The organism is Helicobacter pylori HUP-B14 (assembly GCF_000259235.1).
Lineage (GTDB): Bacteria > Campylobacterota > Campylobacteria > Campylobacterales > Helicobacteraceae > Helicobacter > Helicobacter pylori_CU.
Window position 1 is genome coordinate 634,155 of record NC_017733.1, and the last position, 57,671, is coordinate 691,825.

The 57,671-nt window shown below is 39.4% G+C and carries 46 protein-coding genes and 5 pseudogenes (2 of these 51 cut by a window edge); 13 read left to right on the top strand and 38 right to left on the bottom strand.

The window, feature by feature from the left end:
- The 4 genes and pseudogenes from HPB14_RS08570 to hopE all read right to left on the bottom strand — a co-directional run.
- Positions 1-65 (bottom strand): annotated as a pseudogene (locus HPB14_RS08570) (hypothetical protein); it reaches 120 nt to the left of the window's first position.
- Between the two features lie 116 nt (positions 66-181).
- Complete coding sequence (locus HPB14_RS03140; protein ID WP_001022672.1) at positions 182-526, bottom strand: hypothetical protein; 345 nt, start codon at positions 524-526, stop codon at positions 182-184.
- A 20-nt stretch (positions 527-546) separates the two neighbouring features.
- The gene (gene rsmH / locus HPB14_RS03145) at positions 547-1,473 is read right to left on the bottom strand and encodes a 16S rRNA (cytosine(1402)-N(4))-methyltransferase RsmH (RefSeq protein ID WP_001155536.1); all 927 of its coding nucleotides are present in this window, start codon (positions 1,471-1,473) and stop codon (positions 547-549) included.
- A 175-nt stretch (positions 1,474-1,648) separates the two neighbouring features.
- Positions 1,649-2,470 (bottom strand): Hop family outer membrane protein HopE, encoded by an 822-nt coding sequence (gene hopE, locus HPB14_RS03150; RefSeq protein WP_000395404.1) that lies wholly within the window; start codon positions 2,468-2,470, stop codon positions 1,649-1,651.
- Positions 2,471-2,634: 164 nt separating this feature from the next.
- On the opposite strand from hopE, the gene uvrA reads away from it, so the two are divergent.
- Both uvrA and HPB14_RS08395 read left to right on the top strand, forming a co-directional pair.
- Positions 2,635-5,460 carry an excinuclease ABC subunit UvrA gene (gene uvrA / locus HPB14_RS03155; protein WP_001163940.1) on the top strand — a complete coding sequence of 942 codons (2,826 nt, stop codon included), beginning with the start codon at positions 2,635-2,637 and terminating at the stop codon, positions 5,458-5,460.
- Positions 5,461-5,636: 176 nt separating this feature from the next.
- On the top strand, positions 5,637-5,846 hold the full coding sequence (locus HPB14_RS08395; protein WP_000787063.1) for a hypothetical protein: 210 nt from the start codon (positions 5,637-5,639) through the stop codon (positions 5,844-5,846).
- 244 nt (positions 5,847-6,090) lie between these two features.
- Here HPB14_RS08395 and HPB14_RS08575 read toward each other — a convergent pair.
- From HPB14_RS08575 to HPB14_RS03245, 16 genes and pseudogenes are all read right to left on the bottom strand, one after another.
- Positions 6,091-6,916, bottom strand: a pseudogene (locus HPB14_RS08575) (hypothetical protein).
- 171 nt (positions 6,917-7,087) lie between these two features.
- On the bottom strand, positions 7,088-8,233 hold the full coding sequence (gene flgR / locus HPB14_RS03180) for a transcriptional activator FlgR (RefSeq protein ID WP_000684503.1): 1,146 nt from the start codon (positions 8,231-8,233) through the stop codon (positions 7,088-7,090).
- Entirely contained in the window at positions 8,230-8,703 is a 474-nt protein-coding gene (locus tag HPB14_RS03185) for a hypothetical protein (protein WP_014658461.1), read from the bottom strand. The genes flgR and HPB14_RS03185 overlap by 4 nt, the downstream gene beginning before the upstream one ends.
- Positions 8,703-11,183, bottom strand: a complete 2,481-nt coding sequence (gene gyrA / locus HPB14_RS03190; RefSeq protein ID WP_001154013.1) for a DNA topoisomerase (ATP-hydrolyzing) subunit A — start codon at positions 11,181-11,183, stop codon at positions 8,703-8,705. Before gyrA ends, HPB14_RS03185 begins: the two co-directional genes overlap by 1 nt.
- A 15-nt stretch (positions 11,184-11,198) precedes the next feature.
- Positions 11,199-11,585: a diacylglycerol kinase gene (locus HPB14_RS03195; RefSeq protein ID WP_001279269.1), complete on the bottom strand. Its 387-nt coding sequence runs from the start codon at positions 11,583-11,585 to the stop codon at positions 11,199-11,201.
- Positions 11,578-12,606 (bottom strand): hypothetical protein, encoded by a 1,029-nt coding sequence (locus HPB14_RS03200; protein WP_000162067.1) that lies wholly within the window; start codon positions 12,604-12,606, stop codon positions 11,578-11,580. The genes HPB14_RS03195 and HPB14_RS03200 overlap by 8 nt, the downstream gene beginning before the upstream one ends.
- Positions 12,607-12,667: 61 nt before the next feature.
- The gene (locus HPB14_RS07905) at positions 12,668-12,808 is read right to left on the bottom strand and encodes a hypothetical protein (RefSeq protein WP_014658462.1); all 141 of its coding nucleotides are present in this window, start codon (positions 12,806-12,808) and stop codon (positions 12,668-12,670) included.
- A 201-nt stretch (positions 12,809-13,009) separates the two neighbouring features.
- Entirely contained in the window at positions 13,010-13,510 is a 501-nt protein-coding gene (locus HPB14_RS03205) for an acetone carboxylase subunit gamma (protein ID WP_001873222.1), read from the bottom strand.
- A 16-nt stretch (positions 13,511-13,526) separates the two neighbouring features.
- Positions 13,527-15,824, bottom strand: a complete 2,298-nt coding sequence (locus HPB14_RS03210; protein WP_001285032.1) for a hydantoinase B/oxoprolinase family protein — start codon at positions 15,822-15,824, stop codon at positions 13,527-13,529.
- A gap of 11 nt (positions 15,825-15,835) precedes the next feature.
- Positions 15,836-17,977 carry a hydantoinase/oxoprolinase family protein gene (locus tag HPB14_RS03215; protein WP_000650653.1) on the bottom strand — a complete coding sequence of 714 codons (2,142 nt, stop codon included), beginning with the start codon at positions 17,975-17,977 and terminating at the stop codon, positions 15,836-15,838.
- Positions 17,978-18,210: 233 nt separating this feature from the next.
- The gene (locus tag HPB14_RS03220) at positions 18,211-19,221 is read right to left on the bottom strand and encodes a lipid A deacylase LpxR family protein (RefSeq protein ID WP_000465222.1); all 1,011 of its coding nucleotides are present in this window, start codon (positions 19,219-19,221) and stop codon (positions 18,211-18,213) included.
- Positions 19,222-19,346: 125 nt separating this feature from the next.
- Complete coding sequence (locus tag HPB14_RS03225; RefSeq protein ID WP_000479446.1) at positions 19,347-20,711, bottom strand: TIGR00366 family protein; 1,365 nt, start codon at positions 20,709-20,711, stop codon at positions 19,347-19,349.
- 19 nt (positions 20,712-20,730) lie between these two features.
- The gene (locus HPB14_RS03230; RefSeq protein ID WP_001209358.1) at positions 20,731-21,354 is read right to left on the bottom strand and encodes a 3-oxoacid CoA-transferase subunit B; all 624 of its coding nucleotides are present in this window, start codon (positions 21,352-21,354) and stop codon (positions 20,731-20,733) included.
- On the bottom strand, positions 21,351-22,049 hold the full coding sequence (locus HPB14_RS03235) for a CoA transferase subunit A (RefSeq protein ID WP_001045170.1): 699 nt from the start codon (positions 22,047-22,049) through the stop codon (positions 21,351-21,353). The genes HPB14_RS03230 and HPB14_RS03235 overlap by 4 nt, the downstream gene beginning before the upstream one ends.
- A 10-nt stretch (positions 22,050-22,059) precedes the next feature.
- Positions 22,060-23,235: an acetyl-CoA C-acetyltransferase gene (locus HPB14_RS03240; RefSeq protein WP_001006981.1), complete on the bottom strand. Its 1,176-nt coding sequence runs from the start codon at positions 23,233-23,235 to the stop codon at positions 22,060-22,062.
- Positions 23,236-23,514: 279 nt separating this feature from the next.
- A complete protein-coding gene (locus HPB14_RS03245) occupies positions 23,515-24,327 on the bottom strand; it encodes a 3'-5' exonuclease (protein WP_000882722.1) in 813 nt (270 codons plus the stop codon).
- A 142-nt stretch (positions 24,328-24,469) separates the two neighbouring features.
- Between HPB14_RS03245 and feoB the strand changes: the two genes are divergently transcribed.
- Both feoB and HPB14_RS03255 read left to right on the top strand, forming a co-directional pair.
- On the top strand, positions 24,470-26,398 hold the full coding sequence (feoB, locus tag HPB14_RS03250; RefSeq protein WP_000659181.1) for a ferrous iron transport protein B: 1,929 nt from the start codon (positions 24,470-24,472) through the stop codon (positions 26,396-26,398).
- Positions 26,399-26,650: 252 nt separating this feature from the next.
- Positions 26,651-28,955: pseudogene (locus HPB14_RS03255) on the top strand (TonB-dependent receptor family protein).
- Between the two features lie 38 nt (positions 28,956-28,993).
- Here the strand turns inward: HPB14_RS03255 and fliP are convergent.
- Positions 28,994-29,740, bottom strand: coding sequence for a flagellar type III secretion system pore protein FliP (gene fliP, locus HPB14_RS03260; protein WP_001210272.1), 747 nt, complete (start codon positions 29,738-29,740; stop codon positions 28,994-28,996).
- A 35-nt stretch (positions 29,741-29,775) separates the two neighbouring features.
- Positions 29,776-29,865 (bottom strand): annotated as a pseudogene (locus tag HPB14_RS08580) (flagellar biosynthesis protein flip); the annotation flags it as partial.
- On the opposite strand from HPB14_RS08580, the gene glmU reads away from it, so the two are divergent.
- The 9 genes from glmU (at position 29,822) to HPB14_RS03310 (ending at position 38,338) form a co-directional block, all read left to right on the top strand.
- Positions 29,822-31,123 (top strand): bifunctional UDP-N-acetylglucosamine diphosphorylase/glucosamine-1-phosphate N-acetyltransferase GlmU, encoded by a 1,302-nt coding sequence (gene glmU / locus HPB14_RS03270; RefSeq protein WP_014658463.1) that lies wholly within the window; start codon positions 29,822-29,824, stop codon positions 31,121-31,123. The pseudogene HPB14_RS08580 and the gene glmU overlap by 44 nt on opposite strands.
- 272 nt (positions 31,124-31,395) lie before the next feature.
- Positions 31,396-31,746, top strand: coding sequence for a hypothetical protein (locus tag HPB14_RS03275; RefSeq protein WP_041199432.1), 351 nt, complete (start codon positions 31,396-31,398; stop codon positions 31,744-31,746).
- Positions 31,747-31,769: 23 nt separating this feature from the next.
- Positions 31,770-32,273 (top strand): hypothetical protein, encoded by a 504-nt coding sequence (locus HPB14_RS03280; protein ID WP_001021868.1) that lies wholly within the window; start codon positions 31,770-31,772, stop codon positions 32,271-32,273.
- A gap of 309 nt (positions 32,274-32,582) precedes the next feature.
- Positions 32,583-32,918, top strand: coding sequence for a hypothetical protein (locus tag HPB14_RS03285; protein ID WP_001013847.1), 336 nt, complete (start codon positions 32,583-32,585; stop codon positions 32,916-32,918).
- Between the two features lie 23 nt (positions 32,919-32,941).
- A complete protein-coding gene (locus HPB14_RS03290) occupies positions 32,942-33,394 on the top strand; it encodes a hypothetical protein (RefSeq protein ID WP_001022182.1) in 453 nt (150 codons plus the stop codon).
- Positions 33,395-33,574: 180 nt separating this feature from the next.
- A complete protein-coding gene (locus HPB14_RS03295) occupies positions 33,575-35,941 on the top strand; it encodes a ribonucleoside-diphosphate reductase subunit alpha (protein ID WP_000633940.1) in 2,367 nt (788 codons plus the stop codon).
- 61 nt (positions 35,942-36,002) lie between these two features.
- Positions 36,003-36,950: a Gfo/Idh/MocA family protein gene (locus tag HPB14_RS03300; protein ID WP_000895526.1), complete on the top strand. Its 948-nt coding sequence runs from the start codon at positions 36,003-36,005 to the stop codon at positions 36,948-36,950.
- A 110-nt stretch (positions 36,951-37,060) separates the two neighbouring features.
- Entirely contained in the window at positions 37,061-37,828 is a 768-nt protein-coding gene (locus HPB14_RS03305) for a sulfite exporter TauE/SafE family protein (RefSeq protein WP_000355998.1), read from the top strand.
- A gap of 3 nt (positions 37,829-37,831) precedes the next feature.
- Positions 37,832-38,338: a methylated-DNA--[protein]-cysteine S-methyltransferase gene (locus tag HPB14_RS03310; protein WP_000244832.1), complete on the top strand. Its 507-nt coding sequence runs from the start codon at positions 37,832-37,834 to the stop codon at positions 38,336-38,338.
- A gap of 58 nt (positions 38,339-38,396) precedes the next feature.
- Here HPB14_RS03310 and xerH read toward each other — a convergent pair whose 3' ends face one another.
- The 16 genes and pseudogenes from xerH to HPB14_RS03385 form a co-directional block, all read right to left on the bottom strand.
- Complete coding sequence (xerH, locus tag HPB14_RS03315) at positions 38,397-39,467, bottom strand: tyrosine recombinase XerH (RefSeq protein ID WP_000682383.1); 1,071 nt, start codon at positions 39,465-39,467, stop codon at positions 38,397-38,399.
- 170 nt (positions 39,468-39,637) lie between these two features.
- Positions 39,638-40,777, bottom strand: a complete 1,140-nt coding sequence (locus tag HPB14_RS03320) for a hypothetical protein (protein WP_001007962.1) — start codon at positions 40,775-40,777, stop codon at positions 39,638-39,640.
- Positions 40,778-40,920: 143 nt separating this feature from the next.
- Positions 40,921-42,093: a pyridoxal phosphate-dependent aminotransferase gene (locus HPB14_RS03325; RefSeq protein ID WP_000967347.1), complete on the bottom strand. Its 1,173-nt coding sequence runs from the start codon at positions 42,091-42,093 to the stop codon at positions 40,921-40,923.
- A gap of 158 nt (positions 42,094-42,251) precedes the next feature.
- Positions 42,252-43,064 carry an outer membrane protein gene (locus HPB14_RS03330; RefSeq protein ID WP_000714970.1) on the bottom strand — a complete coding sequence of 271 codons (813 nt, stop codon included), beginning with the start codon at positions 43,062-43,064 and terminating at the stop codon, positions 42,252-42,254.
- Positions 43,065-43,117: 53 nt separating this feature from the next.
- On the bottom strand, positions 43,118-43,303 hold the full coding sequence (locus HPB14_RS08650; RefSeq protein WP_411155674.1) for a hypothetical protein: 186 nt from the start codon (positions 43,301-43,303) through the stop codon (positions 43,118-43,120).
- Positions 43,304-48,085, bottom strand: coding sequence for a DEAD/DEAH box helicase (locus HPB14_RS03335; protein WP_001156260.1), 4,782 nt, complete (start codon positions 48,083-48,085; stop codon positions 43,304-43,306).
- A 77-nt stretch (positions 48,086-48,162) separates the two neighbouring features.
- Positions 48,163-49,464: a (Fe-S)-binding protein gene (locus tag HPB14_RS03340; RefSeq protein WP_001004870.1), complete on the bottom strand. Its 1,302-nt coding sequence runs from the start codon at positions 49,462-49,464 to the stop codon at positions 48,163-48,165.
- Positions 49,461-50,834, bottom strand: coding sequence for an oxygen-independent coproporphyrinogen III oxidase (gene hemN / locus HPB14_RS03345; protein WP_001193106.1), 1,374 nt, complete (start codon positions 50,832-50,834; stop codon positions 49,461-49,463). Before hemN ends, HPB14_RS03340 begins: the two co-directional genes overlap by 4 nt.
- The gene (locus tag HPB14_RS03350; protein WP_000413462.1) at positions 50,834-51,349 is read right to left on the bottom strand and encodes a DUF2603 domain-containing protein; all 516 of its coding nucleotides are present in this window, start codon (positions 51,347-51,349) and stop codon (positions 50,834-50,836) included. The genes hemN and HPB14_RS03350 overlap by 1 nt, the downstream gene beginning before the upstream one ends.
- A 36-nt stretch (positions 51,350-51,385) precedes the next feature.
- The gene (gene aroC / locus HPB14_RS03355; protein ID WP_001093963.1) at positions 51,386-52,483 is read right to left on the bottom strand and encodes a chorismate synthase; all 1,098 of its coding nucleotides are present in this window, start codon (positions 52,481-52,483) and stop codon (positions 51,386-51,388) included.
- Entirely contained in the window at positions 52,480-53,199 is a 720-nt protein-coding gene (rnc, locus tag HPB14_RS03360) for a ribonuclease III (protein WP_014658464.1), read from the bottom strand. Before rnc ends, aroC begins: the two co-directional genes overlap by 4 nt.
- Positions 53,156-53,642: pseudogene (rnhA, locus tag HPB14_RS03365) on the bottom strand (ribonuclease HI). The gene rnc and the pseudogene rnhA overlap by 44 nt, the downstream one beginning before the upstream one ends.
- A 1-nt stretch (position 53,643) precedes the next feature.
- Positions 53,644-54,651 (bottom strand): tetratricopeptide repeat protein, encoded by a 1,008-nt coding sequence (locus HPB14_RS03370; RefSeq protein WP_001163533.1) that lies wholly within the window; start codon positions 54,649-54,651, stop codon positions 53,644-53,646.
- A gap of 10 nt (positions 54,652-54,661) precedes the next feature.
- Positions 54,662-55,921, bottom strand: coding sequence for a SurA N-terminal domain-containing protein (locus HPB14_RS03375; protein WP_001225917.1), 1,260 nt, complete (start codon positions 55,919-55,921; stop codon positions 54,662-54,664).
- Positions 55,921-57,345: an Asp-tRNA(Asn)/Glu-tRNA(Gln) amidotransferase subunit GatB gene (gene gatB, locus HPB14_RS03380; protein ID WP_001115656.1), complete on the bottom strand. Its 1,425-nt coding sequence runs from the start codon at positions 57,343-57,345 to the stop codon at positions 55,921-55,923. The genes HPB14_RS03375 and gatB overlap by 1 nt, the downstream gene beginning before the upstream one ends.
- Positions 57,345-57,671, bottom strand: partial view of a M16 family metallopeptidase gene (locus tag HPB14_RS03385; protein ID WP_000713997.1) — the final stretch only. It continues 975 nt past the right edge of the window; 327 of the gene's 1,302 nt are visible here — the last part of the coding sequence; its start codon lies off the right edge, out of view — the gene reads right to left on this strand; it ends in the stop codon at positions 57,345-57,347. Before HPB14_RS03385 ends, gatB begins: the two co-directional genes overlap by 1 nt.

Below are 57,671 nucleotides of genomic sequence, written 5' to 3' on the forward strand. Positions count from 1 at the left end.
CTTTAACCCCCCCTTAATTTTTCTAAAAAAGGGGTTTGAGTTGCTTTGTTTGATAGCAAAATCATGAACGCATAGGGGGATATTTTGTGCTTAATGCTCTCTAAGAGCGCTTTATAAGAGACCTTGCTTGACGCAAGCTCTTTTATATTTAGTTTAAAAAATGTTTTCTGGCATTTTTTCATTAAAACGCAATATCGCCAATATTTTCACTATTCTCTATGTAGTATTTAAAACGCTCTTTTTCTAATTCGTTTTTTAGGATTTGCTGTTCTTCTAAAAGCAGGCGTTTTTGATTTTCTAGGGTGTTGATTTTACGGCTAATATAATAGATGTTATTGCTTAAATAAATTTTAGGCACAAACAGAGCTAAAAACGCACCCCCAAAAACCAATACCCCTATTAAATTCATTAAAGAAAGACCATGCGAATTTTCATTTGCAGTTCCAGCGAATAATTCTTTCTTTTCGTCATCTTCTATGTGCACAAAGCGTTCTTTTTCATTTGAAGAATGGGTTTTGATATTCATGGCTTACTCATATAACTTACTCATGGTTTGAATTGAAACACCCTCATTTTGGCGCTTCGTGAACGCCTGTTGTTTTTAATTTCTTCTGGGCTTGGAGTGATGGGCTTTTTGGTTAAAATTGCGCCTAAAGCGTGGTTATTAGAGCAAGCGCATTTGAAACTTGAAGGATCGCAAATGCAATTTTTAGCGTAATCTTTGAAAGCGTTTTTCACTAACGCGTCTTCTAAAGAATGAAAAGAAATCACGCACAAAATCGCCCCCTTAAGGTTTCTAGCGCATTGTAAAAACTCTTTTAACTCTTCTAATTCGCTATTGACTTCTATGCGGATGGCTTGAAACACCAAAGTCGCTGGATGGATTTTTTTATTTTTAGAAAAAGAGCTTAAAAAATCGCTCAAATCCTTAGCGTCTTTGAAGGGTTTTTTAGCGCGCCTTTCTGCAATTTTGTGGGCGATTTTTTTGTATTCTTTGATTTCGCCATAGTCTCTAAAGATTTTTTCTAACGCCACTACAGGATAAGAGTTGATGACTTTTTGAGCGTTCAATTCGCTTTCCAAATCCATGCGCATATCCAAAGCATGCGAGCGGAAATTAAACCCTCTATTGTCATCATCAAGCTGTAAGGAGCTCACCCCTAAATCCACTAAAACCCCCTTGATTCGCTCGCCATGAATTTCTAGGGCTTCTTTAAAGCGTTTGGCAAAACCCCCGCTTAAGAGGTTGTAACGCCCTTCAAATTCTTTCAATCGTTCTTTAGCGATTTCTTGAGCGAACTTATCTTTATCAATGCCAATGAGTTTCAGGTGCGGTTTTTGGGATAAAAGGGCTTTAGAATGCCCCCCTAACCCTAAAGTGCAATCAATCAAAATCCCTTCTTCTAAAGGCGTGAACGCTTGCAAAACTTCTTGCAACAAAACGCTTTGGTGCAGATTTTCTATTTCTTGCAAATAACCCCCTTAAAACCCCTAGATGAATTTTCCAAATGCCCACTCAATAGTATTGGTTTTGTTGGTTACGCTCAAAAGTTTTTTTAATTGATCTTAGCTTTTTAAGGTGTGAAAATTCAAACTAAAACCCTTTTCATAAAGACTAAAAAGGGCTTAAAGATACCCTTTTAAAGGTTTAAAAAGTGTAGTTATACCCCAAATAAAGCGAATAATCCCGTTTCAAATGATAATAAAGATTAGTAGCGTTAGGACCCGCGCTCAAAAACTTGTTGATGAGTAGGGGTACTCTCACGCCAAACTCTACGCCATTATGCTTGTAGATATTGGCTCTCACCCCAAAATTCAACCATACTTGAAAGGCGACGGTTGAAGTTTTGGTGCTATAAGGAGCGTTAGGGTTACAATAAGTGGGGGTACAAACATCAGGACCTTTAGCTTCAATGATTTGCTCTTTCCAATAGTTTGCCGCTGAGCTTTTCCAAGTGTTACCGCCGATAGCGACCCCACCAAAAACACCAAAAGAAGCGTTATCGTTATCAATAATATCAGCTAACAAATCGCTCCCCACACCCCAAGAGACCATATCCAACTGAATTTTATTAGGTGCATAAACTTGCTTGCCTAAAGTGGCATGCCCATAATCAAAAAGCCCATACACCCTAAAACCAAACCACTTGCTTGTCATATCAAAAGACTTGAATTGGAAGAACTTCTTATAACCCACATTCAACCCAAGACCATTCAAAGCCCCATTAGCGTATTTAGCATGCCAATTGATATTGGTATGTCCTGGATTATACTTATTAGCGGTAAGACCTGGGGGGCAACCTACAACACTCCCTGTGCAATCCCCTGTATTATAAATATTGCTATTCAAACGGGCTTGTCCAAGCTGATAATTAGTCCCTATATAAACACCATCACCTTCGGCTAACAACGAAGAGCTTAAAACTGCGGATAGAAGCCCTAAAGCTACAAACTTTTTCATAAATTCCATTCCTTTACATTCCTATCTTTAAAATTGTCTCATAAAATAATAGCATGTTTATCCTTAATCAAGCAAATATTTTTAACTCTTATGAATAAGAAATGATAATAAAACCATTCTTTTTTGAAGTATAATAGCTCCTTTTAATCCATTTTCTTATTTTAAGGAAACTCTTGCAACATAAAACCATTATGGATAAGATCATTATTCAAGGGGCTAGGGAAAACAATCTCAAAAATATTTTTTTAGAAATCCCTAAAAACCAATTTATTGTTTTTACCGGATTGAGCGGTTCGGGTAAATCCACTCTGGCGTTTGACACTCTATACGCTGAAGGCCAAAGGCGCTATTTAGAGAGTTTGTCCAGCTATGCGAGGCAATTTTTAGACAAAGTGGGTAAGCCTAATGTGGATAAGATTGAAGGCCTAACCCCAGCGATCGCTATTGATCAAAAAACCACTTCTAAAAACCCTAGATCCACTGTGGGGACGATCACTGAGATTTATGATTATTTAAGGTTGTTGTTTGCAAGGGTTGGGGAGCAATTTTGCCCCACATGTTTAGAGCCTATTAGTTCTATGAGCGCGAGCGATATTATTTCTCAAATCTGTCATTTAGAAGAAAATTCTAAAATCATTATTCTCGCCCCCATTATTAAAGATAAAAAAGGTTCGTTTAACGATAAATTAGAGAGTTTGCGTTTGAAGGGGTATGTGAGGGCTTTTGTTGATGGGGTGATGGTGCGTTTAGATGAAGAAATCCATTTGCACAAAACCAAAAAACACACCATTGAAGCGGTGGTGGATAGGGTGGTTATCAATAGCGAAAATTCTTCACGGATCGCTAGTGCAGTAGAAAAAGCCCTTAAAGAAAGCTATGGGGAATTAGAAGTGGAAATCTTGCAAGACAACGCGCCAAGCATCAGAAAGCATTACAGCGAGCATAAGGCATGTTTTAAGTGTAAGATGAGTTTTGAAGAATTAGAGCCTTTGAGTTTTTCTTTCAATTCGCCTAAAGGGGCGTGCGAGAGCTGTTTGGGTTTGGGGACAAAATTTAGCCTAGATATTAGTAAGATTTTAGATCCTAACACGCCTTTAAATCAAGGAGCGATTAAAGTGATTTTTGGGTATAACCGCAGTTATTACGCTCAAATGTTTGAAGGCTTTTGCGAGTATAATGGCATTGACAGTGCGCTTTGTTTTAATGAATTGAATAAAGAGCAGCAAGACGCTCTTTTGTATGGGAATGGCACTGAAATCAGCTTTCATTTTAAAAACAGCTCTTTGAAACGCCCCTGGAAAGGCATTATCCAAATCGCTTATGACATGTTTAAAGAGCAAAAGGATTTGAGCGATTACATGAGCGAAAAAACCTGTTCTTCATGCAAGGGGCATCGTTTGAAAGCCTCCAGTTTGAGCGTTCAAGTCGCTGGCTTGAAAATGGCGGATTTTTTAACTAAGCCTATTGAAGAAGTCTATCACTTTTTTAATGATCCCACGCATTTTAGCTATCTTAACGAGCAAGAAAAAAAGATCGCTGAACCCATTTTAAAAGAGATTTTAGAAAGGGTGTTTTTTTTATACGATGTGGGGCTAGGGTATTTGACTTTGGGGAGGGATGCGCGAACGATTAGCGGAGGGGAGAGCCAAAGGATACGAATCGCTAGTCAAATCGGGAGCGGTTTGACAGGGGTTTTGTATGTTTTAGACGAGCCTAGCATTGGCTTGCATGAAAAGGACACGCTCAAACTCATCAACACCCTTAGGAATTTACAAAAAAAGGGGAACACGCTCATTGTCGTAGAGCATGATAAAGAGACGATTAAGCATGCGGATTTTGTTGTGGATATTGGGCCAAAGGCTGGAAGGCATGGGGGCGAAGTGGTTTTTAGCGGGAGCGTAGAAGATTTATTGCAAAATAACCATTCTACTGCCTTGTATCTCAACGGCACTAAAAAGATTGAGCGCCCTAAATTTGAACCCCCTAAAGAAAAGCATTTTTTAGAAATTAAAAATGTCAATATCAATAACATTAAGAATTTGAGCGTTCAAATCCCTTTAAAACAATTGGTGTGCATTACTGGGGTGAGCGGGAGCGGTAAAAGCTCGCTGATCTTACAAACCCTTTTACCCACCGCTCAAACCCTTTTAAACCATGCTAAAAAAGCTCAAAGTTTGAATGGGGTGGAGATTGTGGGGTTGGAGCATTTGGATAAAGTGATTTATTTAGATCAAGCCCCCATAGGCAAAACCCCACGAAGCAACCCTGCCACTTACACAGGGGTGATGGATGAAATCAGGATTTTATTTGCCGAGCAAAAAGAAGCTAAAATTTTAGGCTATAGCGCGAGCCGTTTTAGCTTTAATGTTAAAGGAGGGCGGTGCGAGAAATGCCAAGGCGATGGGGATATTAAAATAGAAATGCACTTTTTGCCTGATGTGTTAGTCCAATGCGATAGCTGTAAGGGCGCTAAATACAACCCCCAAACTTTAGAAATCAAGGTGAAAGGCAAATCCATTGCTGATGTGTTGAACATGAGCGTGGAAGAAGCTTATGAATTTTTTGCTAAATTCCCTAAAATCGCTGTGAAGTTAAAAACGCTTATAGATGTGGGCTTAGGCTATATCACTTTAGGGCAAAACGCTACGACTTTAAGTGGGGGGGAGGCTCAAAGGATCAAATTAGCTAAAGAATTGAGTAAAAAAGACACAGGCAAAACCCTTTATATTTTAGATGAGCCTACCACCGGTTTGCATTTTGAAGACGTGAATCACCTTTTACAAGTCTTACATTCTTTAGTGGCGTTAGGCAATTCCATGCTAGTGATTGAGCATAATTTAGACATTATCAAAAACGCTGACTACATTATAGACATGGGGCCTGATGGGGGGGATAAAGGTGGGAGAGTCATTGCGAGCGGCACGCCTTTAGAAGTGGCAAAAAATTGCGAAAAAACCCAAAGCTATACGGGAAAATTTTTAGCTTTAGAATTGAAATAGCTTGCATTTGTTTGTAGAAACGATGTAGGGCTGAAAATAACAGACAGCTAAATATTAGATAAGCAGAGGCACTATTGCGTCATGGTTTCAAATTATAAGGCTAGCGGCAACAATAACCATTGATTATATAAAAGTTAGCAAAGAAGCCATGCCTTTAAAATCCATTGCATGAGAGTTTGAAAAATGAGAAAATACTAAGGAAAATAGAGATCAAGCCGACACTCTCTAATCATCACAGAAACGACAATAGCGTTTCAAACCTTAACGGGAATAATCCCACCACAAACGAATTTAAAACACAAGAGCCACAACGAATGAAGCAAGAAAAATGCGCCATAGTTAAATCCATAATCGTGAGAGTGGGCGCTATTATTTTCGCCCTATAGCCCAAATTACAAGGGGTAGGGTTAAAAACCCCCTAAACTCACTATTTTTAGTCCCACACAAAAACTACTAATAAGGCTTTATTATCATTAAGTGTTAATCATAAATTATAAAAAATGCTAAAAACATTTTTTATAGTCAATAGTAAAGAGTTTGATTTTAATTGCACGATAATTTTTGTAGCGCGGTCTTAGGGGTTAAAAAATGACTTTTAATTTAAAAAACTAATTAAGACCCAACAAGATTTTATTTATTATTGTTTTCCTTCCGCATGAGAATCGCCTGAATGGGATCTTTGCCAAGGAGGTTGCCAAACAGAGGCCCTTTTGACAACTCATAAAACACCCTGCTTGTTATTCTAACGGCTGTCTTCTTTGAGTCTTTAAGGTATTTGGGGAATTGCATTTTAACTTCTCTATCAATCATAGACCCCCACTTTTTATAGCGGAATTTGATCGCAAATTCCGTTCCTTGTATCTGCTCTACCTTACAACTCCTAAACCCAACCCCCAAATACTTTCTCACCAACCACTCAATGTTGTAAGGCCCTTTGTCCAAAAAACGCCTGATATTTGCAGAATTAGCTTCATAATATATTTTGTAGGTTCGCCATTCTCAAGCAAATCAGCAAGAGTGGTGTTGTCATTATCAATCACAGGTGGTGCATAAAACCCTAAACACTCATTTCAACCCCTAATTCCTTAACGATAAGCAATCTGCAATTGATAAAATCACCATCCTTATCATTAAGAACATCAATGATTTTATAAGATCTACCATACCCATAATAGAACGAGTTAGGTTTTTGTGGTTCCTTATTAGCCTTTAATCCATTAAATTCATCAAAAATACCCGCCATGAAATCATCATCATTTGCTAAAGCGGTCTTGCTATTCAATCTAACAATCGTTTCCTTACTCAACTGGACAACAACTCCGTTAGTCTCTTTATCCGCTCCAACACCAATCGCTCTATAACCAAATCTATCCACTCTTTTACTCAATTTGTTACACAACAAACCATGTAATTCCTTGTTTTTTGATTTCTTAACCATAAAATCATTCGCCAACATAAAAACTCCCCATTAATTGAACCCCAATCTTTAAATCCCTTTAAGCAAAAATCCCAAATTAAGCGTTTCCAATAAATGCTTTTTTCTAATAACTCCATGAAATTATAGCGTGATCACTCAAACTTATTAAACTTATCTGGTTGCAGATGATTTATAAAGAAGCCTTACAAACTACCTTTCCAAAAACAAATCTTTTTCTTGGATTTCTGCTCCTTCGCTTAAAATCGCCGCTCTTTCCACGACGCCTAAAAGCTCTCGCACATTCCCATGCCAAGAGTATTCTAAAAGGCGTTTTGCGGCGTTTTTTGAAAAGGATTTTGGCCCCAAATGATACGCATCGCACACTTCTTTAAGCTTGATTTCAGCAATGGGTAAAATCTCTTCTACTCTCTCTCTTAAAGGCGCGATAGTTATAGGCACGATTTGCAAGCGGAAAAATAAATCTTCTCTAAATTCTTTTGAAGCGATTTTTTCTTTCATGTTAGCGTTGGTAGCGGAAATGAAACGAACATCAATTTTAACGCTTTTATTATCCCCAAGGCGCGTGATTTCTTTTTCTTGAACCACTCTTAAAAGCTTGCTTTGCAATTGAAAGGGCATTTCAGCGATTTCATCTAAAAAGATCGTGCCTTTATTAGCGCTCTCAAAAAGCCCCATTTTAGGGGCTGTGGCGTCCGTGAACGCCCCTTTTTGATACCCAAAAAGCTCGCTTTCTAATAAATGCTCTGGGATAGCGGACATGTTGATCGCTATAAAAGGGTGTTTAGAGCGTTGCGAATGCTGGTGGATAAAATGAGCAAAAACTTCCTTACCCACCCCGCTTTCGCCTAATAGCATGACATTAGCGTCCGTGCTTGCGACTTTTAAGGCCTGCCGTTTGCTCTCTTCTAAAGCTTTTGAAGCGGCTAAAAAGCTGTGTTTGTGTGGTTTTTTTAAAGGTTTTTCTAAAGGGTGTTTTTTTTGAAATTCTAAAACTTTTTTGGTGCGATAGATGGACTCTAAAAGCAATTCTGGTTTAAAAGGCTTTTGGAAAAAGTCTTTCACGCCCAAACGAATGGAATCAATGGCTTTATTCAAGGTCGCATTACCGGTAATCACAATGGATTCATACTTGCCCTCTAAAAGGCGTAAAAATTCTAAGCCGTCCATATGGGGCATGTTAATATCCGTGATGACTAAATCAAAGCTTTCATCTAACTTGGCTAAAGCGTCTTTAGGGTTTTTAAAACTCACAATCTCTAAATCGTCTTGAAGCTCAAAAAAAAGCTCCAGGCTTTTACGCATGTTAATATCATCTTCTACAATGGCGATTTTCATTCTTCTTCCTTTCTAAAAATATCTAAAAACAGCGCATCTCCCACTAAACTCGCTCTAACGCTTAAGGCTTTGAGGTCAAGAATGCTTGTGGTAGTGGTGCCGTTTTTATAGCTGTGATCATAATGCGTGATAGCGACTTGACTTTTTAAAATGCAGTCTATGACTCGCTCTTTTTCTTTTTTTAACGCTATTTCTAAAAGGAAGCGTTCTAATTTTATTGGGAGCAAGGGGTCTTTCAAATTGGGTAAGTTGCGAGTGATGATGGAGCAACGATAGTCTAAAACATAGGGGGCTGTTTTGATGCGGCTGACAATAGGTTTAGAGACAGAATACTCTTCGCCCATCACTCTAGAATCAACGATTTTTAAGCGATACGAAATTAAAAATTCTTGATCTTCTAGGGGGTTTAGAGCATGCAAAGAAACCCCTAAAAAATACAATAAAAAATAAAAGAATGAAAAGAAACGCATCACTCAAATAATTGTGCAGGAGGGTTTTCTAAATTTTCTGGCTCTTCTTCTTTAGGGCAAGAATTGACATACATGACTTTATCGGCGGTATTTATGAGCTTTACCCCACTAGCGTTTCTTCCGGTTTCTCTAATATCTTTAATAGAAACTCTGATCATTTTTGCACTCGCAGTAAGAATCATCAAATCCAAATTTTCATCATCTACGCTGATAACGCCCACTAGATTGCCGGTTTTTTGAGTGAGCTTCATGCCAATGACCCCCTTACCTCCACGAGATTGCTCTCTATACGCTTCGGCTAAAGTTTGCTTGCCAAGCCCGTTTTCACTCACGCTCAAAAGCTTGTTGCCATCATCGCTAATAACGACCGCACCGACAACAAAATCGTTTTCATTCAGCCTAATCCCTATAACCCCACGAGTAGTTCTTCCGATCTCGCGTACATCTTCTAAAGGGAATTTAATGAAAATACCCAAATGCGATGCGATGAGCAAATGCTTAGCGTTTTTATCCACAACTTTTGCACTCACTAATTCATCGCCTTCATCTAAAACAATCGCTCTGATACCACAACTCCTGTTGCTTTCAAATTCGCTCAAATTGGTGCGCTTCACCACGCCATTTTTTGTGAAGAAAGCTAAAGAGCGTTCATCGCTAAAGTCTTTGGTGCTTAGAGTCGCCATGATCTTTTCATCCGGAGCGAGCGAGATTAAATTCACAATGGCTTTACCCATAGCGATCCGGCTCGCTTCTGGGATTTTATAGACTTTCAAATGATACAATTGCCCCTTATTGGTGATAAAGAGCAAAATATCATGCGTGTTAGCCACAAAAAAGTTTTCAATGAAATCGTCTTCATAAGTGCTGCCTGAAAGCTTGCCCTTACCGCCACGATTTTGCTTTTCATAAGCTTTTAAATCCACTCTTTTCACATAGCCTTTATAGCTCATGCTCACTACCATAGGCTCATTAGCGATCAAATCTTCTATGTCAATATTTTCATACGATTCTTGAATTTCAGTACGCCTTGGAGAAGAAAACTGCTCTTTGACTTCTAAAAGCTCTGTTTTGACAACTCCATTCAAGCGATCTTCGCTCTTTAAAATGCCATTGAGATCAGCAATAAGTTCCAGCAAGTTTTGGTATTCTTCTTTGATTTTATCCCTTTCAAGGCCTGTCAAGCGTTGCAAACGCATTTCTAAAATGGCTTTGCTTTGGATTTCGCTCAAAGTGAAACGCTCCATTAAGGCGTTTTTAGCCGCTTCTGGGCTTGGGCTTGTTTTAATGAGCTGCACGATTTCATCAATATTGTCCAAGGCGATCAAATAGCCTTCTAAAATATGCGCTCTAGCCTTAGCCTTTTCCAATTCAAAAATCGTGCGTCTTATAATAATGGTTTTTCTGTGGTTTAAGAAAAGGTGCAACAACTCTAAAAGCGTGAAAATCTTAGGCTCTTTATTGTAAATAGCGAGTAAAATAATGCTAAAAGTGGTTTCCATGGTGGTGAGTTTGTAAAGGTGGTTTAAGACAATTTCACTCATCGCGTCTCTTTTTAATTCAATCACCACTCTAATGCCCTCTCTATCGCTTTCATCGCGCACTTCGCTAATGCCTTCAATTTGTTTTTCTCGCGCTAAATCGCTGATTTGTTCCACTAATTTGGCTTTATTGGTTTGAAAAGGCATTTCATCTAAAACGATGATTTCTTTATTTTTTGTTTTTTCCACATGCACTTTGGCCCGCACTTTCACGCGCCCTCGCCCCGTTTTATAGGCTTCAACAATACCCGCCTTGCCATAAATGATTCCGCCGGTGGGAAAGTCAGGCCCTTTGACAAATTCCAAAATTTCATCTAATTCAGCGTTAGGGTTTTCTAAGACATGCACTAAAGCGTCTATGATTTCATCAATCCTATGAGGGGGGATAGAAGTTGCCATGCCTACGGCGATCCCATTAGCCCCATTGACTAAAAGGTTAGGCAGACGGCTTGGTAAAATATCTGGCTCTTTTAAGGTGTCATCGTAATTAGGCACAAAATCAATGGTGTCCTTATCAATATCCCTTAAAATCTCTTCACTCGCCTTGGTCATTCTGGCTTCAGTGTAACGCATCGCTGCGGCGTTATCGCCATCAATAGAGCCAAAGTTACCCTGCCCATCCACCAATTCCAAGCGCATGGAAAAATCTTGTGCCATTCTCACCAACGCATCATAAACCGCAGTGTCGCCATGGGGGTGGTATTTACCAATCACATCACCCACGATCCTAGCGCTTTTTTTATAAGCGACTTTGGAAGTAAGGCCTAATTCATGCATCGCATACAAAATACGCCTATGCACAGGCTTTAAGCCATCTCTAGCGTCCGGTAAAGCGCGCCCTATGATCACGCTCATGGAATAGGCTAAATAGCTCTCTTCAATAGAAGAATCAATCCCCACTTCTACAATATTTTTTGTTTCATTGACTAAACGATCTTGCATGTGTCTCCCTAAAATTTAATTAAAATAAAGCGTTAAAAGATAACGCCCCCAAATCAAAGCCCAAAAAATAAGCCCTATCAGTTGGGCCGAGCTGGCCATGTCTTTAGCCTTTTTAGCTAAAGGGTGGAACTCTGTGCTGGTAAAATCCACAGCCTTTTCAATAGAGCTATTGATGAGTTCAACCACCACCGATAAAAAACAAGGCGCAATCAATAGCCCCCATTCTAAAAAATCTTTAGCTAGATAGCTCGCTAGAACGATGCAAAAAAGAGCCAAGATGACAATTTGCCTGAACGCGCTCTCTTCAGCCCATGCGCATTTAAGCCCGTCTTTAGAATAAAAAAGGGCTTTAAAAAGGCGTTTAAGCCCTTTAGCTTTGGGGGGGACTTTGAAATCACTCATGGCTTATTTTGTAAGATTGAAAGAAATTCACGCTAAGGCTTTCTAACAAGGCGTTAAAAGTCAGCTTGGTGTTGTCTTTAGCTTGGGCATTAAGAGCGATCTGAGATCGTTTGTCTTTAGCCATAGAAACAAAGGCTTGCAACAACCCTTTAAAATTCTGTTGGAGCGCGGTATCGTCTTTAAAATGGGATTGGAACAAAGCCATAAAATAGTTTTCTAAAGAAGCTAACGCGCTTTCATAAGAGACGCTAGGGGTTTGAGATCGCAAACTAAAATAAGGGGAAAAAAAGCCCAAACTCTCTTTATTTTGGTGATAAAAGGCTTCTAAAACATTTTTAAGATGGTACGCTTGGATAGAAACGCCCAACTTTGGTACTAAAAAACGCAGTTTGTCTTGCAACTCTTCTATGGCTTTAGCGTCTTTAGAACTCAAGGTTTTAAAAATATTTTTAAGGGATAGATTTTCTTGCGCCTCCATTAAACCCTCTTGAAAAAAAGTGTAAGCAAGGATATTCTCTGCATTAGTCAAATTGCATTTTAAATGGTCGTTTAAGGTTTTTTCATCTAAAGCGTTGAATGTTAAAGAGCAATTCAAGCGTGTGGGTTTGAATTTTTCCAATAAGGCATTCAAGTTTTTTAAGGGGATTTGGCTGATTTTTTGCTGAATGGATTGTTCTAAAATAGGGGATTGGATTTGAGAATGGACAGAAAGGGTAAGAGAGCTTTTATCTAAAGAATGGAGCTTGATATTTAAATCTTTAAAATCCATAATAGGGGAGTTTTGAGAGTCTAAAAAACGAAGCTCTTTAGAAACGCATGCGATTTTAAAAAACCCTTCGCATTCAAAAGGAGTGCTTGCAATCCCCATGCCCTTAATATGGGGGCGTTGATCCAAATAAGCGTTAAGATAAGCGGTTAAAGATTTTTTAACCGACATGCTAGTGAAGAAGATAAACACCCCTAAAAGCACGCAAATTAAAGCCCCGATAACCACCATCCAAGACATGAATTTTTTAGTCAAAAACACCCTTTATTTTATTGAAAGTATAGTGATAGAACTCATAAAATACATTTTCTTATTTTTAGAGATATTGACAAATATCTCGCAGTAATTTTCCACAATTTTCTTCTTCCCAAGTGTGGTTTTGCTGGTGTACAAGGACAGAAAATATCGTGTTTGTTAGGGCAAAAAAGTCGTTAGCAATGCCTTGTGTTACTTTCATAGCTTTTCCTTGTTAGGTGGAATTAAAATTATACCTAGTATTAAATCAAAAAAAAAGAAAAAGAGCTTAAAATTTTGAAAAAGTCCTAATTTGTGGCTGAATTTGTTAGGATTGAAGAAAATTTGCTTGAGTTGAATTAACCCAAGCTTTTTAATGCGTCAAAGAGGCATAAAGCCTCTTCATAAAAAGGATTGAGCGGTTTTAGCGTCTTTCTGGGGGCTGTATGCCTAGCCAATCTTTATAAAACACCTCTATATCAGGCTCAAAATCATGGATCACAGGATACCAAGGAGTTGGGGCTTCAACATCTAAAAGGATGCCGCAATCCGGGCAAATATACTCCCGATACACTTGCCAGTGAGTATCACTGGCTAAGAGTTTAGGATACACCTCTTCCATTTTTTCTGCTGTATCGCGCACATAGATGTTTGCATGCAATTTCCAGTTTTCTTCTGGAGCGCAGAATGCATGACCGCATGAACACTTAATGACCCATTTCTTTTGAGGATCTTGCACCACAAACAAATGCGGCCCCAAGGGTAAGACGATTTTGTCATCAAAATCTACCTTATCTTGCAACACCTTCAAATACATTTGGAACCTTTCATGATCTTTAGGCATGCTAAGCATTTTTAAGACAGTGTTCCAATCCAAGTTCCCCTCTACCAAATTTTTAATTTGTTCTTGTGTGTATTTTGACATGACCATTCTCCTTTCTTTATTTCTCATCAACCAACAGAACTGTGCGCACATCAGACAATTTGCTCAAATCCATCCTGTATTTAGATCCATAGGTGAATACGCCAAGCTCATCTTCTTTCACGCTCCAATTCTTTGGCAAGTTCCAAAATGTTTTAAAATCATTTAGAAACTTAGGCGAGAGATCAAAGCTAGTCGCATACATGTGCTTAACCTGTTTGGAAGCCTCTTTTTCAAGGATAGCGTTTCTTTCTTGCTCCATCCATTCTTTTACAGGGATGGATCTAGCCTTTCTGTTTTCAAGAATTTCTTTTCTTCTGGCTTTCGTTTTAGCTTCATCTCCTACCCAAATGCCGTCTTTATTTTGACTCACCACCGCGCCATAAACCTTGTAAGCGTATTCTGGCAATAGCTGTTTGCTGTTGAGATCTTCTAAAATCGCATTCAAATCCCTTTCAATCGGATCGCCAAATCCAGGACCGCCTTTGATGTAATTCAAATACAAGTCATAATTGTCAAAGCAGTTCTCGGTGGTGATGCATTGCTTGTCTCTTTTGACTTGAGACGCATGAGAAATGTGCTTTTCATAATCTCGATCCGTTGGGTTAAAATCGCCCCCCAAAGGCAAGCTGGTGTTATTTTTAATCCTGTTTTTTAAATCGGTGTTGTGCGCTTCAAACCTATAGCCACTAGCCGCTGGATAGCCTCCCATCATACCCCAATCGCTATTCATGTAGCCATTACCCATAAAGAACATGGTCCAGTCATGCGCACCCCACACCATTCTTAAGGTTTCAAACCCATTACCGCCCCGATATTTCCCATACCCACCGGTATTGGCCTTGACATTCCTACCCAAATAGAGGAGAGGTTCTGCCATTTCCCAGATTTCAATATCGCCCATATCGCCTTCTGGATTCCAAATAGCCGCTGCGTGATTCAGGCCGTCTTTTATCGCACAAGCTCCAGTCCCACAAGAACTCGTCTCAAAGCTATTCACCGCATGGATTTCTCCATCTTGGTTGATACCGCCGCCTTGCAACCAATTAGAAGTGTTAGCGTTCCCGGAATTAACTTCTTCTAAATATCCTCGGCTGTAATACGCTTGAGACAAGCCTCTCCACAAAGCGCTCCAGCCTGATACCAAGAAATGCCACGCATAAGCATGCCCGGTACGCCTGTCATCTGGATTCATCCAAGTCCCTTTTTTGAGTCTGAATTGAGTTGCAAAATAAGCGCCATCGTTGATGCGAGAAGTGGGTATTAAGGTTTGAGTCATCATCACCCAAATACCGCTAGTAAAGGACACTTGGTTGCAATTGAAAGAGTGCCATCCCCACCTGGACGCGCCATCAAAATCCAATTTCCATGTAGCGTCTTTATTGATAGTGATTTCCACTGGAGAGTGCATGATCGTGTCTAGTTTAGCAAATTCAGAACACACGCCAATATCTTTATGCGCATAAGGCACATCCACAAACGCTACCTTTCTATACTTGCCGGGTATGGTCATGGATTTGATCCTAGAGATAAGACCCCTCCTCCCTTCTTCAATCACCTCATCAATAAATCGCATGTAAGAATCAATGCCGTCTTCTTTAATGACTTCCATCACTAAATCCCTAATCATATGGCATCCTGCAATCCTAGTCCTTTCATCCAAAATCCAATATTTAGGCGTGCGAACCGATCTTTGAGATTCATGCAACCAATCTTTAAAGCTTTCATCATTCGCCCCTGTCTTACGGCAAGTGATCATGTATCCATCCCCAAATCTTTGAACCTGTCCGGTACTCATCGATCCTGGAGTAACTGATCCGGTATCAATCACATGCGTAACACCGCCTACCCACCCAATCAATTTTTCATCGTGGAAAATAGGCACAAGAGTCATAATATCGCATGGGTGCACATTCCCAATCGCGCAGTCGTTATTGGTGAAAATATCCTTGTCATTGATACCTGGGTTATCTTCCCAATTATTCTCTACCATGTATTTGATAGCTGATCCCATAGTGCCTACATGGATAATGATACCCGTAGAAGTCAGCACGCTATCGCCCACAGCGTTATAAAGCGTGAAGCACAATTCCCCCTCTTGCTCAACAATAGGGCTTGCCGCAATCCTTTTAGCCGTTTCTCTGGCATGCACGATACCGCCTCTTAATTTAGAGAACATCTTCTCATAACCGATCGGATCTCTTTCTTTAAACTCTAGTTTTTTGAGACCATTATAATGCCCTGTTTTTTCTGTCCTGGCTAGGATTTCATCTCTAGCTTGTTTTAAAGTTTTGCCGTTTTTCAATAAATTTGCCATTTTGAACTCCTTTATTTAATTTCTTTCAAGTGGAACAATCGGTGTTTGTCTAGTCTTGTCGCAAAGCCCTTGGGTATCACGAAAGTGGTCGCATCTGATTCCACGATCGCAGGCCCTATGACTTCATTTCCGGGCAGTAATTTTTCCATTTGCCACACATCTGCATCCACCCATTGCTTATGCCGATAGAATTTTCTAACGCCTACTTTGGCCTCTTTTGGAGGCGTAGCGCCATGCTCTTTTTCAACCGGAATCACAGGTTTTTGCGTAGCCACAACACCACGCATGATCACGCCGGTCACGCTAAAACCAAGCTCTGGAGAACACGCTGATTCAGAATAAACGCGAGCGTAGGTTTTTTCATATTCTTTGACAATCTCTTCCCAATCAGCCACGCTTGCAGCTTTTGACACAGGAGAAGTGATCTCTAAATCATTCAATTGCCCCATATATTGCATCCTGTATCCAGGTCTTAAAATCACATCTTTTTCAGAGAATCCATTAATCTTGAATTCTTCAATCACTTTGAGAGTCAATTCATCCCATGCGTCTTGAATGATCTTGCATGCTTCTATTTTGGACTTGTCTGAAGAATACTGCGGAATGGCAATATCCACGCTCTTGTCATATCTGTATTCAAAATCAGCGCAAGCGCAACCAAAAGCGCTAAATCCAGCCGCCCACGCAGGCACTACCACATCCTTAAACCCTAAACCTTCTGTATAGCCATAGGTATGCACAGGCCCCGCGCCACCATATGAAAAGCACACAAAATCAGACGGGCTATACCCTTTAGCGCTAATGTTGGATCGCAAGTATTCTTTAAGATCCAAATCAAGCAACTCAATCACACCCGCAGCCGCATCTTCTACGCTAATGCCTAGCGGATCAGCGATTTGCTCTTTAATGTGTTTTTTAGCCCTATCCACATCTAATTTGATCAAACCGCCCAAGAAATTATCCGGGTTCAAATAGCCTAAAACAATATGGCAATCGGTTACTGAAACCGTGTCTAACCCGCTGTCCTTCCAACAAGTGCCAACTCTATACCCCGCGCTGTCAGGCCCTAGTTTGACTGATTGGCTGTGCGGATCAATGCGCACAAAACTCCCCGCACCCGCGCCAACAGAATCCATAGCCACAAGCGGTAGAGATAAAACAAGGCGTGCCATATCAGGGTCAGAAGCGATATTAAAATTGCTCTTAACGATAAGCGCCATATCAAAGCTCGTGCCGCCAATATCGCTGCATGCAATATTGTCATAACCAAGCGTTTCGCCTAGCAATTTAGATCCAATCACGCCTCCAATAGGGCCGCTCACAATAGTCCTAGCGAGCTCTTTAGCCTTCCAGCTAATGGTGCCTCCATGCGTTGCCATCACACGAAGATCGAATTTAGTGCCATGCTCTTTGAAGCGGTTGCTGACTTTAGAGAGCGTTTGTCTGCTTGGCTCAGCCGCATAAGCTTCTAAAATAGTGATGTTCATTCTGTGGCTTTCTTTTCTTTGAGGGTAGTAATCCACAGAAGCGAATACGGGAATGCTTTTACCCAATTTTTCAATCTCTTTTAACGCTATGTCTCTAACAATCCGCTCGCTTTCAGCGTTTTTATGAGATTGCAACAAGCAAATCACAATGGCCTTTGCACCCGCTTCTAAAAGCTCCTTAACAGCGATTTTAACCTCTTCTTGGCGCACTGGGATAACCACTTGCCCCTTGACATCGGTTCTTTCTGTAACGCCTCTAATCCTTTTTAAAGGAATCAGCGGATCATCATACTTGTGCGTGTTGATATGCAATCTTTCTTCTAGCGCATACCCCAAGTAGGATTGCAACGCCCTACCCATAGAATGCATTTGCTCAAAACCCTTATTGCAAATCAGACCCACTTCCATTCCGCGCCTTTGGACGACCCGATTGAGCATCGCCGTGCCTGAATACACGCAAGTGACCAACTCTGGATAAACCTTACTCACATCCGATTGCCAGTGCGATAAAGCGTCTTGCGAGCTATTATAAATAGCTAAACTCTCATCTTCTGGGTTGCTTTGGGCTTTACCGACTACGAAACTGCCATTTTCTTTCACAAAAAACGTGTCCGTCATGGTGCCACCGGCATCAATACCCATCACCTGAACTCTTGCGTCTTTCATTTTTTAGACTCCTTGTATTGAAGTGTTGCTCGAGGTAACCTATTCGAATTGTAGGGCTGATTTTTAAATGGAAATCGTTTATTTCAAAGTTGTTTGTAATAAGGGAAAATTTGGTGTAATAAAGTGAAAAGTAGTAACAAATTCATTCAAAACGCTACCGATATTCATCTTAAATTACCCAAAAATATCATATAAATATCATATAGGCAGAAAAATATTAAACTTATATTAAATCAAAAAGCGAAATTCAATTCTAAAGTGCCGATCTGATGGTGCTTAGGCTGGGACTGAAAGGTTTTACTAATATCAGTGATCGTAAAAGCCACCCTGAGGCTACGCCACATCATAGCCGCTCCTATTTCACTGGCATAAACAAAGTATTCCAAATTAGCAATGCCCCTAGTTTCAGGGCTATTGCCTTGAATGAAGATGTTAAGAGGTTGGAAGCGCCCAAAAGCCCCTACAAAAAAATAGATGGAAAATTTATCGCTATAAGGCATGCCCCCATCAAAAGCGGTATTAACCTTATTGACACCATAATCAGCGTCCAAGTTATACCCAGCCCTAAAGAGCGAGCCGAGTTGGAAATAATCCCTCGCATTACCCAATTCCACATTAAACCCAGGCATTAACTCCATAGAAAAAAAACGAGTCTTTAAAAGGGGGACTTTTTTGAGCAATTGGTAGTGCAATTCAAAGATAAATTCGTTTTTGAGCTGCGTGTTCCAGTCATAAAATTGGGGATCATGACCCCATTTATGAATGAGACGCTGCGTTTGAGCGGCCAAAGAATCTTGCCCTGTCGTGCCTAAAGAAAGCGTGAATAATTCCATAAAAGTTTGATGGCGGTTATACACATTCAAATTCACCCGTAAATACCCCCCATAAGGGTGGTTGTCATGCAAATGCACCAGTTTTCTGTTTTTAAGTGAAGGGGTATACATGTCTTGGGCGAGGGAAATGCCAAAACGAGTGACCCTAGGGCTTTTATTGAAAAACCCTAAATACGAAGACCATTTCATCGCTTTATTTTTAGAAAAATCAAACTCTTTAGTAGAAAAGCCTATTTGATTGCCTGCGGTATAATACTCATCAATATAAGGATTGATATAACCATCATTTTCAGTCATCAAATTGATAGAATAGCGTTTAGAGGGCGTTAATGGGGTTGAAGGGGTGGGAATAATCTCTTTTGCCCATGCAAACGTTCCTAATAATAAACATAAAATAAATTTGAAAAACAAAACACTTCCTTAGGTTATTATGGAGTTATTGTAACGAAATAAGACTGAATTATAAGGGCGTTTAAGAAGTAAAAAGAGAAAACTTTACCCATTGAAAAGAGCATGGTTTTAGGCATAAGAAAAACTCACACCAAAAAATAAAACACCCCGCACACGACTAAGCCTACAAAAATTAAAGTCAAAACGCAATATCCCATAATATCCTTAGCGCCCAAACCCGCAATGGCTAACGCAGGCAAAGCCCAAAAAGGCTGTATCATGTTCGTCCAAGCGTCTCCCCAAGCGATAGCCATAGAAACCACGCCCGGATCCACCCCCAAGCTTTGCCCTGCAGGGAGCATGATAGGAGCTTGAATCGCCCATTGCCCTCCGCCTGATGGAATAAAAATATTGACAATCCCTGCACTCAAAAAAGTCATGAGCGCGAAAGTTTTTTCATTAGCGATGTGCGTGAAGGCTAAAGAAAGCATTTGCGCTAAAGAATGACCCCCCACGCTATGGCTTGCCATCATCCCCATAATCCCAGCGTAAAAAGGGAATTGGAGTAAAATCCCAGCCACGCTCCTAGCGGAATGATTGATCGCTTTCACATAAGCTAAAGGGGTTTTATGGAGCAAAATCCCTAAAAAAAGGAAAATTGTATTGACAATGTTTAAACTAATCCCTCCTCCTTTAAAAAAATAAATACCCAAATACCCAAAACCCAAAAAAACCAAAAGATAAGAAAGCAAAGCGCTGTTTTCCAAAAAATGCGCAATCGTTTTGTCTTGTTGGTGATCAATGAGTTCAATCTCTTTGTATTCGTCTTTTAAAAGCTTTGAATCAATCTCAACAATTTCTTCTTTTTTAGGGTGGATCATTGCCATTAAAAAGGGTAACCCTACAAGAATGATTCCTATAATGATTAAATTATAAGAAGAAAAAATCGTCTGACTGATAGGAATAGCTTTTTCAATCACCCCAGCGCTTATTTTGGATAGACTTTCATTTTGGGTGGCAACGCTTAAAGGGATAGAGCCTGATAAACCCCCATGCCAGATGACAAAACCCGAATAAGCGCTAGCAATGAGCAGCCTGTAATCCACCCCTTTAACATTTTTGGCGATCTCTTTTGCAAAAATCGCGCTAATCACCAAGCCAAAACCCCAGTTGATCCAATTAGCGATTAACGATAAAAAAGTAACCAACCATAAAGCCGTGTAATACCCCTTAGGCAAAGACGCCAAGTATTTTAAAAGTTTTTGGACTAATTTAGCGCTAGCTAGAGCCTGACCCAATACCAAAATAAGAGCCATTTGCATAGAAAAACCTAAAAGCGTCCAAGCGCCATTCCCCCAACTAGAAATGACAGATGAAGCGTCCTGTCCTGTCAAGCAATAAACAAGAACAAACACGACAAACGATAAAAGAGCGACCAAGACAAAGGAGTCCGGCAAACATTTAGACGCCAAAAACACGCACGCTGAAGTCAAATGCCTTAATAAAAACATAAACACCCCCTTTTATAAGCTATAAGCACACTTCAAATTCAGCTTCTGTCTTTTCTCTCACTTGATCAAGGCTGACCCCTTCTTGCAATTCCACTAATTTCATGGCGTTATTGGAAAACTCAAACACCGCTAAATCCGTTATCAATTGATGCACCACGCCTTTTCCTGTTAAGGGCAATGAGCATTCCTTTTTCACTTTAGACTCCCCGTATTTGTTGCAATGCTCCATGATGACAATCACTTTTTTAGCGCCATGCACCAAATCCATAGCCCCTCCCATGCCCTTTATGAGCTTTTTAGGGATCATCCAATTAGCCAAATCCCCATTTTGTGAGACTTCCATCCCTCCTAAAATCGCTAGATCAATATGCCCCCCACGAATCATTGCAAACGAATCCGCGCTATTGAAAAACGAAGCGCCCGGCACCACGGTTATGGTTTCCTTTCCTGCATTAATAAGATCCGCATCAACGCCCCCTTCTAAAGGGTAAGCACCAATCCCTAATAGCCCGTTCTCGCTTTGGAAAACGATATTCATCCCGCTCACTTCATTAGCCACAAGCGTGGGCAAGCCTATCCCTAAATTCACATACATGCCCTCTTTTAATTCCTTTGCCGCTCTTTTAATGATAGTCTCTCTCATTTCGCGCTCCTTGTCGTGGTTTTTTCTATCCGTTTTTCAAATTTCTCGCCCTTATAGATGTGCTGCACATAGATTCCTGGCAAATGTATTTCATCTGGGTCTAATTCCCCGGCCAGGACAATTTCTTCCACTTCAGCAACGCATATTTTTGACGCCATCGCGCATAAGGGGTTGAAATTTCTAGCCGTTTTTCTAAATACCAAATTCCCAAGAGTGTCGCTTTTGTAGGCTTTGATAAGCCCATAATCGCCCGTTATGGCTCTTTCTAAAATATACTCTTTGCCGTTAAACTCCCTTAATTCCTTGCCTTGAGCGATTAAAGTCCCAACACCGGTTGGGGTGTAGTAAGCGGGTATCCCAGCCCCTCCAGCGCGCAAGTTTTCAGCCAGCGTGCCTTGCGGTGTCAAAACGACTTCAATTTCTCCGTTCAGCATTTGCGATTCAAAAATCTTATTCTCTCCCACATACGAAGCGATAATCTTTTTAATCTGCTTTTTTTCTAAAAGAATACCAAGCCCAAAGTCATCAACGCCGCAATTATTGCTCACGACAATCAAATCCTTGATGCCTTTCTTATAAATGTAATCAATGGCGTATTCGGGTATCCCACACAGCCCAAAACCGCCCACTAAAATAGTGTCCCCGTCTTTTAACCCACTCAACGCTTTGTCTAAATCGGTTATAACCTTATTCATCTCATTCTCCTTATTTTTGTTCCACTACCACTGATAGCCCTTGACCGCCACCCACGCACAATGACGCGCAACCCACACCATGCCCGCTTCTTTTCATTTCATGCAATAAAGTCACTAATATCCTAGCGCCGCTCGCGCCAATAGGGTGGCCAATGGCTATCGCGCCTCCATTCACATTCACGATATTGGGGTTTAATTCAAGCTCTTTTAACACGGCTAGGCTTTGCGCGGCAAAGGCTTCATTGAGTTCAAAAAGATTGATGTTATTGAGATTCATTTTGACATTTTTAAGATTGTTTTTAATCGCAATACTAGGGCATATACCCATAATATCCGGACTGCAACCACCCAAACCAAACCCCTTGATAGTCGCCATGGTTTTTAACCCCAATTTTTGCGCTTTTTTAGCACTGCATAAAATGATAATGCTCGCGCCATCATTGATCCCTGATGAATTCCCTGCCGTTACCGATCCGTCTTTTTTAAAAGCGGGTTTGAGCTTTGCAAGGGATTCTAGCGTCGTGTCTCTAGGGTATTCGTCTTCTTTAAAAACCACCACACCTTTTTTATTCGCTATTTCAATAGGCGTGATTTCTTCTTGGAATTTCCCTGCATTAATGGCGGCTCTCGCTTTGAGTTGCGATTGGAGCGCGAAATTATCTTGCTCTTCTCGGCTTATGTGGTATGCTTGAGCGACATTATCAGCGGTGATCCCCATGTGGTAATCATTGAAAGCATCCCACAATCCATCATGGATCATGGAGTCTATCATGTTCGCATTTCCCATTCTTTTCCCCTCTCGCATGTCAAACGACAAATAGGGCGCTGCGCTCATGTTTTCCACGCCACCGCACACCACCACTTCATCGCGCCCAAGCATGATGGCATCATGCGCTAATTGAATGGCTTTCATAGACGATCCACAAACCATATTGACGCTAAAAGCGTTTTTGTCATTAGGGATACCGGCGTCTAGTTGGATCTGTCTGGCGATATTTTGACCCAAACCAGCACCTAAAACATTGCCTAAAATGACAGAATCCACATCGCTAGGCTTAAGAGAGCTCGCATTCAAAGCGTCTTTAAGCACGCTAACACCCATTTCTCTAGCGCCCACGCTCTTTAGAGAGCCTAAAAAACTCCCTACAGCGCTTCGTTTTGCCGCCACTACAACCACTTCATTCATGTCTTTGCCTTTAAGTTGATTTACTCATCATAGTATCACTTTTAGATAATTGACGCCCTAACAGGTTGGATTTTGTTTTAGGTTTTGTTTTAGATTGAGGGCAATCCGTTTATTTTTTTCACAAAAATATTATTCTTATCGTTCAATAATTATTGCATAATAGCTTCAAGTGGGGATCTAAAAATCAAGCAGATATGCACTTTAGGCTCATGTTTCTCTAACGCTTTAAAAATTTCTTTCTAAGCAGTCTTTACCTAGTTTCAGGGTTTTAATAGGGTTTTAAGCAAACTCCCTAATCTCTTTCTCTAAAGCGTTAATAAAAACGCTTGAATAGGATTTTTCTTTAGGGAATTTGGCTAAAAAATCATTCAATAGCCCAAGGTATTGCTCCTTATTTAAAGCCCCTTTCAGCACTTCGTATTTTAAAAAAAGCCAGTAAGTGTTAAGCACATCGCTTTGGCAATAGCCATCAATAATGCCTTTTTTCTCCTTTTGGCTTAAATGGGGGTTGTAATAAATCGCATGCACTAAATCCCCGCTCACATCAAATTTACCAGGTATATTCGTCATAGAGCAAATGCCATTCAAATTCAACCCCCTAACGGATCCATAATGGCTCAAGCTATCCATTAAATCCAAATGAAACTGCTCGCTATAACGCGCGCGGTAATTTTCCCATTTGTTTTCTTGGTTGTAAAAAGCGTCTAAGGTTAAATTGTATTTAAGGGCTTTGAGCGTGAGTAAGGGTATATCAAAACCTCTGCCATTGAAGCTTATTAGGCGCGGTTGCTTTTCGTTAAAGTATTTGAAAAAGTCCTCTAAAAGCTCTTTTTCGCTTGTAAAATCCTCTTTATTTTCGTGTTTTTGACCAAAATTCCCCACTTTGATAAACTGCCCGTAATCATCGCCAATGACTGCTGCAATAGAGATGATTTCATGCAAATAAAGGGGCAAAAATTCGCTCCCGCTTTTTTCTTTTTGTTCTTTAAAACTTAATTCACAGATTTTTAGCGCATCATTTTCTTCTAATTGGAAATGCTCTTTACACAAGCTCACGCTAGGAATGGTTTCTATATCAAACACGCACAACATCACACGCTCCTTTCGCATTTTAACATTCTTGTCTCGCTTTTATTATATAACAATTAGTCTTATAGCGCTATAGTGCTGACTTTTAATCTAAAAACGATATAACTAAAAATTAAAAAACTTTAATGTGGAGCATTCAAACCCAATGAAAGAAATCACTATCGCCCTTGTGGGCCAGCCTAATGTAGGGAAATCGTCCCTCATCAACGCTTTGAGTAACGCCCATTTGAAAGTGGGGAATTTTGCCGGGGTTACCGTGGATAAAATGGAAGTGGGCTTGATCCATAAAGAGCATCAAATCACTATCATTGATTTACCGGGCACTTACGCGCTCAATGACTTCACCACTGAAGAAAAGGTTACTAAAGATTTTTTAGAAAAAGGGCAATACGATCTCATTCTTAATGTGGTGGATTCCACCAATTTAGAGCGTAATTTAGCCTTAAGCGCGCAGCTATTAGACACGAATAAAAAAATGCTACTCGCACTCAACATGTGGGATGAGGCGCAAAAAGAAGGCGTTAAAATTGATACAGAAAAGCTTTCTCAAGAATTAGGGGTTGTGTGCGTGCCTACAAGCGCAAGATCCAAAGAAGATCGCTTGAATACCGAGCTTTTATTAAATGAAATTGTCAGGCTTTATTCTCAAAACACTACAAACAATGAAAGCATAAAAGTCCCGTCTCAAAGCTTTAAGGAGTCTCTAAAATACAGCCAGAGCGCTCAAAGAATCGCTAAATTAGTAATCAGTGAAAACAAGCAAAATGCGAGCTTTGAACACACTTATAAGATCGATAAGATTTTAATGCACCCGCGTTATGGGATTTTCATTTTTTTAGGGTTTATGTTTGTCATTTTTTCCTTGAGCTTTTTAATAGGGGGAGGAGTGCAAAAAGCGCTTGAAACAGGGTTTAAATTTTTGAGCGATGGCATCAAAGAAAATGTGGCTAATGAAGATTTAGCGTCTTTGGTGGGCGATGGCATTATTGGGGGAGTGGGAGCGACGGTTTCATTCTTGCCTTTAATTGTGGTGTTGTATTTTGGGATTTCTTTACTAGAGACGACAGGCTATATGAGTAGGGTAGCGTTTTTACTAGATGGGATCTTGCATAAATTTGGCTTGCATGGGAAGAGTTTTATTCCTTTAATCACCGGTTTTGGCTGCTCAGTGCCAGCCTACATGGCGACAAGAACCTTACAAAATTATAACGAACGATTGATTACGCTTTTTGTGATCGGCTTTATGAGCTGCTCGGCAAGGCTGCCTATTTATGTGCTGTTTGTAGGCTCGTTTTTCCCTTCTTCAAGCGCGGGGTTTGTGCTGTTTTGCATTTATATTTTGGGGGCGGTTGTGGCGTTAGTGATGGCCAAATTGCTCAAATTAAGCGTGTTTAAAGGACAAACCGAATCTTTTATCATGGAAATGCCCAAATACCGCTTTCCCAGTTGGAGAATGGTCTATTTCAGTATCTACACCAAATCGCTTTCCTACCTAAAAAAAGCCGGGACTTATATTTTAGTGGGGGCGATTTCAATCTGGTTTATGTCTCAATACCCTAAAAGCGATGCGGCTATGAAGACTTACAAACAAGAAAGCTTGTTAGTGGATAAAAACACCACTCTTTCAAGCGAAGCCAAAGAAGAAAAATTAAAAGAATTAAAAGCAGAATTGGATAAAAAGAATTTAAAAAATAGCGTTGTAGGGAGAGGTGGGGCGTATTTAGAAAAAGTCTTTAGCCCTATGGATTTTGATTGGCGTTTGAGTGTGTCGCTTGTAACCGGGTTTATGGCTAAAGAGGTGGTGGTTTCTACTTTGGGCGTGTTGTTTTCTTTAGGGGATCAAAATGAAAAATCTGACGCTTTTAGAGAAATTTTAAGAAAAGAAGTCAGCGTGCCAAGCGGAATCGCTTTTATCGTGTTTGTGATGTTTTATATCCCTTGTTTTGCAGCGACCATTACTTTTGGTAGGGAAGCTGGGGGGATAAAGTTTGTAGCGTATTTATTCATCTTCACAACCGTTGTAGCGTATGCGTTTTCTTTGGTAGCTTTTTATGCGACTCAAATTTTGGTTTAAAGGCTAACCATAAAGGGTTTTTAAACCCTTTATTTGTTTAAAATTCCCCCCATTAGAAATATTAAAAAATTTTTATTTTTCTTTATGTCCTAATCTTTTCTATAAACATTCGCATTAATCGGTATTTTTGATAAAAAAGTCATTAATATTATCTTAAATAATAATTTTTTAAAAATTTAAGCTAGAACTAATAATGGTTATTATAAATTTCACCTTGTTGTAAAAAAGAGCATTTTTCATAAGAGGTGGTAAATGAAAAGAATTTTAGTCTCTTTGGCTGTTTTGAGTCATAGCGCGCATGCCATAAAAACTCATAATTTGGAAAGGGTAGAAGCTTCAGGGGTGGCTAACGATAAAGAAGCGCCTTTAAGCTGGAGAAGCAAGGAAGTTAGAAATTATATGGGTTCTCGCACGGTGATTTCTAACAAGCAGCTCACTAAAAGTGCGAATCAAAGCATTGAAGAAGCTTTGCAAAATGTGCCAGGCGTGCATATTTAGAAACTCTACAGGTATTGGAGCTGTGCCTAGCATTTCCATTAGGGGGTTTGGTGCTGGAGGCCCAGGGCATTCTAATACGGGAATGATTCTAGTCAATGGGATTCCTATTTATGTCGCGCCCTATGTTGAAATTGGCACGGTTATTTTTCCTGTAACCTTTCAATCTGTGGATAGAATCAGTGTAACTAAAGGTGGGGAGAGCGTGCGTTATGGTCCTAACGCTTTTGGCGGTGTGATCAACATTATCACCAAAGGCATTCCTACCAATTGGGAAAGTCAGGTGAGTGAGAGGACCACTTTTTGGGGCAAATCTGAAAATGGGGGCTTTTTCAATCAAAATTCTAAAAACATTGATAAAAGCTTAGTTAATAACATGCTTTTTAACACCTACTTAAGAACGGGGGGTATGATGAATAAGCATTTTGGAATCCAAACTCAAGTCAATTGGCTCAAAGGGCAAGGGTTTAGATACAACAGCCCTACCAACATTCAAAACTACTTGCTAGATTCGTTGTATCAAATCAATAATAGCAATAAGATCACTGCTTTTTTTCAATATTACAGCTATTTTTTAACAGACCCTGGGTCTTTAGGCATAGCTGCCTATAATGAAAATCGTTTTCAAAACAACCGCCCTAATAACGATAAAAGCGGGAGAGCGAAGCGATGGGGAGCTGTGTATCAAAACTTTTTTGGGGACACGGATAGAGTCGGTGGGGATTTCACTTTCAGTTACTATGGGCATGACATGTCAAGGGATTTTAAATTTGATTCTAACTATTTAAATGTCAATACCAATCCTAAATTAGGCCCTGTTTATACCAATCAAAATTATCCAGGATTTTTTATTTTTGATCATTTAAGGCGTTATGTGATGAACGCTTTTGAGCCTAATTTGAACTTAGTCGTCAATACCAATAAAGTTAAGCAAACTTTTAATGTGGGCATGCGTTTTATGACGATGGACATGTTCATTAGATCCGATCAAAGCACATGCGAAAAATCAAATATTATTGATGGGGTGTGCCATATGCCCCCATATGTTCTTTCTAAAAAGCCTAGTAACAATCAAGAAATGTTTAACAACTATACAGCGGTATGGTTGAGCGATAAAATAGAACTTTTTGATTCTAAATTGGTGATAACTCCAGGGCTTAGATACACTTTTTTGAACTACAACAACAAAGAGCCAGAAAAGAACGATTTTTCCGTATGGACCAGTAAAAAACAGCGTCAAAACGAATGGAGTCCCGCCCTTAACATTGGCTATAAACCTATGGAAAATTGGATATGGTATGCGAACTACCGCCGCAGTTTTATCCCCCCACAACACACAATGGTAGGCATTACTAGGACTAATTACAACCAAATTTTTAATGAAATTGAAGTGGGGCAGCGCTATAGTTATAAAAATCTATTGAGCTTTAATACCAATTATTTTGTGATTTTTGCCAATCGTTATTATGCGGGAGGCTATAGTCCACAGCCTGTGAATGCTAGGAGCCAAGGGGTGGAATTGGAATTGTATTACGCGCCGATTAGGGGTTTGCAATTCCATGTGGCTTACACTTACATTGATGCGCGCATCACTTCTAACGCTGATGATATTGCTTATTATTTTACAGGCATTGTCAATAAACCCTTTGACATTAAAGGGAAGCGTTTGCCTTATGTGAGCCCTAACCAATTCATATTTGACATGATGTATACTTACAAGCACACGACTTTTGGAATTAGTAGTTATTTTTATAGCCGCGCTTATAGTTCCATGCTCAATCAAGCCAAAAGCCAAACCGTGTGCTTGCCCTTAAACCCAGAATACACAGGGGGGTTAGAGTATGGTTGTAATTCAGTGGGGTTATTGCCCTTGTATTTTGTGTTGAACGTTCAAGTAAGCTCCGTTTTATGGCAAAGCGGTAGGCATAAAATCACAGGGAGTTTGCAAATCAATAACCTTTTCAACATGAAGTATTATTTTAGGGGGATTGGCACAAGCCCTACAGGGAGAGAGCCCGCACCAGGGAGATCCATTACAGCGTATTTGAATTATGAGTTTTAAATTGGTTTCAAGCTTTTATAGCTTGAATGTTTTTAATATTAAACCATTTTAAAACTCGCTACTAAATTTTCGGTCAATAGATTAAACCCATCTACCAGAATAAACACTAAAATTTTAAAAGGCAGAGAAATCATTACAGGCGGGAGCATCATCATGCCCATCGCCATTAAAATAGAGCTGATCACCATATCAATCACCAAAAAAGGCAAGTAGAGTAAAAAGCCGATTTGAAACGCTGTTTTCAACTCGCTTATCATAAATGCCGGGATTAAAACGCTCAAGCTCACATCATCAGGGGTTTTAGGGTTAGGCAAATTCCTAATCCTAAAAAAAAGCGCTAGATCCTTTTCTCGTGTGTTTTTAAGCATGAATTCCTTGAAAGGCAGAGCGCTTTTTTCAAACGCTTCGGTGTAAGAAATCTTTTTATCCATGTAAGGCTTAATCCCTGTATCATAGGCTTTTTTTAGGCTAGGTTCCATGATGAAAAAAGTCAGTATCAAAGAGAGCGAGACTAAAATTTGAGTGGGGGGGGTTTGTTGCGTGCCTAAAGCGGTCCTTAAAAAAGAAAACACCACGATCAAACGGGTGAAACTCGTCATCACTAAAATCAATGATGGGGCTAAAACTAAAAGCGTGAGCAAAGCGATGACATTAAGGGTGGTTACAAGCTGTTTAGGATCATTAGGAGCGTTTAAAGAGAGATTGACGCTAGGCAAAGCGCTATCAGCGCTCATTAAAGGGCATATTAAAGGGCAAATGAGAATGAAAAAAATGAAAAAACGCAAAATTCTAGCCTTAAATCTTTGATGAAACAAAGTCAAATTATAAGATAAGGCATGTTAAAATTCCCTAAAAAAAGGATTTTAATGCTTTCTGTAATCATACTAGCCGCTGGTAAAGGCACTCGCATGCGTTCTAGCCTGCCTAAAACTTTACACACCCTTTGCGGGGAGCCTATGTTATTTTACATTTTAGAAACGGCTTTTTCAATCAGTAATGATGTGCATCTTATCTTACACCACCAACAAGAACGCATTAAAGAAGCGGTGTCAAAGCGTTTTAAGGGCGTCATTTTTCACACTCAAATCGTGGAAAAATATTCAGGGACAGGTGGGGCTATCATGCAAGAAGATAAAACCCCTATCCCTACAAAACATGAGCGGGTTTTGATTTTGAATGCGGACATGCCCTTAATCACTAAAGACGCGCTTACCCCCTTGTTAAAAAGCAAGAATAACGCCATAGGCTTACTTAATTTAGCTGACCCCAAAGGTTATGGGCGCGTTGTTTTAGAAAACCATCAGGTTAAAAAGATTGTAGAAGAAAAGGACGCTAATGATGAAGAAAAAGAAATTAAAAGCGTGAATGCTGGCGTGTATGGGTTTGAAAGGGAGTTTTTAGAAAAATACTTGCCCAAGCTCCATGACCAAAACGCCCAAAAAGAATACTACCTCACGGATTTAATCGCTCTAGGAATCAATGAAAACGAAACAATTGACGCTCTATTCTTAGAAGAAGAGTGTTTTTTAGGGGTGAATAGCCAAACAGAAAGAGCGAAAGCTGAAGAAATCATGTTAGAAAGACTGCGGAAAAACGCCATGGACTTGGGGGTAGTGATGCAATTGCCTGGTAGCATTTATTTAGAAAAAGGCGTGAGTTTTAAGGGGGAGTGCGTTTTAGAGCAAGGGGTGCGTTTGATTGGGAATTGTTTGATAGAAAACGCGCGCATTAAGGCTTATAGCGTGATAGAAGAGAGCCAGATTGTTAATAGCAGTGTGGGGCCGTTTGCCCATGCGCGCCCTAAAAGCGTGATTTGTAATAGCCATGTGGGGAATTTTGTAGAGACTAAAAACGCCAAACTTCAAGGCGCTAAAGCAGGGCATTTGAGCTATTTAGGGGATTGTGAGATAGGGAAAAACACAAATGTGGGGGCTGGCGTGATCACTTGCAATTACGATGGTAAAAAGAAACACCAAACGATCATCGGTGAAAATGTCTTTATAGGGAGCGATAGCCAGCTAGTCGCCCCCATAAATATCGGCTCTAATGTCTTAATCGGCAGCGGCACCACCATCACTAAAGACATTCCTAGCGGTTCGTTGAGCCTTTCACGCGCCCCTCAAATTAACATTGAAAACGGGTATTTTAAGTTTTTTAAGAAACCTTAAAGAGCTTGAAAAGAATTGCTGTTTTAAAACCTTATTGAGCGTATTTTTAATGGATTAAAAAGTTCTCTTTTTATCCTTTTGGATTTGCTTCAATAGTGAAAAAACCCAAAAATTATTATAATTTATTTAATTTAATTCTGTAATTTGTGTATAAACAAAACACTCATTAAGCTTTTTGTGATATTTCGCTGATCTGTAACAATGCTTTTAATAGGGTTGTGGTATAAATATTCTTATCAAGGTGTGCCAAACATGCCTTGAATCTCCATTTTATGAAAGGATTTGTTATGAGTGGATTAAAAGCATTTAGTTGTGTAGTGGTTTTATGCGGTGCAATGACTAATGTGGCTATAGCTGGTCCTAAAATAGAGGCAAGGGGCCAGCTTGGCAGAGATATAGGAGAAGGTGTTGGAGCTGGAATGGGTGGTGCAATGGGTGGAATGATTGGGGCTCTTGGAGGTCCGTGGGGTACTGTGTTTGGTGCAGGCATTGGTGGTGGAATAGGGGCATATTCTGGGGCTGAAATAGGCGATAAAGTAGAAGATTTTATTCGTGGCGTTGATAGAGAGCCGCAAGCTCCAAGAGAACCCACCTATGATCGTCATTTTGTGTATGATAGGTAGTTTTAGGGGAGAAAGGAGAGAGTATGAATATCAAAGAGAATTTGAATGGCTCAAAAGAGCGTTTGAGCGATTTGGAATATCGATGGGCAATGGCTCTAGTCTATGGAGGATGTATCTCCATAACCACTAGGATTTTTTATGACATAAATGGTTCAGCTAGCGATCCGCTTTTTGACCCTAAATACAGCTATTATGTGTGGTTAGTGGGTCTAATAGCGGCTTTGTTGTCTAATCTCTTGTTTAATCCTAAAGGCAGGTCGGTAGGTTATTTCATTATTGAAACTTGGCAAGGATTCCCCAAGTTTTTTAAAGCCATTTTTAAGGCTAGGTTTTTTGGTGCGTTTTATGACGCTGTGTTAGGAGCAAGACTAAGGGATTTTTATGTGATGCTTTTAACGATACCCTTTATTATCGCTATGCATGAAATTTCGGCGTATTGTGGGCATCCTAGCAATCTCCTTGTAGAGGGTTTGGTCATTTTGGGGTTTCAAGGTTTTCTTAAGCTTTGCGCTAAATGGGGGTGGTGATTTAACCCAAATGTCATTAAATGGAGGGGGTATAAAAATATTAAAGAAACTTTAAAACTCATTCTTATTATTGAAAACGGGTATTTTAAGTTTTTTAAGAAGCCTTAATTTGCTTCAATAATGAAAAATCCTAAAATATTATAATCATTTACTTTAATCCTGTAATTTGTGAATAAACAAAACATTTATTGAGCTTCTTGTGATATTTTTCCGATCTATAACAATGCTTTTAATAGGGTTGTGGTATAAATATTCTTACCAAGGTGTGCCAAACATGCCTTGAATCTCAATTTTATGAAAGGATTTGTTATGAATGGATTAAGAACATTTAGTTGTGTAGTGGTTTTATGCGGTGCAATGGCTAATGTGGCTATAGCTAGTCCTAAAATAGAGGCAAGGGGTGAATTAGGCAAACTTATAGGGGGTGGTGTTGGGGGTTTTGTTGGTGATAAAATTGGAGGAGCAATTGGGGTTCCTGGAGGTCCAGTGGGTATTGGATTAGGGAGATTTCTTGGTAGCACAGCAGGAGGATATATTGGGTCTGAAGTAGGCGATAGGGTAGAAGATTATATCCGTGGCGTTGATAGAGAGCCACAAACCCCAAGAGAACCCACCTATGATCGTCATTTCGTGTATGATAGGTAGCTTTGGGCAAGAAAGGAGAGAGCATGAACATCAAAAAGCGTTTGAGCGACTGGGAATATCAATGGGCGGTGGCCATAGTCTATGCTGGATGTCTGTCTACATTTCCTTGGAGCCAAGGCGATATCCTTTTTAACCCTAAAGATAGCTATTACGCATGGCTAACGCTTTTAATAGCAACCCTATTGTCTAACCTTTTATTTGACCCACGAGGTAGGGATTGTTATAAATCTTTCCAAGTAAGATACCCTAGGTTTCTCAAAGCCATTTTTAAGGCTAGGTTTTTTGGCGCATTTTATAACGCTGTGTTAGGATCAAGGCTAAGGGATTTTTATTTGATGCTTTTGATAATGCCCTTTATTGTCGCTATGCATGAGATTTCGGCGTATTGTGGGCATCCTAGCAATCTCCTTGTAGAGGGTTTGGTCATTGTAGGGTTTCAAGGTTTTCTTAAATTTTGTGCTAAATTAGGGTGGTGATTTAACTCAAATAGCATTAAATGGGAGGGGGGTATAAAAAAATTAAAAAACTTTAAAACTCATTTTCATTAATAGAACAAATCCAACTTGAACTTTTCTTTTTCTTAAGTCTTAAGTTTTTTATTGATACAATTCCAAATTTAAAAAACAAACGATTTAATTCAAATTTAAGGAAAAATTTTGATTACGGTGGTTAAACGAAATGGGCGCATTGAGCCTTTGGACATTACCAAAATCCAAAAATACACTAAGGACGCTACGGACAATTTAGAGGGCGTGAGCCAAAGTGAGCTGGAAGTGGATGCGAGGTTGCAATTTAGAGACAAGATCACTACTGAAGAAATCCAACAAACTTTGATTAAAACCGCTGTGGATAAAATAGATATTGACACGCCTAATTGGAGTTTTGTCGCCTCAAGGCTTTTTTTGTATGATTTATACCATAAAGTGAGTGGTTTTACAGGGTATAGGCATTTGAAAGAGTATTTTGAAAACGCTGAAGAAAAGGGCCGCATCCTTAAGGGCTTTAAGGAAAAATTTGATTTAGAGTTTTTAAATAACCAGATCAAGCCTGAAAGGGATTTCCAATTCAATTATTTAGGGATTAAAACCTTGTATGATCGCTATTTGTTAAAAGACGCTAACAATCACCCTATTGAACTGCCCCAACACATGTTTATGAGCATTGCGATGTTTTTAGCACAAAACGAACAAGAACCCAATAAAATCGCTTTAGAATTTTATGAAGTTTTAAGCAAGTTTGAAGCGATGTGTGCGACCCCCACTCTGGCGAACGCGCGCACCACCAAGCACCAACTCAGCTCATGCTATATTGGCAGCACGCCGGATAATATTGAGGGGATTTTTGACAGCTATAAGGAAATGGCATTGTTGTCCAAATACGGCGGGGGGATTGGCTGGGATTTTTCTTTGGTGCGTTCTATCGGGAGTTATATTGATGGGCATAAGAATGCGAGCGCTGGCACGATCCCTTTTTTAAAAATCGCTAACGATGTGGCGATTGCGGTGGATCAATTAGGCACACGAAAGGGCGCGATTGCGGTGTATTTGGAAATTTGGCACATTGATGTGATGGAGTTCATTGATTTAAGGAAAAATAGCGGCGATGAAAGGCGAAGAGCGCATGATTTATTCCCGGCTCTTTGGGTGTGCGATTTGTTCATGAAAAGGGTTTTAGAAGACGCGATGTGGACTTTGTTTGACCCTTATGAGTGTAAGGATTTGACTGAGCTTTATGGGCAGGATTTTGAAAAACGCTATTTAGAGTATGAAAAAGATCCCAAAATCATTAAAGAATACATCAACGCTAAAGATTTATGGAAAAAAATCTTAATGAATTATTTTGAAGCCGGCTTGCCTTTCTTAGCCTTTAAAGATAACGCCAATCGGTGCAACCCAAACGCTCATGCAGGAATCATTCGATCGTCTAATTTATGCACAGAGATTTTTCAAAACACCGCACCCAACCACTATTACATGCAAATAGAATACGCCGATGGCGCGATAGAGTTTTTTGAAGAAAAAGAGTTGGTAACGACAGATAGTAACATCACTAAATGCGCTAACAAGCTCACTAGCACGGATATTCTTAAGGGCAAGCAAATCTATATCGCTACTAAAGTCGCTAAAGACGGGCAAACGGCGGTGTGCAATCTGGCGAGCATTAATTTAAGCAAAATCAACACTGAAGAAGACATTAAAAGGGTCGTGCCGATCATGGTCAGGCTTTTAGACAATGTGATTGATTTGAATTTCTACCCTAACCGCAAAGTCAAAGCCACTAATTTACAAAATAGGGCCATAGGGTTAGGGGTTATGGGTGAAGCGCAAATGCTCGCAGAACACCAAATCGCTTGGGGGTCTAAAGAGCATTTAGAAAAAATTGACGCTTTAATGGAGCAAATCAGCTACCATGCGATTGACACGAGCGCGAATTTAGCGAAAGAAAAAGGGGTTTATAAGGATTTTGAAAATTCAGAATGGAGTAAGGGGATTTTCCCTATTGATAAAGCCAACAATGAAGCCTTAAAGCTCACCGAAAAAGGGCTTTTCAATCACGCTTGCGATTGGCAAGGTTTGAGGGAAAAAGTCAAAACTAATGGCATGCGTAATGGCTATTTAATGGCGATCGCTCCCACAAGCTCCATTTCTATTTTAGTAGGCACAACCCAAACGATTGAACCTATTTATAAGAAAAAATGGTTTGAAGAAAATTTGAGCGGGCTAATTCCAGTGGTAGTGCCTAATTTGAATGTAGAAACCTGGAATTTTTACACATCAGCCTATGATATTGACGCTAAAGATTTGATTAAAGCAGCGGCCGTGCGCCAAAAGTGGATCGATCAAGGCCAAAGCATTAATGTGTTTTTACGCATAGAAAACGCCAGCGGTAAAACCTTGCATGACATCTACACGCTCGCTTGGAAATTAGGGTTAAAATCCACTTATTATTTGCGTAGCGAAAGCCCTAGCATAGATGAAAAAAGCGTGCTGGATCGATCGGTGGAGTGTTTTAATTGCCAATAATATAAGCTTAAATAAGCTAATCTTTGCTAAAATGAGATTTAAAATTATTTAAGGAAGATGAATGCTTTTTGCGATGATTGGTTCAGGGGGGTTTATCGCTCCCAAGCACTTGCAAGCGATTAGAGATACGGGGCATTTTTTGGATTGCTCTTTTGATATTCATGATAGCGTGGGGGTTTTAGATGAGTATTTCCCGCAATCAGAGTTTTTTACCAATATTGAAGATTTTGAAAAGCATTTAGAGCAGTCTAAGGCTATGGGTAAAGAAATCAACTATTTGAGCGTTTGCACGCCCACGCACACGCATTTTGATCACATCCGTTTTGGGTTAAGAAACGGCATGCATGTGATTTGTGAAAAACCCTTAGTTTTAGACCCTAGCGAAATACAGGAATTAAAGGATCTAGAGGTGAAACACCAAAAAAGGGTGTTTAGTCTTTTACCCTTGCGCTTGCATTGCGACACTCTGGCTTTAAAAGAAAAAATTAAGAGCGAATTGGACAAAAACCCTAGCAAGGTGTTTGACATCACGCTCACTTATATCAGCGTTCAAGGGAAATGGTATTTTTCTTCATGGCGAGCCGATGTGAATAGGAGTGGGGGGCTAGCCACTCAAATGGGAGTGAATATCTTTGATGCTTTATTGTATTTGTTTGGAGGCGTTAAAGATAAGGTTATCAATAGAGAAGAGCCTGATTGCGTAGGGGGGATACTCTTTTTAGAGCATGCTAAGATCAGATGGTTTTTTTCCATCAATCCAGAACACATGGGAGTGGCTAAAGAAAAAGTTTATCATAAAATGATCCTAGAGGGCGAAGAAGTCAATCTCACGCAGAGCTTTGATAACCTGTATATAGAAAGCTACAAACAGATTTTAGCTCAAGGGGGGTTTGGCTTGGATGAAGCTATGGCGTCTGTCAAACTAGCTTATGAATTAAGAAACCTTTCAGTCAGCGAACCCAATGAAGATTCGCATGCTTTGTGTTGCAAAAATAAAACAGACCAATAAAAGCATCACTTTTAAAGGCGTTGTTTAGGGGGTTTGGTATTAGCGTTTGATTAGAATAGGGTTATTTTTAATTTTCTTTTAAGAGGGGTTTTACTTTTTTAAGGGTTTTTATGGATATTTATGCGTTATACATAGCGATAGGGCTTTTTACTGGCATTCTATCAGGGATTTTTGGCATTGGTGGGGGGTTGATCATTGTCCCTATCATGCTCGCAACCGGGCATTCTTTTGAAGAATCCATCGGTATTTCCATTTTGCAAATGGCGCTTTCATCGTTCGTGGGATCTGTTTTGAATTTCAAAAAAAAATCGCTTGATTTTTCTTTAGGCTTGTTGATAGGGACAGGGGGGCTGATAGGGGCGAGTTTTAGCGGATTTGTTTTAAAAATCGTTTCCAGTAAAATTTTAATGGTTATTTTCGCGCTTTTAGTCGTGTATTCTATGATCCAATTTGTTTTGAAACCCAAAAAAAAAGATTTTATAGCGGATAATAAACGCTACCATTTGCAAGGTTTAAAATTATTCTTAATTGGCGCGCTCACAGGGTTTTTTGCCATCACTTTGGGGATTGGCGGGGGGATGCTCATGGTGCCTTTGATGCATTATTTTTTAGGGTATGATTCTAAAAAATGCGTGGCTCTAGGGTTATTTTTCATCTTGTTTTCTTCCATTTCAGGAGCTTTTTCTTTAATGTATCACCACATCATCAATAGAGAAGTGCTTTTAGCAGGGGCGATTGTGGGCTTAGGCTCAGTTATGGGCGTGAGCATTGGGATTAAATGGATCATGGGGCTTTTGAATGAAAAAATGCATAAAGCTTTGATTTTGGGGGTGTATGGTTTGTCGTTATTGATTATTTTATACAAACTCTTTTTTTAATTGATGGTTTTATACCACTATTATTTTAAGACCCCTAAGAGCTTCCCTTTAGAATATTTGCATTTGTGCGCTAATGAGAGCCATTTATTGAGATTGGATTTTGATGCGGCCAATTTTTCTCATAATACCCCTATGAATACCCCATTAAAACTCAGCGTTCAAGCCTTGGAGCGTTATTTCTTGGGACAACTTTTTGAATTTAATATGCCTTTAGATTTGATAGGAACTCCCTTTCAAAAACAAGTTTGGTCTGCGTTAATGACTATCCCTTATGGCAAGACAAAAAGTTATGATGAAATCGCAAAGCTCATTAATAACCCTAAATCTTGCAGAGCTGTTGGCAACGCTAATTATAATAACCCTATTTCTTTGATCGTGCCTTGTCATAGAGTGGTGCGTAAAAATGGCGCTTTAGGGGGGTATAATGGGGGCATAGAAGTCAAAAAGTGGCTGTTAGAATTTGAAAGCAAAATTTTAAATGAGCAAGCTAAAAACTCTTTAATTTCTTGAAAATGGGTTTTAGTTATTTTGTAGTAAAAATCATTTTTTAAGGGAGTATGGGGTGTTTTTAATTTTCTTCCCAAATGCTCGCCGCTTCTTCTAAACGCTGCTTGTCAAAATGCGTGTAAATCCTGCTCGTATTCAAGCTCGCATGCCCTAGAGCTTCTTGAACTAAAATCAAATCATGGCGTTTTTGATAAAGCAAGGTCGCAAAAGAATGCCTTAACATGTGCGCCCCATTTTTCTCCCGCCTGAGTCCTGCAAAATTGATGATGCGCTCCACTTGCTTATACAAATAAGCTTGCGTTAAAGCGCTGCCTTTTTGGTTGCAAAACAATAAATCGTTTTTAACAGGATACAATTCCCTTTCTGTGAGCCATTCTTTCAAAAGGCTCTCAATATGGAAAGCTTTGAGCATCACCGCTCTGTATTTATCGCCCTTACCTTTAATCAAAATCGTATAACAGCCATTTTCTAAAGTGAAATCCTTTATTTTAAGCTGCAAGGCTTCATTGGAACGCATGCCTGTAAAAACGATGATTTTAATGAGCAGGCGGTTTCGTGCGCGCACTTTAGCGGACATTTCTATTTTATCAATGCTCTCTAAAAATTTTTCTAATTCTTCATTGTTTAAATGAGTAGGGAGCTTGTTGCCTGCACTTTGATTCACTCCGCTGATGTTTTTAAGCGTGATATTATAGATATAAGATTTTTCATTTCCATCTTGATTTTGCTTGTCTATATAGCTAAAAAGCCCTAGCAGGGCGATCCGGTAATTTTTCTTAGTGGCTAAACTCAAACCTCCGGTATAAATACTCAAAAATTCAGCCAACATGACTTCGTCTATATTTTTGAGCGATTTTAAAGAAAGCTTTTGAGCATATTCGTAAAATTTGAGTAGGGGCAGCGCATAGGTATTGATACCTAGTAATCCAACATTACGGGCTTTTTTGCAAACTTTTTCTAATTGGCTTGAGCTGATGAACGCTTGATTGAATTCGTTCAAACATTCAAAAACCTTATTTTGATCTTTCACTTGGGAATTAGACAGGCTTGTGCATTTGTAACGCAAAAAGCGCCCAATCCATAGCAAAAGATTTTCTATAGGGTCTTTTAATTCTTCTAGGGGGTGCTTCATTTAGGGTTTTTAAACTAATCTAAATCGTCATCATGTGGCGTATCACTGGGTGCTTTTTGCGTTATAAGCGCGTTCGCAATAAGTTTATTGCTAAATAAAACATCCAACACCTCTTTTAATTTATTTGCAAAAACAAAAATAACCCTTAAAGGTTAATTTTAGCACCAAAACTAAAACCATTCCCAAAGTTTAATCCCTTCAATAATATAAGATCCATTCTTGATAGACTGTATCAATATATTTCTAAAAATGTCTATATACCATTGATTAACACATATTTCTTTCATGTCAGGTAACTTAATATTTTCTAATGCCTTTCTAGGCACTTCAATAGTTAATCTTGATTTTCCGCTTAAGAAGTTATCGCTAACATTAAAGATAAAATGGAATGTATTATCACGGAAATGATATTCAATCTTGTCAATTATGGCGGAAGTAAGATTTATCCCATTTACATTCTCTGCTTGATTGATAGTCTCTGCTTGATTTACATTCTCTGCTTGATTGATAGCACTTACAATAATATTTGATAGATTTATTTGATCTTGTGATAGTAACTTTTTTAAATCCTTTAAATTCTCATCATCCATGAAACAATAGTTAGTGCTCAATAAAGCATCACTAATAATTTTTTTACCAACTATCTTACCACTTTTTAAATCATCAGCAATTTCATTGATTTTAATGTTTTGTTCAGAGCTTTGCCTATAGTGGTTGTCAATTGTTTTTATTCTATGCTTCTCTATCTCCACCGTTGTTTCCCAAGGTGCCAAACCTGGAGTAACTACCAAATTAATTGGCGGATAGTTTGTTGGATTATTAAGAGACTCAATAGCTTTTCCATGCAAAAAAGACCCTAATTTTAAAAGAGATTGAATAAAAGTCTTAGGGTTTGAAAGTTCAACACTTATAGAGTCCAATTCTTTCCCAAAATCATGACTTTTTGCACTTAGGAATTTTATCTCTTTTGTGTCGGTGTTTTGTGTGTCTTGCTTGTTTTCGCAATAACAAATCGCTGTTGGATTACAATGTATTTTGGCTAACACCAACAAGTAGTTTTTTAAATTAAATGTTGCACTCGGCCCGTTTTTATATACAAAAAACAAACTTTCGCTAGGTCCAATAAAAGTTTCAACAAACCCTATAAAATGACACTTATATTCTAAAAATTGTTTTAGTTGGGGTGAGTTGTTGTTGTTGGGGTTGTTAGGAGAATAGTCGTAAAAAAAGACTTCCCTAATAACCCCAAAAGGCGAGCCAATATCGTGTTTGATTTTGTTAAAAAGTATTTGCCATTCGCTTATTGCCATTTGTTATTCCTTAAAATCTATTTTAGTTATGAAAACTGCACTTTTCAAACTTTTAACTCTAACCATTATACCACGCCATGCCACTAACTACAATATAAAATTCCAAACAAGATTAAAATCCCCCCTTTAAATAAAAATTCTTTTTATCCCTTTGATTTGACAAAGCGAGCGATGCGTTCAATCCCATTTTCAATCTGCTCTTCTGAGCATGCAAAAGACAAACGGACATAGCCTTCCAATCCAAAAGCCTTTCCAGGCACTAACGCCACGCCTTCTTTTTCTAATAGCTCATGGCAAAATCGCATCGAATCCCCCCCACAAAGGCTACCGATATGGATAAACAAATAAAACGCCCCATCAGGTTTTAAAGCGTTCAGCCCTTCAATCGCATTGATTTTTTCGTGGGCTAAATGACAGCGCTTTTCAAAAGCCTGACGCATCGTTTCAATTTCCTTATCCACTAACCCTTCAAGCGCCACAATAGAAGCCATTTGCGTGATAGAATTGATATTGGAAGTGCATTGGCTTTGCAAGTTATTCATCAATTTGACTAATTTTTTATCCTTGCTCGCCGCATAGCCCATACGCCAGCCTGTCATCGCTACTGACTTGCTCAAGCCATTAATGGTAATGGTGCGTTTTTTCATCTCTTCACTCACCGCCGCGCAAGAAACAAACTCCCCCTTATAAACAAGCTTTTCATAAATTTCATCGCTAAGCACCCAAATTGGAGTGTCTTTTAAAACTTCGCCTAAAGCCTCTAATTCCGCCTTACTATAAAGCATGCCGGTAGGGTTTGATGGAGTGGTGAGAATGAGCATTTTCGTTTTGGGGCTTAAGGCGTCTTTAAGCTGCTTAGGGGTGATTTTAAAATGGCTTTTTTCATCAGTTTGAATGAATTGACTCACCCCTCCGCTGTATTTCACAAGCTCAGGGTAAGTTACCCAAAAAGGTACAGGGATAATCACCTCATCGCCCTCCCCTATTAAGGTCTGAATCGCGTTGAACAGGCTTTGCTTAGCGCCATTGCTCACTAAAATTTCACTCGGTTCATAATCCAAGTTGTTTTCTTTTTTCAATTTAAAAGCGATCGCTTTGAGTAATTCAGGGATACCAGCCACTGGAGTGTATTTGGTGAAGCCGTCATTTAGGGCTTTTATAGCCGCATCTTTAATCGCTTGTGGGGTGTCAAAATCAGGCTCGCCCGCTGAAAAACTTAAAATATCTTTTCCTTGCGATTTCAATTCTTTAGCGAGCGTGCTGATAGCGATCGTTGTGGATTCTGAAAGGGATTGGATTTTAGAGGAATATAACATGCTTAATCCTTGTTAAATTTTTGAACTATCATAACATGATCAAAAAGATTTTAATTCTAATTTTCAAAAAACTTTCAAAAATGTTTCAAAAGAAAGCGGTGGTTTATGCAAGAAAACTCTAATTGAAAATCCAATTAGAGAAAAACAAGCGTTTTAAATCAGAAATTGTAACGATACCCTACATAAAGGCTGTATTGACGGCGGTAAGTGAAGCTCAAATTCCCATGGTTAAAATAATAAACATTGATAGTAGGAATCTTCACGCCAAAGTCAAATTCTTGATGCCGGCCAATATGGGTGCGGATCCCTAAATTAAAAAGGAACTGGAAAATCGCCGGATCAAGGCTATAGGAAGTGTGCTTATAAGGGCTTTTAGTTTCCAAAAAGGCCCCTGTCGTATTACCCCAAGAGTTGCCCGCGATTTGAGCCCCAAAAAAGAAACCAAAACTCGCATCTTCTTTATTGATGACATTGTATAAAGTGTCAATACCCACACCATAAGTGAACATGTCAGACAGATTGCCCATTGTCCCTACTTTGGTCGCGCATGGTTGGTGAAGCTCACACACCCCACCATTATCTGATGTCAAAGCGTTCGCTCCAAACACGGCATGCCCATAATCCATAAAGCCGTAATAACGGGCACCAAACCATCTCTTCTCCCCGAAAAACTGCTTATAACCCACAGTAAGCCCTAATCCTTGCATAACGGCTAGATAGTCGGTTTTACCCACAGGGAACTTAGGGTAGTTAAATTCACTGCTTTTGGGGGGGTTTTTAACGCTTTGCGAAGCCTGACCGACTTGATAGCTAATCCCCAGATACCAAGCGTTTTTCTCACCTTTCACTGCTTTATACTCTTTTGGTTTTTCCAATTGCTTTTGCACTTCTGTGCTACCTTCTGCTGCCAAAAGACTATGACCTAACACTACCGATAAACAGAGCGTTTTAAACACTACAAACTTTTTCATACAACATTTTTCCTTCTAAAAGTCTACATTTCGTATAATAATAACATAATAATCTATAAAAAACCTAAATTCTTAAGAAAAACACCCCTAAAACTTAAAATTTTAAATTTTCTAGGGGGTTTTAGCGGTTTTGGCTCTGCGATTTTTCTGTTTTTGGGGGGATTTTGGGATAAGGGGCATAAAAAGCGTTTGTTTTTGCACCCTCTTATACCCTTTTTATTCTTTTTGTTGTTGGCTATTCACTCAAACCTCTTTTCGCTGATCTTTTCAATCAAATCCACGCTTTTTACCGAAAGGGTGATGACCCTACAAAGGAGTTCAAAAACATATTTGCCGCCGGCGTAATCGTTCGGGTTGTTTTCAATCAAGCTTTCTTTATCGGTAGTGATTGAATAGCGTTCGATCACCCAGTCAATCGCGCTTTTGCCATTCACCACATAGTCAAAGGCTTTTTTGGGGATATTAGTGATGGTGATATGGTGGTTATAAATGATGCGATCCCCTTTTTTATCCTTTTTCATTTGAACCACATCATAATAACCCTCCACTTCGGCGTTCTCTAGTAGGTTATGTTTAACGCTTGTGTGCATTTCCCCGCTCTCATAGTTCAGGTGCAATTCGGCTAATTCTTTGCCAAGCATAGAGAGTTCTTTAAAGTCTTCGCTCAAAGCGATTCGCGGCGCTTCTTTGGCGAGGGAGTTTTTGTATTTTTCCAAATAGCCTTTATGGTGGAAAATCGCATAAATGTAATAAAAAATCTCTTCTTCAGTAATAGCATTATCTTTATAATGCCTCCTGAAGAGGTTGAGCGCATAGCCGCTGATAGCGTTATAGCGATTCCCCAGATCATCGTAATAATACAAGGGATAAGCTTGATTGTTTGCCATTGTTTGGGCGTCAGTAATCTCGTTTGCAATCAAGCAAGAAAAATTTCTTGAAGCCATTGAACTTGTATTGATCACCACATTACGCGCGCCTTTATCCGGGAAAATTTTGGGCAATTGACATTGTTCTTCATTTAAATTTTTATCCCAATAAAGCCATTGTTTGTTAAAAGGGCGATACAAGGACAACCTCATGCGCTCCATGCCGCTTTCTGGCAGGTTTTCATTTTTAATGAGTTTGTTTTTCAAACTATCAGTCCATGCGATTTTCGTTTGATCGGTGGTGATTTCTTGATCGTTTAGGTGCTTGTAGCGATCGGCTGGTTTGATACCTTTATCTTTAGCCGTGCGTTGTTTGAAAGCTTCCCTAAAAACCTCATTGAAGCGCTTCAAATCAGCGTTATAAGTTTCAATGCATCTTTGCACCGATTGCATTAAAGCGTTTGGCGAAAAGTTATACACCCAAGGATCACGCCCGCTCACCACACCGCCAGAATTGATGTCAAAAATGCTGTCGTTTTGGAGTTTTTTGTCTCTTTTTAAAGGGATGAGTTTTTCAAAATCGTCATTCCTTTGGTTGATCCAATCGCCTTTATCATTCGGGGTGATTTCCTTAAAAGGCACAGATTCCAAATTTTCAAAACCCGCGAGCAAGTGGAGTTTGGCTTCTCTTTTCAAGTAATCTCCCACTTCGTAGTAAAAAATCGTATTATTGGGAACGTCCTTATCTTTCACAAAAAAGATAATCGCTACCGTCGCCCTCGATCCGCTATCAAAGATTTTCCCTCCCTCTTTTCTTGACACTTCCCCTGAAGTGTGCTGATTCCCCCTCAAATTCAGCACGTAAAGACGCGAAAATTCTTGTGCCACGCATTTTCTGAACCCGTCCGCGCTTTTAGAGTCAATGAAGCTCCCGTTCACCACAAAGCCTACCACCCCTTTATCTTTAAGAAGATCGCTCGCCATGCGTATTGACTGAATGAGCGTGTCTCGTGTGGTTGCCCCCACTTTTGCGGTGGAATTTTTGCCATAAGCTTCATAAACCCATTTTTCAAGCTTAGGGTGTTTGAGGTTCTGGTTGTTATCGTTTTCGCTTTTAGCGCCACTTGAATAAGGCGGGTTGCCGATGATGACTCTAATGTTTTGCTTTTCCATAGTGGTTTTGATTTCTTGGTTTTCTTTCAAATCTTCAAAGCCAGGGATTACCCCCTTATCGCTTTTCTCTTCTAAATAATCCAAGCTGTCCGTGAGCGCGATGTTTTTGAAATTTTTTAACGAGCTGTCCCTATTTTGCGCGGCTTGGGTGATATTGATTAAAGCGATATAATAAGATAAAAGCACGATGTCAAAAGCGAACAAATTTTTTTGAAATTTCTCTTTTAAGGCTTCATCGCTAATGAGCGCGTTTTCTTTAGAAAGCAACCGGGCGATAAAACTCCCGGTGCCGGTGAAGGGGTCAAAAATCGTGATATTTTTATCGTTAAAATCCGTGTTGAAATGCTTTTTCAAAATGCCGTTAGTGGCCCTTAAGATGAAATCCACCACCTCTATAGGCGTATAAACGATCCCTAGTTTTTCGCTCTGCTTTCTAAAGGCTTCTTTAAAGAAAGTGTTGTAGAGATTTTTAATGAGTTCTTGCTGGCTTTTTTGGCTTTTGGCGTGTGTTGCTTCTGTTTTCACGCTTTCATAGAGGTTTTTAAGATCTTTAGTTTCTCCCTCTAATCCTAAATCGGAGAGTTTTAAAACCATTTTATCCAAGGCTTTTGCGATAGGGTTTTGAATATTGTCCCCAAAAATCGCATCAAAAATGGGCTTAGTGATGATGTGAGAAGTGATCATATCCAAGGCTTCCTCTTCTTTGATGCTTTGATGGATATTGCCTCTTAACGAAGTTAAAAAGTTTTCAAAAATTTCAGGGTTTTTGCCAAAAATCATTTTTAGGCGGTTGTTCAAGGTTTTTGCGATGTTGCCCGTTTTTTTGGCGAAATTTTCCCAATAATTCCTGTCCCCTAATTTAGTGGGCATGACGTTATACACAGCGTCCGCTAGATCTTGCAATAAGATAGCGTCAAAAAGGGTTTTTTCATCGTTTTGCTTTTTGCCATCATCGCTCCCGAAGATTTTGATTTTTTCTTTAAAAGTGGCTTCATCAACCAAGCTTGAATCATGGCTTCTTAAGGCTTTTAGCACTTTCCAAATGTTTTGGAAATTGGTGTTTTTGACGGCTTCATCCAGGTTTTTAATTTCACTCTCTTCTAAAGCGATAGGCAAAATGATATAGCCTCTTTTCTTGTTTTTAGCTTTTCGCATCACCCTACCCACCGCTTGGATAATATCCACCATCGCGCTTTTGCCATCAAAAAAGATAACGCTATCAAGCGCTGGGACATCCACCCCTTCGCTCAAACACCTGGCGTTGCTTAAAACCTTGCAAGTGTTGGGTTGGAATTGGTTCAAGTTTTCTAATTTTTCAAGCCTCTCCTTACAATTCATGGTGCCATCAACATGATCGATTGTGATTTGTAGGTTTTTAAAACTCTTTTTCTTCAGCTCTTCATCATAGCATTCCATAATCGTTTCAAAGGAGTCTTTAATGTTCTTGCTCGTGTTAATGCTTTTACAAAAGTTTATGGCTCTTTGAGAAGGAGCGGTGTCGTATTGGTTTTGCAAGTTGTGATCTTCTTTGTTTTCATTGTTTAAAGCGATTAAATCCTGTTTGGCTAACCCTTTATGCGTGCCAACGATCTTACACACAAATTCGTTATTAATAAGCTTTTTATCTAATTTAGTGCCTTCGGCTTTGAGCTGGCTGATCTTCTTATTCACGCTGTTAGTAACGCCGCTTAAATTTTCTGAACGCACCGCTAAAATGATGACTTTGTAATCGGTTAAGAGATCTAAAGCGATCGCTCTTTCAAAATTGAGCGTATAGATTTCTTCGCCAAAAGTCTGCACATCGTCCATTGAATAGATAACATTATCGCTCTCTTTGGCTTTAGCTTTGGAACTTTCGCTATAAATTTTAGGCGTAGCGGTCATGTAAAGGCGTTTTTTAGCTTTGATATTTTCATCGCTGTGGCAAAGCGTGAAAGCGTTTTTATCGTCCCTTTCATTACTAGAATACATAGCCCCTACCGTTCTGTGGGCTTCATCGCAAATAATGAGATCGATTTCTTTTAAACCCGCTTCTTGCGCTTCTTTAATACGCAACGCGCTTTGATAAGTTGAAAAGATAATGAAGCGCTTGTTTTCTTTTTGCGCTTTTTCATAAGTGCTTAAAATGTCTTCCAGGCGAGTGGAGGGCTTTAAAGGGAGCTCAGAAAATTTAATATCGTCATTGTCTTCGTTCTTGCTTTGCCCGGTTTTATTATCGCTGCACACGATAGAAGCGTAAAAAGGCTCGCTTTTTTCTTGCGCGTATTCTCTAAAGGTTTGAGAAAGCAAGGCGATGCTTGGCGCTAGAAAAAGCGTGATCTTGGGATCTAAAGCTTCCATGATTTTTAAAGAAGTGTAGGTTTTGCCGGTCCCGCATGCCATAATGAGCTTGCCTCTAGCGTTTTTAGGGTCAGAAAAATACTTTTTAGTTTCTTCAATCGCTTCTGTTTGGTGAGAGCGCGGCCTTTTCTTATCGCATAAGGGGATTTCGTCTTCGGTTTTTGTGGGATCAAACTTTTCCCAATCAATGCGAGAATAGATAAAATCCTCTTCAGTGATTTCATCAATGTCAATCCCCATTCCTGTGCTTCTGATTTGTTCAATTGCTTTAAGAGCTTCAGAGGTTAAATTAGAAGTGGAGATGATGATCCCTTTTTTAAACTTGACCTCCCCCACCCCGCTTTGCAATTGGGTTAAAAAAGGTGAAATGTCGTTATACGAGATGCTGTTTTGATGGAATTTGCATTGCACGGCGATGCATTCTTTGTTTGAGGTCGTAATGACTATATCAATCCCCTTATCGCGCTCCTTCCCCCTTAATTCCCAATCATACCAAAGATCAATAGACTCGTATTCATTAGCGCTGTCATGCTCTAATAAAAATTGCTTAGAAATTTTTTCAAACAAGCTCCCTTTATGGCGAAGGTTAGGTATGGCATGCAGTTTTTCTTTGATGAGTTCGTAGGCGCTGATTTCTTGCATTTTTCATTCCTTATAATAGTGTTATAAAGTTTTACATTATATAAAAAGATGTTGAAAGATGGGGTTAAAAAGGCTTTTTATTCAGCGCTTTTTAAAGCTTTAGCGATGAGTTCTAAAGGGTGCAAAAATTGTGGGGTGTTAGGGTCATCTAAAGACTTTAAGGCGTTGTTAAGCTGCATGTGGCATGCCCCACATTCTGCACTCAAAATTCTAGCTTTGGTGCCCATGATTTCTTTAGCCCTAAGAAGCCCCACTTTTAAAGAAAATCCCGCCTTCTCGGTTTGCATGGTAATCCCCCCAAAACCGCAACAATTGTCCGGCATTTCTTTAATTTCATAATGCGCATTGAGCAAGTTTCGCACTTCTTTGTGAGCGTTTAGGGTTTTTTTAGCATGGCAAGGGTTATGATAGGTGATAACCTCTTTTTTTTCTTTAGGGATTTTTTCTAAAAGACTTTTTAAAGGGGTGTGTTTCTCTAAAAACACGCTCGCCAGATAGATTTTTGACGTGATCTTTTCCAAGCGCTTCACATACAAATCCTTATCTTTTTGGTCTAAAAACACCTTATAGTAATCGTTGATGAGCATGCTAGCGCATGTGGCTTCAGGCACAACGATCGCATCCACTCCATCTAAATAGCTTTCAAAACATTCTATGTTTTTTTTCACTAAAAAAAGCGTGGTGTCTTTATCGCCGGTGAAATACGCAGGCGCTGAGCAGCATTCTTGCTTAGGGATGATCGCTTGAATGTTGAGCTTTTCTAAAATATACAACAAGCTTTCCCCCACTTGCTGGTAATGGTAATTGCTCAAGCATCCTATAAAAATGGCCACTTTTTGAATGGGGTTTTCTAAAGGCTTCATTTCTGCATGTTTTTGTAAAAAGCTTTTTTGATTTAAGGGAGGCAGAGCGCTTTTTTTGAAGCGTTTGAACAAGCCTTTAAACACCACTCTAGGCTCTAAACTATCCCCTACTTGCTTGAAGATACAAGGGGCTAAAAAATGCGCAGTTGAAAACACCCTATCCATTTTTTTGCGGTTTTTTAAAAGGGAAAAATAGGATTTTTTATACCAAGCGATGCCGTGCTTTTGAGCGATTTTTTCTCTGGCTTTTTCTATTAAGGTGTCTATGGGCAAATGAAAGGGGCAAATTTCCACGCAAGCGGTGCATAAAAAACAAGTTTCTAAAAGGTGTTTTAAATTCGTGTCTAATTGGAGCTTGTTTTGAGCGTTTAGGCGCATCAAATCTAAAAAGCCTCTAGGCGAAGTCGCCTCGTCTTTATGAATGCGGTATATGGTGCAACCTGGCACGCACTTAGCGCATTTAACGCAAGCGTCCCCTACTTCTTCAAAGATATTTCCATTAATATTTTCATTCATAGCGTTTTACTGAAATGTTTTTCGCCCCCACGCAAATACGCGTCAAACTCCATGGCCATGTTTCTTACGAGCATGCCCCCTGTTTTTGTCATCTCAAAGCCTTTAGAATTGAAAGAAAGCAGGCCCGCTTCTTCATAAGGCTTTAATTTTTCTAATTCTTTTTTAAAATGCGCTTTAAAATCAATAGAAAATTTTTCTTCAATCTTAGAGTAATCCAATTTTAAATTGCTCATCATCTGCATGATGACTTCTTTTCTTAAAACATCTTCTTGACTGAGCGCTACACCCCTTTCTACCGGTAAATGCCCCAAATCAAGGGCTTTTTCATAGAGGTGCAAGTCTTTATAATTTTGCGTGTAATAATCGCCCCCTTCGCCAATGCTCGTAACGCCAATGCCAATGGTTTGGGTGAATTTTTTCGTGGTATAGCCTTGAAAATTACGGCGCAATTCCGCTTTTTGAAGGGCTAAATACAATTCATTATCGCTTTTAGCGAAATGATCCATGCCTATCATTTGGTAGTTGGCTTTTTCTAAAAAACTAATAAGAGCTTCTAAAATCTCTAGCTTGTCTCTAGGGCTTGGCAATAGGGTTTCATCAATTTTACGCATCGTTTTTTTCACCCAAGGCACATGCGCGTAATTAAACACCGCTAATCGGTCCGGATCTAATTTCAAAACCCATTCCAAAGTTTTTAAAAAACTTTCTTTAGTCTGGTTGGGTAAGCCATAAATCAAATCAAAATTAATGGATTTGATGCCGTAATCTCTAGCGAGCTTCACGGATTCTTGAACCATTTCAAAAGGCTGGACCCTATGAATGGCTTTTTGGACTTCAAAATCAAAATCCTGCACCCCAAAACTCAAGCGGTTAAACCCCCTATCAAACAAGGTTTGCATGTGTTCTTTAGTGAAATGCCTAGGGTCAATCTCGCAACTCATTTCAATATCTTGGCTGAAATTGGGGAAAACTTCTTGAATGCTTTGGGTGATTTCATCTAATTGATGGGGCGAAAAAAAGGTCGGCGTGCCGCCTCCATAGTGGAATTGCGCCACTTCTCTGTTGGTATCCATGGCGTTTTTTAAAAGGGCGAGTTCTTTTTTAAGGTAGCTGATATAGCGGACTTTTTTCTCTTCTAAACTGGTGTAAATGACTGAACAAGCGCAAAAATAACACGCGCTCCTGCAAAAGGGCAAATGCGTATAAAGCGATAAGGGCATGGGGTTTTTGAGATGGTCATGGTTAAAAAACGCTGCTTTCAAGCTCTCTTCATTAAAATTTTCTTTAAATTCCACCGCCGTTGGGTAGCTGGTGTATCGTGGACCGGGCTTTGAATATTGCGAAAATTTTTCAAAATCAATGGTTTGCATTAAAAATTTTCCTCATCGCTATTGTCAAAATTTTCAAAATTATTCTCATTAAAAGGGGGTTGTTTGAACATGTTGTCAAAATTAAAAAATAAATTCGGGTGTTCTTTTTTGATTTGTTTGACAAAATTTAAGGTGTTGATATTGGGCAAATTCCCGTCTTTTTGGCGTAAATTTTCTAACAATTGCAAAGAAACTTCGCGCACATCTTCAAAATCAATCGGCGCTTGGGTGATAATATCCCTTTCTAATTCCGCCCTGAGCCTAGCTTCAAAAGCCTTTCTGGCGTTTTCTGCCAAAAGAGAAATCACATTGTCCGGCACTAAAACATAATTTTTATCTTCTTCATCAGAAATAAAGTAAGCTTCATTTTTTTTGAACGCCCCTTTTTCTAATTCTAAAAGCATTTCATTAGCACTGATTTTTTTGAGAAAGGCTCTGTTTTTTTGGGTGGTTAGGCTATGGATAAGTTTTTGTGATTTGGTTTTAGAAACTCGTTTTTTAGGTAATTTTTCCATTTATATCCTTTTTAAGCTGATTGTATCCAATTTCGTTTAATTCTCATTATAAATCGTTTTTAAATACTCTATTTTTGAAGTCAAATTGAGTAATACCATATCGGCTAACACCAATGAAAGCAAACTTTCGCACACCACACTCCCTCTAATCGCAATACAAGGATCATGCCTACCCTTTAACAAGCATTCGCATTCATTGCCCTTAATGTCTATGGTTTGTTGAGGTTGGAAAATGCTTGGCGTGGGTTTGAAATGCACCTTAACAATGATTTCTTCCCCATTGCTCATGCCCCCTAAAACCCCCCCGCTATGATTGCTTAAAAACCCTTTTTGATCCATTAAATCATTATACTCTGAGCCTTTTAATAAAGAGCTTTCTACCCCCTTGCCTATTTCAACCGCTTTCACCCCGTTAAGCCCCATCATCGCTTCAGCGATTTTAGCGTCTAATTTAGCGTATAGCCCTTGACCTAATCCAATGGGGAGCTTTTGATTAGTTTTTGCACTCCTTGCTCTAATCAAAGCCACGCCCCCAATACTATCGTGGTTTTTGATAGCGTTTTGAATGGCTGTTTTTTGCGCTTCTTCTTGTTCTTTGTCTAGGGCAAAAATCTCGCTTTTTAAGGCGTGATTAAAATCGTAATTTTTGGCTTCAATGCCCCCAATTTTAATAATCCCGCTTTCACAAACAATACCGATTTCTCTTAAAAGCATTTTAGCAAACGCCCCAGCAGCCACTCTTATAGCGCTCTCTCTGGCCGAACTTCTCCCCCCACCCCTAAAATCCCTAATGCCGTATTTATGGAAATAAGTGAAATCCGCATGGCTAGGCCTGAAAAGGTTTTTAATGTTATCGTAATCCTTGCTCCTAGCCCTTTGGTTGTGGATTAAAAACCCTATGGGCGTCCCTGTGCTAAAATCTTCAAAAACACCGCTTGTTATTTCCACCTTATCGTCTTCTTTTCGTGGCGTAATGAAAACGTTCCTCCCCCCTTGGCGGCGCTTCATTTCATTTTCTAATAGCGCATAGTCTATTTTAATCCCGCTAGGCATGCCGTCTAATACCCCCCCTATCACATTCCCATGCGATTCCCCAAAAGTCGTGAGCCTAAAAAAACGCCCCAAAGTGTTCATTTGGCTTCCTTAAGTTTTTGAAGCGCATAATAAGCGCATTGCTGTTCGGCTTCTTTTTTGCTTTTGCCTTTAGCGGTCGCATACATTTTATCTTGAATGTATAGAGCCATTTCAAATTCTTTATGGTGGTCTGGCCCTTTTTCTTTGAGCAATTGGTAAATGGGGATCACGCAAAATTGCGCTTGGGTCAATTCTTGTAAGGCGGTTTTATAGTCCATAAACAAATGCTCCAAATCCAAACGCTTGTAAGCGCGATTGAGTAAATTTTGTATGATTTTACGCACTTTAGCTAACCCTGCTTCTAAATACACCCCGGCCATTAGAGCCTCAAAAGCGCTTGATAAAATAGAGGGTTTTTCCCTCCCTTTAGAAATTTCTTCAGAAGAAGAAACGCGCAAATAATCCTGCAAAGAAATCGCTTTCGCTAATTTCGTAAAACCATGCGCGCTAACAATAGAAGCCCTTAATTTAGAGAGTTTGCCCTCATCGTATTGATAGAATTTATGGTATAGCAACTCCCCTATCACCAAGCCCAACACCGCATCGCCCAAAAATTCCAAGCGCTCATTGTTTAAAGCGAGCTTGCATGATTTATGCGTTAGGGCTTGTTCCAATAAACGCTTGTCTTTAAAAGAATACCCTAAAGCTTTTTCTAGTGTTGTATAAGGGTTGTTAGGCGTTACATAAGGGCTGTTTTGAGAGCGTTTGTTTTTCATCATTATTCCCTTTAAGTGGTCGTTTTGACCCGTTTTTGCGCCTCTAATTTAGCGAGGCTATCGCATCGTTCGTTTTCGGCATGCCCATTATGCCCCTTGATCCAAACAGCCACAATCAAATGCCCTTTAGAGACTTTTAAAAATTCTTTCCATAAATCCACATTTTTAACTTTAGCAAAATTCTTTTTTTGCCAGTTAGTCAGCCAAACATTGATCGCTTGGCACACGTATTGCGAATCGCTATAAAGCGTGATATGGCATGGGCGTTTCAAAATTTTTAAGGCTTCATTGAGCGCTCTTAATTCCATGCGGTTATTCGTGGTGAAATTTTCGCCCCCACTGATGATTTTTTCTTTATCTTTATAGCGTAAAATCGCCGCATAACCGCCTGGCCCGGGATTACCCAAAGAAGAACCATCGCAAAAAATTTCAATTTCTTGCATCTTAATCCACTCCCACAGCATGCGTTTCTTTAGAAATTTTAAGCACCATATCCATAAACGCCAACTGGTAACACACAGGACACCTATGGCTTTCAAAAGGGAATATTTGTTTGCAATGCTTGCAGCGGTATTCAAAAGTCAGACTCGCTTTCATAGGGCTATTTAATAGAGCGCGTAAAACCTCTAATTCAAAAATTTGGCAAGGTTTGTGATCCAAAAGCAACCCTTGAGATCGCGCAATATCTTGCAAAAGGGCGTGTTTTTCTAAAATAAAAGCAGGGATATTCATATCCCATAAAAGATCGATCACATTTTCTAGCCGTTTAGTTGCATCAATTTCTTGCCAAAAAAGATTTTCATCATAAGATTTTAAATAATTTAAAGCGATTTTTTTCAAATCTAACGACGCTTTTGAAACATGCAAGATTTTAGCCGCCTCTTCCTTATTCTCTATTAAATGCATGAGATAAAGGTAATTTTTAATCGTTTCAATTTCAGGCACTTCTAATTCTTCCAAACATTCCAAAGTCTCTAAAGCCTTTGAATAATCTTTTTCTAATTCATACGCATGCAAAAGTTTCAATAACGCTTCCACATTCCTTGGGGAAAAGCGCAAAATTTCTTTCACGGTGTCTTTTGTTTTTTGCAAATACCCCGCGCTAAAATAATTTTTAGCCAATAAATCTAAAACAGCGATTTTTTCTTCATCTTTTAGGGGGCGATTCAAAAGCCCTTTTAAGATTTCAATACTCATTTGTACATCCGCTTTAGAATACGCTCTGGCTAAAAACATCAAACTGGAAATTTTAGCATGCTTTAAAAGCTCGTCTAAATTCTCACTGCCCGCATAAGCGTTTTGATTTTGGGCGAATTTTTGTAAAAATTTTTTGTTTTTCTTTCGGGTGAAATACGCCCTAGCCTGTTCTAATAGAATCACAAGAGCGATAATGAAAGTGAATAAAGCGATAGAAAATAAAGAATCTTTATAGAGGAAATTGAAGTGTTGCACAATCTAAAAATCACTCTCTAATCATCACAATCCTAGACTTAACGCGCAATTTTTCAAAATGCTCTTCTAAAATCTTATCTTTAGATTCTTCCACTAATTTTTGGGCGATGAATTGCTTGGCTTGGCTGAAACTCACTTCGTTTTTACCCTTTTTTTCCTTGATATAAAAGGTGATAAACTGCCCCCCACCCCCATTCATAACGGGCGTGAAAGAGCCTTGCTCATGCGAAATAAAGACTTGAGCGATTTGGGGGTTTAGGGTTTTCATCTCTATTTTTTCATTGGCCTTACTCACCCCTGGAATTTCCAAATTAGGATCTGCCATAGCCCTTTCTAAATCTTCTTGATTGGTGGAAGTGTAGCGCACGGTTTCTATTTCAGTGGGGATACTGAATTGCTCCTTGTGTTTGTTGTAATATTCGCGCATTTTGGTTTCAGAGCTGGTATCCACATTCGTGAGTAAGATATTACGCAACAATTCTTGCATTTCTAAATGCTCCTTAAGCTGATCTCTATAGAGTTTATAATGCCCCTCAGCCATAAGCATTTGTTTGAAATGATCTAAATCCATGCCTTGCTGTTGCGCCATCATCGCCATTTCTTGGTCTAATTTGTCGTCATCTACATGGATTTTTAAGCGCTCAATTTCTTGGTTTTTAATGCGCTCCGCAATCAAACGATCCCTGGCTTGAGCTTTGCTCACTTTAGATTTTTTTTGCTCTTCTTGGATTTGATACAGCGTGATAGGCGAGCCATTAACAAGCAATGAAATGCCCCCTACGACCTTATCTTCAAGGGTGTTGTTGGTAGCGTTATTAGGATTACCAAAAATGGAATTGAATTGAGAGCTAGGGCTTGTTCCTTTATTTTTTTCAAGAGTTTGAGAGGTTGCCTCTTTTTCTTCAAGTTTTGGCGCATTATTTTGAACGCCTTGATTTTGCGTGCCTTGATTTTGAACGCCCTTACTACTCCCTTTGATTTTAGGAGGCGTTATTTTTGGAGTGGGATTTTTGGTATCCCCATGATGGACTTCTGCTCTGGGTTTTGCTCTGGTTTTGGTTGTTTTCTTTTCTTCGGTGTTTTTCTTTTCTTCTTTATTTTTCAAATCCTTATTCTTTAATTCCTTATTCTTCAATTCTTGGCGGATTTTTTTATCCAAAGAAGACTCTTGCTTCCTCCCTTCTAAGGCTTCTACTTTAGAATCAGGCTCTGCATAAACCACCCCAATAAATAATAGAACCTTAGAAATATAAGAAAAAATTTTCCTCATCAATCCAATTTCTCTTTCAAAATAGCATTCACCACGCTAGGATTAGCCCCTTTTAGATTCTTCATGGCTTGCCCTACAAAAAACCCAAAAAGCTTGTCCTTACCGCTTTTATATTCAAGCACCTTATCGGCGTTGTTTTTTAACACTTCTTCTATGACTTTAACAATCGCTTCCGTGTCATTGACTTGAGACAAGCCCATTTGTTCAATGAGTGCATCCACATCGCCCCCATGCTCTTCTAAAAGCTTGTCTAACACATCTTTAGCGCTCTTACCCGAAATCTTGCCCTCATCAATGCGTTTGGCTAAAGCGCCTAACATATGAGCGCTAATCCCACAATTTTCTAAAGTGATTTCAGCCTTCAAGCGCCCTAATAATTCCACGCAAAGCCATGTCACGCTCGTTTTAGCCTTAACCCCAAGATTGAGCATGCTTTCAAAATACTCCGCCAATAAAGGATCGCTCACCAATAAATTCGCATCGTCTTCTTTAAGGTTAAAATCTTTCATGTAGCGGATTTTTTTCGCACTAGGCAATTCATTGATCTTTTGAGCTTCTTTTAAAAGTTTCTCATCAATAAAAACAGGATACAAATCCGGATCTTTAAAATAGCGGTAATCCGCTGATTCTTCTTTATTGCGCATAGAAAGGGTGATCCCTTTGGCGGTGTCAAAAAGGCGCGTTTCTTGAACCACCTCTTCATTATAACGCCCATTCTCCCACGCCACGCTTTGGCGCTCTATCTCGTATTCAATCGCTTTAGCGATGAATCTAAAGCTATTTAGGTTTTTAATCTCCACCCTCGTGTAAAGCTTTCCATCGCCTTTGGGTCTAATGGACACGTTCGCATCGCACCTGAAATTCCCCTCTTGCATGTTCGCATCAGAAATCCCTATAAAACGCACGATAGCATGGAGTTTTTTCAAATACGCTATGGCTTCTTCACTATTTCGCATGTCCGGCTTGCTAACAATTTCTAATAAAGGGGTGCAAGCGCGATTCAAATCCACCAAAGAATAACTGCCCTCATGGATATTTTTACCGGCGTCTTCTTCCATGTGGGCTCTTTCAATACGCACGATTTTTGTGCCCTCTTTGGTGTCAATCTCTAATTTCCCATCGCTCACAATGGGGACTTCAAACTGCGAAATTTGATAAGCCTTAGGCAAATCAGGGTAAAAATAATTTTTCCTCGCAAAAATGGAGTTTTGGTTGATATGAGCTTCAATGGCTGTGCCTAATTGGATGGCTTTTTTAACCACTTCTTTATTCAATACCGGCAAAGCTCCCGGTAAACCCAAACACACAGGGCAGGTGTTAGAATTGGGGGTTTCTCCAAAGCTTGTAGAACAAGAGCAAAAGATTTTGGTTTTGGTGTTGAGTTGGACATGGACTTCTAGCCCGATTACAGCTTCAAATGGCATTATTTGTCCTTACTCTTTTTATTGCTCACAATGGCAAAAGTTAAGTCGTTGATTTCGGTGTGCGCTTTAATGAAATCATTGATTTCTTTCAAACTCATTTTTTGGATTTGATTGAGTAGCGTTTGGTTGAAATTTAAAGGCAAACCTAAATAAAAATAATTGTAAGTGGTGTTCAAGCGGCTAGAGATTGTTTCATTCCTTAAAGGCTCAGAGCCTAGTAAAAACTTTTTAGCGTCGTCTAATTCTTGTTGCGTCATGCCTTTTTCTATAAATTCCTTAACGATTTTTTTAACTAAGGCAACGCTTTTAGCTTGAGTGCTGAGCTT

Excerpts from the sequence above, each read along its gene's own strand:
- HPB14_RS03340 (WP_001004870.1), bottom strand. The coding sequence starts at position 49,464 with ATGAATGAAAATATTAATGGAAATATCTTTGAAGAAGTAGGGGACGCT.
- HPB14_RS07905 (WP_014658462.1), bottom strand. The coding sequence starts at position 12,808 with ATGAAAGTAACACAAGGCATTGCTAACGACTTTTTTGCCCTAACAAAC.
- HPB14_RS03275 (WP_041199432.1), top strand. The coding sequence starts at position 31,396 with ATGAAAGGATTTGTTATGAGTGGATTAAAAGCATTTAGTTGTGTAGTG.
- HPB14_RS03205 (WP_001873222.1), bottom strand. The coding sequence starts at position 13,510 with ATGTCAAAATACACACAAGAACAAATTAAAAATTTGGTAGAGGGGAAC.
- HPB14_RS03300 (WP_000895526.1), top strand. The coding sequence starts at position 36,003 with ATGCTTTTTGCGATGATTGGTTCAGGGGGGTTTATCGCTCCCAAGCAC.
- aroC (WP_001093963.1), bottom strand. The coding sequence starts at position 52,483 with ATGAACACTTTGGGGCGTTTTTTTAGGCTCACGACTTTTGGGGAATCG.
- HPB14_RS03140 (WP_001022672.1), bottom strand. The coding sequence starts at position 526 with ATGAATATCAAAACCCATTCTTCAAATGAAAAAGAACGCTTTGTGCAC.
- HPB14_RS03280 (WP_001021868.1), top strand. The coding sequence starts at position 31,770 with ATGAATATCAAAGAGAATTTGAATGGCTCAAAAGAGCGTTTGAGCGAT.
- HPB14_RS03350 (WP_000413462.1), bottom strand. The coding sequence starts at position 51,349 with ATGGAAAAATTACCTAAAAAACGAGTTTCTAAAACCAAATCACAAAAA.
- HPB14_RS03240 (WP_001006981.1), bottom strand. The coding sequence starts at position 23,235 with ATGAATGAAGTGGTTGTAGTGGCGGCAAAACGAAGCGCTGTAGGGAGT.
- HPB14_RS03195 (WP_001279269.1), bottom strand. The coding sequence starts at position 11,585 with ATGAGTGATTTCAAAGTCCCCCCCAAAGCTAAAGGGCTTAAACGCCTT.
- gatB (WP_001115656.1), bottom strand. The coding sequence starts at position 57,345 with ATGCCATTTGAAGCTGTAATCGGGCTAGAAGTCCATGTCCAACTCAAC.
- HPB14_RS03245 (WP_000882722.1), bottom strand. The coding sequence starts at position 24,327 with ATGTTGTGCGTGTTTGATATAGAAACCATTCCTAGCGTGAGCTTGTGT.
- HPB14_RS03375 (WP_001225917.1), bottom strand. The coding sequence starts at position 55,921 with ATGAGGAAAATTTTTTCTTATATTTCTAAGGTTCTATTATTTATTGGG.
- rnc (WP_014658464.1), bottom strand. The coding sequence starts at position 53,199 with ATGAAAAACAAACGCTCTCAAAACAGCCCTTATGTAACGCCTAACAAC.
- HPB14_RS03210 (WP_001285032.1), bottom strand. The coding sequence starts at position 15,824 with ATGGCAAATTTATTGAAAAACGGCAAAACTTTAAAACAAGCTAGAGAT.
- HPB14_RS03305 (WP_000355998.1), top strand. The coding sequence starts at position 37,061 with ATGGATATTTATGCGTTATACATAGCGATAGGGCTTTTTACTGGCATT.
- xerH (WP_000682383.1), bottom strand. The coding sequence starts at position 39,467 with ATGAAGCACCCCCTAGAAGAATTAAAAGACCCTATAGAAAATCTTTTG.
- hopE (WP_000395404.1), bottom strand. The coding sequence starts at position 2,470 with ATGGAATTTATGAAAAAGTTTGTAGCTTTAGGGCTTCTATCCGCAGTT.
- HPB14_RS03230 (WP_001209358.1), bottom strand. The coding sequence starts at position 21,354 with ATGAGAGAGACTATCATTAAAAGAGCGGCAAAGGAATTAAAAGAGGGC.
- HPB14_RS03325 (WP_000967347.1), bottom strand. The coding sequence starts at position 42,093 with ATGTTATATTCCTCTAAAATCCAATCCCTTTCAGAATCCACAACGATC.
- HPB14_RS03335 (WP_001156260.1), bottom strand. The coding sequence starts at position 48,085 with ATGCAAGAAATCAGCGCCTACGAACTCATCAAAGAAAAACTGCATGCC.
- HPB14_RS03215 (WP_000650653.1), bottom strand. The coding sequence starts at position 17,977 with ATGAAAGACGCAAGAGTTCAGGTGATGGGTATTGATGCCGGTGGCACC.
- HPB14_RS03290 (WP_001022182.1), top strand. The coding sequence starts at position 32,942 with ATGAACATCAAAAAGCGTTTGAGCGACTGGGAATATCAATGGGCGGTG.
- HPB14_RS03330 (WP_000714970.1), bottom strand. The coding sequence starts at position 43,064 with ATGAAAAAGTTTGTAGTGTTTAAAACGCTCTGTTTATCGGTAGTGTTA.
- HPB14_RS03310 (WP_000244832.1), top strand. The coding sequence starts at position 37,832 with ATGGTTTTATACCACTATTATTTTAAGACCCCTAAGAGCTTCCCTTTA.
- HPB14_RS03225 (WP_000479446.1), bottom strand. The coding sequence starts at position 20,711 with ATGTTTTTATTAAGGCATTTGACTTCAGCGTGCGTGTTTTTGGCGTCT.
- flgR (WP_000684503.1), bottom strand. The coding sequence starts at position 8,233 with ATGAAAATCGCCATTGTAGAAGATGATATTAACATGCGTAAAAGCCTG.
- HPB14_RS03185 (WP_014658461.1), bottom strand. The coding sequence starts at position 8,703 with ATGCGTTTCTTTTCATTCTTTTATTTTTTATTGTATTTTTTAGGGGTT.
- gyrA (WP_001154013.1), bottom strand. The coding sequence starts at position 11,183 with ATGCAAGATCGTTTAGTCAATGAAACAAAAAATATTGTAGAAGTGGGG.
- HPB14_RS03235 (WP_001045170.1), bottom strand. The coding sequence starts at position 22,049 with ATGAATAAGGTTATAACCGATTTAGACAAAGCGTTGAGTGGGTTAAAA.
- glmU (WP_014658463.1), top strand. The coding sequence starts at position 29,822 with ATGCTTTCTGTAATCATACTAGCCGCTGGTAAAGGCACTCGCATGCGT.
- HPB14_RS03285 (WP_001013847.1), top strand. The coding sequence starts at position 32,583 with ATGAATGGATTAAGAACATTTAGTTGTGTAGTGGTTTTATGCGGTGCA.
- feoB (WP_000659181.1), top strand. The coding sequence starts at position 24,470 with ATGAAAGAAATCACTATCGCCCTTGTGGGCCAGCCTAATGTAGGGAAA.
- hemN (WP_001193106.1), bottom strand. The coding sequence starts at position 50,834 with ATGCAAACCATTGATTTTGAAAAATTTTCGCAATATTCAAAGCCCGGT.
- HPB14_RS03320 (WP_001007962.1), bottom strand. The coding sequence starts at position 40,777 with ATGGCAATAAGCGAATGGCAAATACTTTTTAACAAAATCAAACACGAT.